The organism is Frankia sp. CcI49, from assembly GCF_001983215.1.
Lineage (GTDB): Bacteria > Actinomycetota > Actinomycetes > Frankiales > Frankiaceae > Parafrankia > Parafrankia irregularis.
This window is the reverse complement of record NZ_MOWP01000006.1, coordinates 57,672-115,342: the sequence shown is the minus strand read 5'-3', so window position 1 is coordinate 115,342 and position 57,671 is coordinate 57,672. Positions and strand designations below refer to the sequence as shown.

Genomic DNA, 57,671 nt, shown 5'->3' with positions numbered 1-57,671 from the left:
CGCTCGGCTGGGAGCAGGCTCGCGGAGAGCAGACGCGCGGAGAGCAGGCGCTGGGCGGGGAGCCGGCGACATGGCCCGGCCTGCCCCGGCCGGCCGCGGCCTACATCGCGGCACTCAACGCCGGTGATCCGGACGCTGTCGCGGCCTGTGTGACCGAGGACTTCCGCAACGAGCACGCCTCGCCGGCGGGCCGGGGCTGTGTCGGGCGGGCTGCCTACCGGGAGCGCCTGCCCGGCTTCCTCGCGGCCTTCCCGGGGCTGCGGTACGTCCCGGACGGTGACCCGGTCGCGGCCGGTGATCGGGTCGCTGTGCCGTACCTGATGACGGCGTCGATGCCCGAGGGGGCGCTGCGGATCCGCGGTCTGTGGATGCTCACCCTGCGGGCCGGACTCGTCGCGCACCGCGTTGACTACTGGGACAGCGGGGCGGTTCCCGCCGGGGCGCGGCCCGCCGGCGGCGCGGCGACGCCGGCGGGGGCCGCCGCGGCGGACTGATCCGGCACGCTCCGGCGCGTCGTCGCGCCATCTGCGCACGTCGGTTCCGAGCTGCCGCCGCGTTGTGTAATCCTGCCCGCTGGACCTGCGAACCCGCAGGTGGGAAGCCCGCAACCGCCCACACGGGCTCGAGAGGACGTGACGCCAGGGTGTCACCCAGCAACCGCGTCGCGACGACTGTGGCGCCGCAGGCGCCCACCGAGCCCCAGGGCGGTCCGTGGCCTGCGCCCGGCATCACCCGGCCTGCGCCGGACATCACCGCGCTGGCCCGGGAGCTGACCGAGCTCGCGCTGTCGGGCAGCGACTGGCGCCCGGTCATCCGCCGGCTCGCGGCCGCGGCCGGTCGTCCGGTGCGGCTGCTGGGCGTGCACGGCGACGTCGTCGCGGCGAACCCGCCGGGCCCGGCGGGAACGACCGGCTGGGCAGGCCCGGCGGGAACGGCTGGGTCAGCCGGGTCAGCTGCGTCAGCCGCCGGAGTGAGCGGCGGACTGACCGCGCTGCTGACCCGGCCCGGATACACCGAGGTGACCTGTGCGGACGGCTGGCGCGGCCGGGGCGCGACCGTCCAGGCCGGCTCGCGCTACGTCGGGCTGCTCCTGATCGGTGTCGGCCCGCCGGCCCCGGAAACGGAAGCCGGCAGCGCTGGCCAGGATGCCGCCGATGATGATCGGGATGGCCTCGACGCACTGGTCAACGCCGCGCGGACCGCACTGGCGATCGTCGCGGTGCGGCGGGACGCGGAGGCCGCCGCGCGGGCGGAAAGCGCCAGCCGACTGGCGAACGAGCTCCGTTTCGGATCACCACGAGGCCACGACGAGATGCTGCGCTCCGCCGCGCGCTTCGGTCTCGACCTGGCCGTTCCGCACGCCGCCGCCCTGTTCTTCTACGACGGCCGGCATGGGCGGGCCTGGGGCACCGGCCTCACCTGGATCGAGTCGCCCACCGCGCGGGACGGTGAGCTGGGCTGGACGGTGCTCACCGGCGACATCGAGCGCGAGCTCGGCCGCATCCGGGACCGCCTGCAGGGCATGGTCGGGCCGGACCGCCCCGTCCTCGCGGCCGCCGGCCCGGTCGTTACCGACAACGGCTTCGACCTCGCCGAGACGACATCCTCGTTCAGCGAGGCGGAGGCGGTGCTGGCCCTGCTGCGCCATCGCGGCGACGGGATGACGCTGGTGCACTCGGAGCTGGGCCTGGCCGGCCTGCTGCTCGCGGTGCCGCGCAGCCGTCTGGAGGCGTTCACCCGCGCCGAGCTCGGCCCGCTGCTCGAACGGCCCGACCTGTTCGTCACCCTGGCCGCCTGGCTGGAGACCAACGGGAGCCGGGCCGCGGTGGCCGAACGCATCCACGTCCACCGCAACTCGGTCGGCTACCGGATGAACCGGGTCAGGGAACTGCTCGGTCTGCAGGACGACGAACCGACCCGCATGTGGCGCCTGCACGCCGCGGTGGTGGCCCGCGAGGTCCTCCAGGCACTGTCGGCGGCGCCCACGGCTTCCGCCGACGAGTCGGTCACCGAGCGTCGGCCGGTTCCGACGTAGCCTCCCGGCCTCCCGGACCGCCGGGGCACCAGGTCCGGTACCGCCCGGATGAGCCCGCCGATGTGGCCAGCTTGGGCCGTCCGCGGGCAACGCCGCCGCCGATGGCCTTGCGAGAATGGTGCGCGCCGGGAGGGCCGACAGGCCGGGCAGGAGGAGACGCGTCGTGACCCTTACGCCGGGGCAGCGGGGCGCAGGCGACGCCAACGCGCCGTCGCCTGCGGACAGCGTCACCGCCACGCCGCACCGCTCGCTGGTCACGTTGCCCCACGAGCGGGAGACCTTCGCCCGCATGCGCGGGACCGAGGAGCGGGTCGCGGACGCGATCACCAGGTCCGCGGGAAGGATGCGCTTCGCCTATCTGCACGCGGTGTGGTTCGCCGGATGGATCCTGGTCAACCTGGGCGTGTTCGGCAGTGCGGCGGTCTTCGACCCGTACCCGTTCGGTCTGCTCACGATGGTCGTCAGCCTGGAGGCGATCTTCCTGTCGACCTTCGTCATGGTGAGCCAGAATCGCCAGGCTGCCCGGGACAACATCCGTGCCGACATCGACTTCGAGACGAATCTGCGTTCCGAGGTCTGGTCAGCCCACATAGGCCGTTCGCTGGGGCTTGACGCGGAGCAGGTCGAACTGGAGGTCCAGCGGCTTGTCGCGCAGAGCCGGGCCCGGCTCGACGGCAGTCCGGCGGATCCGCCCGGGGGCCTTCCAGGTACGCCGGAACCCGCCAGCCTGCCGGAGTCAGCGTGATCGAACACCGAAGGTGATTCGTCCTCGCCCACCTTTCGTGTCTGCCGATGGTTCCGGATCTCGGGCTGTTCCGGCCGCCGATGGCTGGTCAGCGGCGTGCGGCTAACCGGTGGCCCACCCCATAACGGGCGAAGCGCGGGTCCCGATGGTCTGTTACGTAACCTGGCCGCCGTGAGTTCGTCTGAACTCACGTTGTGGTCGCGCATTCTGAAAGCCGCTCGTTCGGCGGTTCAGGAGCGTGCGCATCGGCACCTGGAAATATCGTGAATGCGGAGGGTGGGTTCGGTGCGAAATAACGTGAGCTGGCTCGTCTGCAAGGTCGGCTGTATCGAATGCGGAATCATCGAGGAGCCGGTGCTGAGGATTATCGGCGTGTACGCGGCGGAGGAGGAGGCAGTCACCTCCGCGCGTGCGGAGGCCCACACGATCGCGCGGCGTTGGGGAATGACGAACCCGGAGGAGCCATACCCGGTACGCGCCGCCGACGTGCTGGGCTCCCGGTTGGGCGCCGGCTGGATGTGGACCCCCGCCGACCACGAGCAGGTCTACGCGGTACAGGTCCCGTCCTGATCCGTTCCCGGGCCACGTCCTGATCCGTTCTGACCGCACGACGACCGTGGATGGCAGGCACCTCGCCCCTCCTCGGTATCCCCTGGCCACGCCGGGCGACTGGTCATGTCGCCCGGCGTGCTCCGTTTCGGGAGTGCTACGTCCGCTGTCCTGGCAGTTCCGGTGACAGTCGCCGAGCGGGTGGGTCCGACCAGCGTTTGTGCGCCCGGCACATCGGGCCTGACGCCGCCGGGACCTAGCGTCGGTGCCGGCGCGGGAAACGGCTCCGCCGAATCCCCCGCCCGGCCGGCTCGCCAGGGAGAAGACCGGTACCGGCTGTGGTCGGCGTTGGCATGGATAACTGCCAGAAACTACGGGAGGCGTGAGTGCGGGCGGTCGTACAGCACGGGTTCGGTGGCGTGGAGGTGCTCGCGGTCGAGACCGTTCCCGACCCTGTTCCGGGGGCCGGCGAGGTCGTCGTCCAGGTCGCGGCCTGCGGCCTGAACCACCTGGACGTCATGCAGCGCCGCGGTCCGGCGAAGATACCCGGGTTCGCGTCCCCGCACATCGCGGGAATGGACATCGCCGGCACGGTCGTGGCGGTCGGCCCGGCGGCTGGTGAGCTGCGTGAGGGCGACCGGGTGGTGGTCAATCCGGCGGTGCCGTGCCGGAAGTGCGAGACCTGCCTGCGGGGCGACGACGGTTTCTGCCCGGACACGCGGGTGCTCGGCGGCAACGCTCCCGGCGGCTACGCCGAATATGTGCTGGTCCCCGCGTTGAACGCACATCTCGTCCCCGATCATGTCCCGCTGGCGGAGGCGGCGCTGCTGCCGACGATCTGGACCACGGCCTGGCACGCGCTGAGCCCGGTCGGTGGCCTTCGCGAGGGCGAGACGCTGCTGGTGCACGCCGCCGCCAGCGGGGTGAGCCTCGCCGCGGTGCAGCTCGCCAAGCAGCTCGGCGCGACCGTCATCGCGACCGCGAGCAGCACCGACAAGCTGGCGTTCGCCGGCGGCATCGGCGCCGACCATCTGATCCTCGCCGGGGCGGGCACACCGTCCGAGCAGGTGGTGGGCGCGGTACGGGAGGCGACCGGCGGCCGCGGTGTGGACATGGTGCTCGACCATGTCGGCCCGGCGACGTGGCCGGCGTCCCTGTTCAGCCTGGCGCCCCGCGGGCGGCTGGTGTTCGTCGGCGACACCTCCGGCGCCGAGGCGACGGTGCCGCTGGAATACAGCTTCCACTTCGGCCTGAAGCTGCTCGGCTCCGACCCGTACCCGGCTCGCGAGTTCGGCGAGGTGCTGGAGCGTTACTGGCGTGGCGGCCTGGTGACGCCGGTGGACGAGGAGTTCCCGCTCGCCGACGCCGCCGCGGCGCAGTCCCGGCTGGAGGAGCGCCGGGCCGTCGGCAAGCTCCTGCTCCGGCCGTGAGCGTCGACCTGAGCGACCCGAGCTCGTCGACGGAGGTCGCCGCGGAGCCGGTCGTGCCCGGCCCGGCCCCGGTCTGGGAGGTGATCCACGGCTTCACCCGGTACTGGGCGGTCGTCGCCGCGCTGGACCTGGGCCTGCTCGAACAGCTGGCCGCAGGCCCGCGGCCGGCATCCGTGCTGGCCGTGGCAGTCGGCGTGGACGAGCACCGGACGGCGCTGCTCGCCGACACCCTGGTGGCGCTCGGCCTGCTCACCCACGAGCCTGCCGTCGGCTATCGGCTCAGTGCGGTCGCGGCAACGTATCTGCTTGCCGGCGCACCGAGGACGATGGTGGCGCTGGTCCGCGGCGCGCCAGGGCCGCACGAGCGGTGGCCGGAGCTCGCCCGGACGCTGCGCCGCGGCGCGCCGGCGGTGCGGATCGAGGACGACCCGGGCGGCTTCTATCCCGCCTTGGCCTCGGCCACCGCTCCCGTGCAACGGCAGGTCGCCCGCGCGGTCGTCGACACGCTGAGCCCGATCGGGCCGGACCCGCTGGTGATCGATCTGGGCGCCGGCGCCGCACCGTGGACACTGGCGTTCCTGACGGCGTGGCCGCGGGCCCGCGCGCTCGCGGTGGAGCTGCCCGAGGTCGTCGCCGTAACCGAAGGGGCGATCGCCGCGGTGGGTGATGCCGCGGTCGACGCCGTGCGGGCCGGTGCCCGGGTGCGGGTGGTGGCGGGCGATTACCACCAGGTGGAGCTTCCGGACGCCGCCGCCGACGTCGTCGTCCTCGGCCATGTGCTGCGGGCCGAGTCCGTCGCGGGAGCGCGCCGGCTGGTGGCACGGGCCGCGGCGGCGCTGCGGCCGGGCGGCACGCTGGTCGTCGCCGACTACCCGCGGCCGGAGGTGCCCACCGCACCGTCCGCTCCGGCCCTGCTCATGGGCCTCACCATGCTCGCGTCAACCGGCGGCGACGGCGTTTTCCGGGTCGCCGACCTGCACGGCTGGATGCGGGCGGCAGGCCTCGAACCGGCGGCGACGCTCCAGCCGCTGCCCGGCCAGACCGTGATGACCGCACGCCGCCCCTGACATCCCTCACCCACAACCAGGAACCGGAAGTGACGATGCCTCCCGAGGACCTATCTCCAGCTGGCTCCCCATCGGCCTCTGTGCCCGCGGCGGTGCCGGCCGGCGCGCCTGTGCCGGTCGACACGATCATCGCCGGAGCGGTCGTGGTCACCATGGACGACGAGCGCCGGGTCCTGCGCGACGGCGCGGTCGCGATCGCCGGTGACACGATCGCCGCCGTCGGCCCGACCGCCGAGATCCTCGCCGGGTACCGGGCCGCCGAGACCGTCGACGGACGTCGGTTCGTGCTGACGCCGGGCCTGGTGAACACGCACATCCACATCACCGGCGAGCCGCTGACCCGCGGCTACGTCCCGGACGACACCCCCTTCGAGGAGAACGTCTTCGCCTGGCTCTGCCCGCTCTACGCCGCCTACAACGAGCCGGAGGAGCGGCTGTCCGGCCAGCTCGCCGCCCTGGAGATGCTGCGCAGCGGCACCACCAGCTTCCTGGAGGCGGGCACGATCCGCTTCCTCGACGCCGTCGTCGACGGGCTCGAAGAGACCGGCATCCGTGGCCGGGTCGGCCGCTGGACCTGGGACCTGCCACCGGAGCCGGACGTCTACCGGCAGAACACCGACGACGCCATCAAGGGGCTGGTCGACGAGCTCGACCGGTTCGCCACCGCCGCCGACGGGCGGATCGCCGCCTGGCCGATCCTCGTCGGCCACAACACCTGCAGCGACGAGCTGTGGCAGGCGGCGGCCGGGCTCGCCCGCGAACGCGGCACCGGGCTGTCGTTCCACATGTCGCCGGCCGAGGTCGACCCGGCGTACTTCCTCGCCACCTACGGGCGCCGGCCGATGGAGCACCTCGCCGACCTCGGCGTGCTCGGGGACAACGTGATCCTCACCCATGCGGTGCACGTCGACGACGCCGAGATCGACCTGCTCGCGCGGACGGGGACGTCCGTCGCGCACTGCCCGACGACGGCGCTGAAGGTCTCCTACGGCGTGACGCGGATCGGGAGGTTTCCCGAGATGGCCGCCCGCGGGGTCAACGTCGCCATCGGCACCGACGGCAACAACGCCAGCAACTACTCCGACCTGATGCGCGCGACCTACCTGGTCGCCGGGCTGTTCAAGGACGGCCGCCAGGACCCGACGATGTTCCCCGCCGAGGAGGCGTTCGCGATGGCGACCGTCGGCGGTGCCCGCGGCCTCGGCCTGGCCGACGAGATCGGGGTGCTGGCGCCCGGACGCAGGGCCGACCTCGTCGCGCACGACACCGACCGCCCCGAATGGCGCCCGCTGCTCAACGTCGCCAACCAGCTGGTGTGGTCCGCCGACGGCCGCGGTGTGCACAGCGTGTGGGTCGACGGCCGCCGCGTGGTCGAGAACTACCACCACACGGTGATCGACGAGGAGGCGCTCTACGCCGCCGCGCAGACGGCCGGAGAGGCGATCACGGCCCGCTCCGGACTGCCCGCGAAATCCCGCTGGACGCTGGTCTGACCGCCCGCCAGCAGCTCCGCCTCTGCATTCCGCCTATCAGGAAGACGCCATGACGGTACTCACCCCGCAGCTGCTGGAATCCTTCGTCGACTCCGTGCGGCCGACCGCGCAGGCGGTCACGCTGCCACCTGCCGTCTACACCGACGCGGAGTTCTTCGCCTTCGAGAAGGAGGCCGTCTTCGGCCAGGAATGGCTCTGCCTCGGCCGGGCGTCCGACGTGCCGAACCCGGGCGACTTCGTCAACGTCGACATCATCGGTGAACGGCTCACCATGGTCCACGGGCAGGACGGGCGGATCCGGGTGCTCTCCCCGGTCTGCCAGCACCGCGCAATGCTGGTGAGCGAGGGCAGCGGAAACTGCCGCGCCTTCAAATGCGCCTACCACCACTGGACGTACGGCCTCGACGGCAGGCTGGTCGGCGCCCGCGAGATGGGCCGCACGGAGGGCTTCGACCGTTCCCGGCACGGCCTGCCGTCACTGCCCGTCGAGCAGTGGCAGGGCTTCGTCTTCACCAGCCTGCGGGCCGACCCGTCGCCGCTGGCACCGAGGCTGGCGAAGCTCGACGCGCTGCTGGCGAACTTCGAGCTCGAGCGGTGCGTCACCCGGAACTCCTTCTCAAGTCCCTCCATGCCCTGGAACTGGAAGGTGATGTTCGAGAACTTCAACGACGGCTACCATGCGAGCCGGCTTCACGCCGGCGTGCACGACTTCTGCCCGAGCGACCGCTCGGAGTTCCTGCCCTACGACGAGGATGACGCGGCTATCGCCCGTACGAACGGCTTTCTCTACCCCGACGGCGGTTTCAACGCGTTGCAGCGCGCGCTGCTGCCGGTCTTCCCGGGAATCACCGAGGAGGAGCGCTCCCGCGCGGCGTTCGCGCTCGTCCCGCCGACGCTGTGCATCGGGGTCGCGCCGGACCAGGCGTTCTACTTCCTGATTCGTCCGGTCGATGCCGGGCACATCGCGGTGGATGTGAACTACCTGTTCCATCCGGACGCGCTGCGCGACCGCCTCTTCGAGGAGAAGTACGAGCTTTCCAACGCCGGGGTCAACGGCATCGTCGCCCAGGACGTCGAGGCGACGACCGGCGTCCAGCAGGGGCTGACCAGCCGGTTCGCCCCGCGCGGGCGCTACTCCTACCTGGAGGAGGCGCAGGCGCAGTTCAACCGCTGGCTGGTCCGCCGCTACACGGCGCACTGGCCGGGCGCCGATGACGCCGCGGTTTCCGCAGCCGGCGCGGGACCGGTGCCGGCCGATCCCGCCGCGCCAACCGTGGCGACGGTCCGCTCGGCGGGAAACCGGATTCCTCCCCGGCCTGAAGGCCGGAGTTTCCTCCGGAGTTCCCGATGACTACCCTGAGCACCGGCTCGGTGGCCGCAGGCACCGACGGCGCCGCGTACCTGCCCTCGACACCGGACACCGTCCGCTGGGGCTGGCTGCCCAACGCCGAGTCGGCACCCGTTCTGCGGGTCGCGCCGGGCAGCGCGGTCACCATCGACACGGTCAGCCATGAGGGGATCATGGAGGATCAGGGCCGGGACCCGCTGGCGTACTTCGGTGCGCACGGCGCGCGGCCGGGCGAGGTGCCGGCCGACCAGGTGGCGATCGCCGCGTCCGGCATCGCGCACGACTTCGACGCCGGGCCACATGTCGTGACCGGCCCCATCCAGGTCGACGGGGCGGTGGCCGGGGACCTGCTGCGGGTCCGGGTGGTCGGCCTCGACCTGCGCGCCCCGTTCGGTGTGATCAGCAACCGGCACGGGCTGGGCTGCCTGGCCGGCGAGTTCCCGGAGGGCACCGTCCGCCACCCGGACGCCGACGTCGCCCATCCCGACCGCTACGGCTCGGTGTGCACGTTCGTCCGGACCCGCCGCTCCGGCGGCCGCGACTACGGGGTGCTGCCGTTCGGCAACCCGGGCCTGCCCGGCGCGGAGGCGGTGTTCCCGCTGGCCCCGTTCCTCGGCGTGATGGGAGTCGCGCCGAACGTCACCGAACCGGTGCCGTCGGTGCCACCGGGCGGCCACGGCGGCAACGTCGACGTGGCGATGCTCGGCGCCGGCAGCACGTTCTACCTGCCCGTCCAGGTCGACGGTGGGCTGTTCTACGTCGGCGACCCGCACTACGCGCAGGGCGACGGCGAGGTCGCGCTCACCGCGCTGGAGGCACCGCTGCGCGCCACGGTGGTGCTGGACGTCCTGCGCGGCGCCGAGGCCGACCGGGTCGTCGGTGTGCTGCGTGAGCCCTTCGGTGAGACGGACGCCTACTGGCTGCCGCTCGGCATGGACCGCGACCTCGACGAGGCGATGCGCAAGGCGACCCGGGCCGCCGTCGCGTTCCTGTCGACGCGGATGGGGATGAGCCGCGCCGCCGCGATGGCGTATCTGTCCGCCGCCGGAGACTTCGCTGTCAGCCAGGTCGTCGACGACGTCAAGGGCGTCCACTGCAAGATCCGCAAGAGCGACTTCCCGGCGGCGTGATCCTTTTGCCCGAAGCCGCGGCCGGCGCGACCGCAGCCTCCGCCGCAGCCGCGGCCGCGTTCGCCGCCGGCGCGGGCGGGCGGCGGAGAAAACGGTTCGATCCCGTGCATACGATGCCTGGGCTGTCGTTCCCGCCGTGCCGCCCGCGGGTGAATCCGGCCTGACCAGGTCCGGCGAGGCCTGGTGGTACCCCCGGAGGGCATGTGGTGGAGCAGGTGGGAGCGCACGCGGCGTGGGCCGAGGCCGGCCCGGACCTGGAGGGGACGCTCTTCCCCGCCGGCCCGCCGTTGCCGATCTGGGAGGTCATCGCCGGCTACACCCGCTACTGGGCGGTCGTCGCCGCGCTCGACCTGGGTGTCTTCGAGGCGCTCGCGGACGGGCCCGGCGGGGTGGACGAGCTCGCGGCGCGCACCGAGGTCGCGCCGACCCGGCTCGTCGTCGTCCTGGACTACCTGGTCGCCGCCGGCCTGCTGGAGGCCGCCGGGGAGCGTCGTTTCGCGCTCACCCCGGCGGCGCGGTGCTTCCTGCTGCGCGGCTCCGAGCTGTCCATGGCCGACATGCTGCGCTTCTCGCCCGGTCCGACGTCCGCCTGGCCGGAACTGTCGGCCACCCTGCGGCGCGGCCGGCCGACCCGGTCCGTCGAGGACGACGCCGGCCTGTTCTACGGGAGGCTCGCCCAGGCGAGCGCGCCCACCCAGCGGGCGGTCGCCGCCGCCGTTGCCGCCGACCTGCCCGATCCCGGCCCGGACGCGCTGGTGCTCGACCTCGGCGCGGGCGCCGCTCCGTGGGCGATCGGGATGCTGCAGGTCTGGCCGCGGGCGCGCGCTCTCGCCGTCGACCTGCCGTCGATCATCCCGTTCGCGCAGGCCGCGGCAGCCACCCACGGGGTGGCCGACCGTCTCGAGGTGCAGGCCGGCAGCTATCTGGACGCCGTCCTGCCCGTCGGGGAGGCAGCGGTGGTGACCATCGGGCACGTCCTCGGGCTGCAGTCCGCCGACCTGGCCAAGGCGCTGTTGCTGCGAGCCAGGGGAGCGATGCGCCCCGGCGGCTTCGTCGTGATCTCCGACTACTACCGCCCGGCGCAGCCTCCGACCGGCCGCGACCTCGAAGCCGCGCTGCCGCAGTCGATGGCGCTGACCCTGCTGGCGAACACCTGGGAGGCCGAGGTGATCGAGCTGCCGGTGCTGATGTCGTGGCTGGCCGAGGTGGGCCTGGTGCCCTGGGCTGTCCGTTCGCTGCTGCCCGGCCAGCTGGCCGTCATCGCCACCGAGCCACCGGGGGCATGGTAGTCGTGCCCCCGGTGGCTTCCTTGCCGGCAGCTTCCGCGCATACAGCTTCCGTGCGTGCAGCTCCGGACCTGGCCGGGCTGGAAGCCGACCTCGTCGAGGCGGCTTTCGACGGCGCGGGGTGGGGCACCCTGCTCGGCCTGCTCGCCACCGCCACCGGCCGGGTGTTCCGGCTGCTCGACCTGACCGGAGCGCTGCTGGCCGCGTCCGAGCCGTCGACCCCGCGGGGGCCGGTCGCGGGCAGCTCCGCCGTCGCGCTGGCCGCCCTGCTGGTCCGTCCCGCGCTCGGCCCGGCCGCCGTCGTGTGCCGGGACGGCTGGCGCGGGCACGGCGGCCCGGTGCGCATCGGACAGCGCTACCTGGGCGCGCTCCTGCTCGACGCCGACCAGGCGTACGCCGATCGACTGGTCGAGGCCGCCGCCACGGCGCTCGCCATCGTGGCGCTGCGGCGCGACGCCCACGCCGCCGGCCTCGCCCGCGGGGTCGATGTGGTGATCGACGACCTGCGGCATGGCGCGATCCGGCCGGCAGCCGAGTTCGTCCGCGTCGCGGAGAGCGCCGGGCTGGACGTCCGCATCCCCCACGCGGGTGCGGCGCTGTGGCACCGCGGCAGCGACCAGGACGCCTGGGTGAGGGCCTGTGAGGTGATCGGCTTCCCGGTGCTTCGCGACGGTGACCGGGCATGGACGCTGCTGTCCGGTGACGTGCCGGCCGAGCTCGGCCGGCTGACGCGGCACCTCGCCTTCCAGCTCGGCTCACCGGGCGCGGTTCTCGCCGCCGCGGGGCCGGTGGTGCCGGGCGACCCGGTCGACCCGTCGGAGACCGCCACCTCCTTCGGCGCGGCGGACACGGTCCTGGCCCTGCTGCGCGCCGGCCACGCGCAGGCTGGCCACCCTGTACGGGACGCCACCGCGGCGAGGGGCGGTGCCTCGGCGCGGGACGACCGTTCGCGTCCCGGTGACCGGGAGCGGACGTCGTTGCTCTTCGACGACCTGGGGCTGGAACGGCTGCTCGTCGGCCTCCCGCCGCAACGCCTGAGGGCCTTCACCGAGCGGACACTGGCCGGCCTGACCCCCGCGGATGTCGATCTGCTGCGCGCGTGGCTGGAGACGGACGGCAGCCTCGACGCCACCGCCGCGTGCCTGGGCGCCTCACCAGCCCGGATGCGCCGCCGCCTGCCCGCGCTGGTGGCGGGCCTGGCCGGCCCGGTCGCGGAGATTCCGGTCGGGCGCCTCACCGACCTGCACGCGGCCACCCTCGCCCGCCGGTTCGCCGCACTGTTCAGCGCTGAGACCTGATCCCGGCGCTGGCAGCCGGCCCGCCGCGTACGGAGCGCCCGCGGCAACCCTGCGATCGGTTCGAGCCCGAAGGGTGGTCGACCGCCACGACGGTGCCGGCCCGGTTCCCCGAAACAGACGTGCCATCCGACGGTCAGCTGGGCGTCCAGTGGATCTGCGGCGGATCGCGTCCGGGGTGGACTCCCAGGCGGCGGTTGTAGATGACGAGTTTGGTGGTGTCGGCGCGTTTCGCCGCGTACATCGCGAGATCGGCCTGGTGGAGCAGGCTGTCGGGGGTCATCGGCCAGGTGTCGGGGTCGAGGGTGACGAGCCCGAGGCTGGCGCGTGGCTGGAAGGTCTGGCCCGCGAGCTGGCATGGTGTCTGCACCGTGATCGCGAGGCGCTGGGCCACGTGGACCGGATCGTCTGGGCCGGAGCCGTCGAGGATGACGGCGAACTCGTCGCCGCCGAGCCGGGCGACCAGGTCGTTCGCGCGGGTTCCGGCCCGCAGCCTGGCTGCGGTGATCTTGAGGAGTTCGTCGCCGATGGCGTGCCCGAAGGTGTCGTTGACCCGCTTGAACTGGTCCAGGTCGACGAACAGGACGGACACGGCGGCCTGGCCGCCGGTGGCCGTGTCGCCGCCGCGCGCCTCGGTGCCGGGGTCGACCTCGTGCCGCAGGCGTCGGGCGAACAGCGCCCGGTTGGCCAGTCCGGTCAGGGGGTCGTGAAACGCCTGATAGTTCAGCTGCTTCTCGCGTTCTCGCACCTCTGCGAGGAGACGAGTGTTCTCGGCGAGAGTGATCATCTGCCGGGTGAACGCCAGGACCAGCAGTGACACCGCGCCATACGCTTCGACCGGGTTGAGCGGGACGCCCGCGACCAGCTTGCCGAGAGGCACCAGGCCGGTCACCGCGAGCACGGCGTACGGCAGGGCGGTATGCGCCCACATCGCCCGCGGACCGGGCTCGACGGTGGTGTTCCGATCCACAGCCGCGCTGGCCGGTGCCAGCGCGGCGAGGGTTATCAGCTGGAGCGAGACGATGAGCGGCATCAGGCTCCACGCCGGCAGGTCGTAGTGACCGTGGGCGTAGCGGTAGACGTTGATGCTGTTCGTGAGGGCGTACCCGAGCAGGCCGCCACCGAGCAGCGCCAGGGTCGCCGGGGACCGTGGCCGGCGGAAGGTGGCGATCAGCAGCACGGCAGTCGCGAGGACGAGCGCGGTCAGCTGGTGGACCAGCGCGACGAGAAGCTGCGCGGGGTCGGGCGAGCTTGCCCGGACGATCGCCGCCAGCGACGTCCCCCACTCGAACAGGAGGACCGAACCGACGATCAGGAGGCTGTCCAGCACGACGATCACGTGCCATCGATTCAGGCCACCGTCTCGACCGCGCGCGCTCCGGCCCTCGACCGGATAGGTGGGCAGGTACAGCAGCCCGGCCAGTGCCAGTCCGTAGAAGGCGATCAGGCCGAGAAACGCCGAGGTCGCGGCGGACCTGATCGTGTCGCCATTCAGTAAGATCACCGTGGTCAGGAGGGCACCTCCGGCGAGACCGGCTGCGAACATGCCGATGAGCACCCGCCATCGCCGATCGTCCACTGCGGCATGCCGGGCACTCCAGAAGCAGGCCGCCGCGGCGGTGACCTCGGAGACGAACGCGACGACCGTCGTGGCGGTCCCTGCCGGCCCCGGGGCCAGCAGCGCCGCGGACAGGGCCGCCAGCCCGACGAGCAGCGCGCAGCCCACCAGCGCGTGGCGAAGAGGCGGGGGTATACCGGACCATCCGGCCGAGCGCACAGGATCCGGTGGAGCACCGCAGACTGCTCGGAGCTCCGCCACCACTACCTCCACGCCATCCCGACGAGTACCTCCACGCCATCCCGACGAGCCACTCGGCTGCGCGCTGGTCGACGCGACAGGCCGCCAGCGTCCCGCCCTTGACGGACGGCGGCGCCACCTGTTGACTGCCCGGCTCCTGTCGCCGACACACAATGATCAGATCGGATCGCGCCGCCGGTGGTGTCACCCGGGTCGAGGGGCGGTGTGCCCCCCGATGCGCTTCAGGGGCGGTTGTGGGTGGGGCTGTCAGTCGCCCCGGCATTCGCCGGGCAGGTGACGGGCGGCCTTGGGGATGGGCAGGCAGTCGATCGCGAACGGAACGCAGGCGGCGACCCGGTGGGGGACGGACTGGTCACCGTCCTCGCCGTCCTCGCTGTCGTCGAGGAGGCGTTCGAGCAGCGGGGCGAGGGCCGCGCGCTCGGAGTCCGTCAGGCGACGGAGGATGATGTTGCGCTCGGCGACGGCGGTGGCGATCTGGTTGCGTAGTGCCAGGCCGGCGTCGGTCAGCGCGAGCAGCTTGATGCGCCGGTCCTCGCCGGGGACCCGGGTGACGAGTCCGCGCTCCTCCAACTGGTCGGCCAGGCTGGTGACGTAGGAGCGGTCGCAGCCCAGCTGGTCGGCGAGGTCCCGCATGGGGGCGGGGGTGGTGAGGCCGACGATCGCGCGGGCGAGATGCGCGGGCAGGCCGAACGAGGCCACCGTGCAGGCGAAGTCGGCCTTCGCGCGCTCGCCGATGTCGACGAGCATCTGCGCCAGGCGGCCCGCCTCGGCGAAGAGGGCCTCTCGATCCGTCACGCCCCCAGATTACTCGGCTGACTCCATGGTTGACCCGGTCATGCATTGGGGTAGAGTTGCGGCGCAATACATGAGTGACTCAACGATCTGGTGGTGCGCGTATTCGTTGCGGCGCTGCCCGGCCGTTCGTCACATGCGTAGCCCGTGGGTGACTCGACCCGAATCCGATGAGGAGCTCTTGCGATGGCCACCGCGTTCGACCCCCACCGCCTCGGCCGCATCGTCCTGTCCAACCGGATCGCCATGGCGCCGATGACGCGAAGCCGGGCGTTCGGCCCCGGCGGGACCCCGACCGAGCTGATGGCCACCTACTACGCACAGCGCGCGAGCGCCGGGCTGATCATCACCGAGGGCGTCCAGCCCTCGATCGTCGGCCAGGGCTATCCGGACACCCCGGGACTGCACTCGGATGAGCAGGTCGAGGCGTGGCGCACCGTCACCGACCGGGTCCACGAAGCCGGCGGGGCGATCTTCGCGCAGCTCATGCACGCCGGCCGCGTCGGTGACGCCACGCTGCTGCCCGGTGAGCTGACTCCGGTGGCGCCGTCGGCGATCGCGGCGGTGGGGGAGATGTACACCCGCGAGGGGTTCAAGCCGTTCGGGATGCCACGCTCCCTGACCGAGGCCGAGATCGCGCAGACGATCGAGGACTTCGCCCGGGCCGCCCGCAACGCGATCGCCGCCGGGTTCGACGGCGTCGAACTGCACGGGGCCAACGGCTACCTGATCCACCAGTTCCTCTCCACCAACGTCAACCAGCGCACCGACGGCTGGGGCGGCTCGATCGAGGGACGGATCCGTTTCGCGGTCGAGGTCACCGCCGCGGTCGTGGGTGCGATCGGTGCCGACCGGGTCGGCCTGCGGATCTCGCCGGGGAACCCGCTGCACGACATCGCCGAGGACGACCTGGACCTGACCTACAAGAGCCTGGTGAGCGCCGTCGCCGGTCTGGGTGCGGTCTACCTGCACGTCATGGAGACCGCCGGGCAGCGCGATCTCACCACGAGCCTGCGCGCGCAGTGGCCGGCAACGTTCATCCTCAACCCGAACACCCTCCCGGAGCCGACGGGCCCGGCCGAGCTGGACCTCGTCCAGGATGGAACCGCGGACGTGATCTCCTACGGTGCCCTCTTCCTCGCGAACCCGGACCTGCCGGCGCGGCTGATCGCCGGCGGCCCGTTCAACGACCCGGACCGGAGCGGCTTCTTCGGTGGTGACCACCGCGGCTACACCGACTACCCGGCGATGACCTGACAGGGGTATGCCCGGTGGCATTGGGCCTGGCCGTGGCTCAGGGTCTGGCCGTGGCGCAGGGTCTGGCCGTGGCGCAGGGCCTGGCCATGGCGTTCAGGTCCACAGGACGGCGACGGCGACGTCGGCAGCGGTCAGGCCACCGGCCACTCCCACGAAGCGGCGATCAGCGGTGTCCATCCGAGTCGGCCGCAGCGTGGTCCTGCTAATCACCTGTATTCATGTACAGGCCCATTGTGTCACTTATATATTCGGCGGCGTAGCTGGTCGGTAAACACCGTTAATCGTATTTTTGAGATCAGGTGGTGGCCGCATGCAGGTCGACATCCGGCACAACCCGTCCTTCGCGGTCGCGCGCCTGGGCATGGCGCCCGGCGAGACGGTGCGGGCCGAGTCGGGCGCGATGATGGCCCACGCGGATGCCGTCACCATCGAGTCGAGCACGAACGGCGGGCTGCTGAAAGGCCTCAGGCGCAGCGTGCTGGGCGGCGAGTCGCTCTTCATCACCCGGTTCACCGCCGGCGCGGAAGGCGGGTGGGTCGACGTCGCGGCGAACCTGCCCGGTGACGTCTGCGTCATCGACCTGGGCGATTCGGACGCCGGTGCCGCCGGAGCGGTCAGTCTGGCGCGTGGCGCGTGGCTGTCGTCGTCCGACGGCGTCGAGCTCGAGACGGCCTGGGGCGGATTCAAGAACCTGGCCGGCGGCGAGGGCGGCTTCCTCGTCCGGGCGACGGGCTCCGGAAAGGTGGTCGCCTCGTGCTACGGCGCGATCGACATCGTCGACGTCGCCGCCGGCACGCGGTTCGTCCTCGACTCGGGCCATCTGGTTGCGTTCGACGACAGCGTGTCCTACACCACCCGCAAGATCAGCTCCAGTCTGATCCAGTCGCTCAAGTCCGGCGAGCGTCTCGTGTTCGAGTTCACCGGACCGGGACGGGTGTGGACGCAGTCGCGCAACCCGAAGGAACTGGTCGGTTGGCTGACAGCCAAGCTGCCGTTCAGCCGGAAATGACCGCAGCTGTTGATGACTCTATGAGTCCACGTGTCGAGGTTGCCTGCCTGCATTACGGCCGTGCGTGGCCGGGGCGCGAACGGGCCGCCCAGGCCGCGGTGATCGGTGAGCCGCGGAGAAGGCTCACCGACCGCGATCTCATGCGTTGTGGTCGACGGAGGTTCAGGTGCCTTCCGCGATGACTTTGGTCTCGAGGTATTCCTCGAAGCCGGCGAGGCCCATCTCACGGCCGACGCCGGACTGCTTGTAGCCGCCGAAGGGCATGTCGGGGGAGAAGAACTGGCCGCCGTTGACGTTGATGACCCCGGTGCGGACGCGTCGGGCGACGGCACGGGCGCGTTCGAGGGAGGCGGAGTCGACGGCGCCGGACAGGCCGTAGATCGAGTTGTTGGCGATCCGCACGGCGTCGTCGTCGGTGTCGAACGGAATGACGACGAGGACGGGGCCGAAGAACTCCTGCTGGGCGATGGTCGAGTCGGGGTCGACATCGGCGAAGAGGGTCGGCTCGGTGTAGAACCCGGCCGGCAGATGAGCGGGGACACCCCCGCCGACGACGAGGCGGGCGCCCTCGTCGACACCCTTCTGGATGAGATTCAGGACCCGACGGCGCTGGACGGCGCTGATCTGCGGTCCGGCGAGGTTGGCCGGGTTGGTCGGGTCGCCGTAGGGCCAGTTCGTGAACGTCTCCGTCAGCATGGCGACGGCCTGGTCGTAGAGCGGGCGGGCCACCAGGAGCCGGGAGTGGATCGCGCAGCCCTGGCCGGAGTGGCCGCAGGCGTGCGCGGTCGCCATCGGGACGATCTTCGAGAGGTCGGCGTCGTCGAGGACGATGTGCGCGGACTTGCCACCGAGCTCCAGGAAGATCTTCTTGATGGTCGGCGCGGCAGCCGACATGATCGCTCGGCCGACGGCGGTCGAGCCGGTGAACGAGACCATGTCGACCCGCGGGTCGCTCGTCAGCAGGGCGGCGACGGTGTTGTCGGCGGTCGTCAGGACGTTGAACACGCCCGGGGGCATGTCCGTCTCCTCCAGGGCGATCCGGCCGAGGACGGTGCCGGTGTAAGGGGTGTCAGGGGCAGGTTTGAGGACGACGGTGTTGCCGGCGGCCAGGGCTGGGGCGATCTTGGCGAGGTTGATCTGGTACGGGTAGTTCCAGGGGGAGATCGCGCTGACGACACCGACGGGTTCACGGGTGACGTAGCGCTGGGTGGGTGGGCCGAAGCCGCCCTCCTTCACGCCGTGGTCGACCGACCAGGCGTACGAGCGTGCCGTCTCGACCGCCCACGGGACGATCTCCAGTGGCGAGTCCAGCTGCGGCCCGTAGGTCAGGGCCACCGGGGTGCCGACCTCGGCGACCACCAGGTCACGCAGCTCCTCCCTGTGGCGCTCGAGCGCTTCGGAGAACTGGGTCAGGCACCGCAGCCGGAACTCGAGGTCGGTCGACCAGGGGGTCTCGTCGAACGCGGCACGGGCCGCGGCCATCGCCGCGTCCGCGTCGGCGGCCGACCCGTCGGCCGCGACCCCGAGCACCTGCTCCGTCGCCGGGTTGATGTTCTCGTAGGTCGCGCCGTCGGCCGCGCCGACGAGCTTCCCACCGATGACCATGGATGGGTCGTAGGCGGGCTTCGCCGCCGTCCCGGACAGATCAGTCACACGGGCTCCTATGAAAATGAGGTCGCCGTCGGAGAGGGGCTCTTCTCCAGCCGGGCGGAGGCCGGCCGGGGCAGACCGGAGTGCGCGGGCGGCGGAGGCCCGGAGGCCGGGTCCGCGGTGGCGTCAGGCCGATGCGGCCGGGGGCCTTGCGGCCGGTAGGACCTGCTCGACCACGGTCCGCAGATAGCGCCAGCCGACGTCGGGCGGCAGGCCGCCGACCAACGGGTGCAACTGCAGGATGCCGCCGGCCCGGACCCGGTTCACGGCCTCGTCGACGGTCAGGATCTGGTGGCTGCGCCGCTCCGCCCGCAGCTCGTCCGCCGTCCGCGCGGACGAGAGGCTGGCTGTGGCGGTGTCGCCGCCGTTCCAGGCGGCGTAGCTGCGCACGTCGTGCATCAGGTAGGGCCCCAGCTCGTCCCAGGCCTGGTCGACGTCCTCGGCCACGAAGACGGTGTTGGGCTCGTCGGGCGGGTTCAGGATGCACATGCCGGGTTCATGGCCGGCCGTGCGTGCCGCCGCCTCGTAGCTGACCTGCAGCTCCTTGTCGCCGCTCTGGGCGAAGAAGCCGATGCCGTGCCGACCGGCGCGGCGGGCGGCGGCGGGGCTGCCGCCGCCCCAGGCGACCATCGGGCCGCCAGGAGTGAGTGGGGCCGGGGTGACGCGGATGCGCCGGCCGTCGTGCTCGAAGGATTCGCCGGTCTTCGCGCGCAGCAGGAGCGCGAGCTTCTCGTCGGCGATCCGTCCACGGCGGTGGAAGTCGATCCCGTACATCTCGTATTCGGCCGGCCGGTAGCCGATGCCGGCGACGTAGGTCATCCGCCCGCCGCTGACGATGTCGAGCACCGCCATCTCCTCCGCGAGGCGGATCGGGTCGTATAAGGGCAGCACGAGCGCGGCGATGGTGATCATCACGGTCGAGGTGCGTGCCGCGATCGCCCCGGCGAGGATCATGGGTGACGGAAGGTAGCCGTCCTCCGACATGTGATGCTCACAGAGCAGCACGCTCACGCACCCGCGCGTCTCGGCCCACGCCGCGATGTCGGTCGCCGCCGCGTACAGCTCCCGCGCCGGCGCCCCCGTCTCGGGCGCGCGCATGTCGAATCTCAGCGTGTACATCAGACGGGGGACGCCTTCAGCATCGCTCCGGCGTCGATCCGCAGATTGAGCCCGGTGATGTAGCGGGACTCGTCACTGGCGAGGAACGAGACCAGCGCGGAGACGTCGCTCGGGTCGATGTAGGGAATCGGCATCGCCTGCATCGCGGGGAAGGCGAGCTCGGCGTCCTCCCGCGTCGGATGCTCCAGGTCCGGGCGGAAGGCCTTGTAGATGGTCTCGTTGTGCAGCAGGTGGGTGTCGACGTTGGTCGGGTGGATCGCGTTCAGCCGGACCATGGCCGGCGCCAGCTGCAGGGCCAGCACCTCGACATACCGGGCGATCATCTGCTTGGCGAGGGAGTAGCCGACACCGCCGGTGTTGCCCATCCGCTCCGTGGTGCCCTCGATCATCCCGGCGGTGGAGCCGGTGACGATGATCGAGGCGCCGGAGCCGAGGTGTGGCAGGCTGATCGCGACGGTGTTCATCACCCCGATCAGGTCGACGTCCATGCCGTCGACGAAACCCGCCGCCAGTGTCGCGTCGACGGCCGGGCAGACGCCCGCGTTCGCGCAGACGACGTCGAGCCGGCCGAACCGGGCCAGTCCCTCGTCGAGCGCTGCCCGCAGCGCCGGGCGGTCACGGACGTCCGCCTGGACGCCGACGATCGCGCCGCCGAGGTTCTCGACGCTCTTGACCGTCTCCGCCAGATCGTCCGGGGTCGCCAGCGGGTAGGGCACGCTGTCGATCTGCGCGCAGATGTCGACGGCGATGACGCTGGCGCCCTCGCCGGCCAGCCTGATGGCGTGGCTGCGTCCCTGGCCCCGGGCCGCGCCGGTGATGAAGACGACCTTTCCGTCCAGCTTTCCCACGGCTGTCCTTCCCTGTGTCGTGTCCGCGGGATCTCCGACCCCGCGGACAGGTTCATGTCGGTGCATGGCTCGCGTGCTACGCGCGGGCGTGCCCGTGCTCTTCGGCCGCACGTTCCGCCTGGCGGTCGGCTTGGACCTTGCCCAGCGCGTTGTCCGCCGCGCCTTCGGGCAGGGAGCCGTCGGCCTGGGCGGCGGTCGCGGCGACCGCGGCGGCTGTCATGATCTTGAGTGGTGGCTTGAGGACGAGGTCCTCGACGACGACCGCGGGGTGCGCGAGGATCCAGGCCGCCGCTTCGGCGACGACCTGCCCGACCTCGTCGACCGCCAGGTAGTTGACCTCCAGGAGGCCGTGCTCGACCCACCGCGGGGTGACCTTGTTGACGAGTTCCCAGTCGTAGTCGCGGTAGAAGTCCGTCGGCAGGGTGGGCCCGACCACGATGCGCAGAAAACGGACGTCGCTGTGCTCGAGGCGCCAGGTGAGGATCGAGTGCTCGAGGGCGGCCTTGCTCGCACCGTAGGCGCCCATGCCGTGCATGGGCTTGGCCGCGCTGGTCGAGGAGACATAGCCGATGAACCCGCCCTCGGCCAGGGCCGGTACGAGGTGCCGGGTCACCAGGGTGGGTGCGGTCACGTTGGTGGCGAAGGTCCTGTTCCAGACGTCGGGGTCAGCGTCGGCGAGCAGGCCGACCGAGGACCACGCGAACGGCAGCAGCGCGGCGTCGATACCGCCCATCCCGGCCACGGCCTCGGCGACGGCCCGCTTCGCGGACGCGTCGTCGCTGACGTCCGCGACGATCGGGACACCGCCGCCGGCCTCCTTGACCAGGTCGTCCAGCAGGCTTTCCCGCCGGCCGACGACGGCGATCCGCGCGCCCGCCGCCGCGGCGGACAAAGCCACCGCCCGGCCGATTCCGGACGAGGCGCCGACCACCAGGATCCGGCGGCCGGAAAGGTCAGCGTTGACGCTCATTCACGCTCCCGCGGGGACCGGTGCGCTGGCCCGGCCGACGACGAAGGGAAGGCGGCTGACACCGCGCACGTTGGTGGAGACCTGCCACTCGGCGCGGTCGAGGTCGAGATGGAACTCCGGATAGCGGGCGAAGATCTCCTCGAACGCGATCTTTATCTCCAGGCGGGCCAGATGCGCGCCGAGGCATCGGTGGATACCGAAACCGAAGAACAGCGTCGACGGATGGTGCTGGCGCGTGAGATCGAAGACGTCGGGGCGGTCGTAGACGGTCTCGTCGCGCAGCGCCGAGCCGGTGACCAGCATGACCTTCGCACCGGCGGGAATCGTGACGCCGTGCAGGGTGACGTCCCTGGTGGTGGTGCGGCCCTGTAGCTGCGACGGTGGGTCGAGACGCAGCGTCTCCTCGACGGCCTTCGTCGCCAGCGACGGGTCGTCGCGCAGCATCCGGGCCTGGTCAGGGAAGCGGGTCATCGCCATGAGCCCGTTGGGAATCGCCCTGGCGACGGTTTCGTGGCCGGCCGTGCCCAGCTCGAGGAACCGGAAGGCGATCTCCTCATCCGACAGGCGTCGGGTGCGGCCGTCCTCGTCGTCCGTCACCTCCGTCTGTATGATCATGGAGATGACGTCGTCCTGTGGCTTCCGGCGCCGTTCCACGACCAGTTCCAGGTAGAGAGCCAGCAGGCCACCGATGGCTTCGGCGAACTGGTTCGGGTCGGTGTCCGGTCCGCGTTCGGTGAGCAGGTCCGACAGCCGGTTCACGGTCATGCGGTGCTCGACGGGGATGCCCAACAGCTCGCTGATGATCTCCAGCGGCAGCGGGAGCGCGAACTCGCCGACGATGTCGAACTCGGTGGCGTCCCGCTGGGCGTCGAGGAGCTCCCTGGCCTGGCGGCGGATGAACGGCTCCAGCTCCGACATCCGCCGTGGTGTGAACACCTTGCTGACGATTCTGCGGTGCCAGTGATGGTCCGGCGGATCCTTCACGACCAGCATGGGGAAATCCTTCTCGATCCCCTCGATCGTGACCCCACCCGTGCTGGAGTAGGTCTCCCAGTCGTTGTGCGCGGCCAGCACGTCGGCATGCCGGGACAAGGCCCAGAACTGCAGGTCATCATTCCGGTAGACGGGCACCTCGGCGCGTAGCGCGGCGTAGGTCGGGTAGGGATCCGCCCAGGTCACGGCATCGTAGGGATTGAACTCGACCATCAGGTCCTCCGTTTACAGCCGATGGCGGCGTCAGCGGCGAGCACTGGCCGGACGGGGCACCGGAAACCGACACGCGGTCGTTTCCCGAGATTCATCGCGAGGCATGGCGCCGCAATGGTCACTATTTCTTGAGGACCTGTCCGCAGGAAAGCTTGCTGATCACGTCGTACTTCGTCCCGTTGAGTTGCACGAGTGATCCGCAGGGGGCGTTGACGACGTGGTTGAGCGGGTACCGGGTCTGCGGCACCGCGCCGTCGACGTAGTAGCTGTAGTCGCTGTTCAGCGTTTTCAGGAGGCTGTCGACCGTCAGGTTTCGGCCGGTCTTCGTCGCGGCGTCGACGAACAGGTCGGCGGCCCAGTAGCCGGCCATGGCGGGCAGGCTGATCGCCTCCTGGGGCGCGTACTTCTGAAAGTCGGCGATGAGCTGGCGCACGCCGTCCGACGAGGCGTCCTCGGTCGGTGACCACTGCAGCAGCGTGTACGACTTCTGGAGCCCGGCGAAGTTCGCCGCGGCCAGTCGTGGGTCGTAGCCGAGGGGGCTGAGCTGCCCGCCGCTGAAACCGGCCGAGGTCAGCGCCTGGATGAGCTTCGTGGTCGAGGTGAAGTCGGTGGTGTAGACGACTGCCTGTGGCGGAGCACCGTCGGCGGAGGCCATGATCTTGCTGACGATCGGGGTGGCGTCGGCGAGGCCGGCGTAGGGAACCGGGGCCTCGGCGTAGACGACCTTCGCTCCGACGGATTCGATCTGCAGCTTGACGTCGGCCAGGCCGGTCCGGGAGGAGTCGTCGTCGTTGCCGATCAGTGCGACGGAGGCGCCTTTGGCGTCACCGCCCAGCATCGACTGGACCATGATCCCGTAGAGCGACGACGTGGTCCTGGGCAGGTCGGTGAGGCATCCGGTGATGCCGAAGCCGATCGTGTTGCCGCAGTAGCCGGCGTTGAATCCCCAGCCGAAGAAGGGCACGCCCTCGCTGCAGAAGGTGTCCAGGTAGCTGGYGTGGGCGGTCATCTCGGGGACGACGGCGAACACCTTGTCCTGGTCCGCGAGGACCTTGGCCTGGCTCACGTTGCGGGCGGAGTCGTTGCCGTCGTCGAGGGTGCCGATGTAGTCGATCGTGCGGCCGTGGATGCCGCCGGTGTCGTTGGCGCGTTGGAAACGGACCTTGGCGCCGACCTCGGTGCCGGCCATGGTGCTGCCGCTGGGACTGGTCAGGTAGGCCAGTCCGCCGATCTTGATCGAGGTGTCGGTGACACCGCGGGTCGGATCGGACGCGGTCAGTCCGCACTTCAGCTCGCTCGCGTCGACCGTGACGCCGCCGTCGCCCCAGCCGTTCGGCGGCCCGGCCTTGACGGCGGCGTCGGTGACGGTCGGCCCGCTGGCCGGTGTGCTGGAATCACCGTCGCCGCCGCAGGCCGCGGCTCCGGTCACCAGTGCTGTCGCGGCCGCGAGCATGACGACTAATCGTGAGACGCCCATCGGATACTCCCTCGCAGGTGCCACGGCCCCCCAGGTGACACGTGGCGGAATGTGCGAACGCTCCGCCGAGGTGCCACGTGGCGCGGTGGCTCCCGGGCGGGCTCACCTGCCCAAGCAGGCGCGCCAGGAAATATTGAATATTTGATGTAGCAATCGACGCTCGCGGGAGCGTTCGGACCGGCTTCGTCGACCTCTGGCCAGCAGCGGGCCGCAGCGCGCGTGGCGCTCGATCAGGAGGGCCGGCCGCCGAGGACTGCGCTGTCCAGTGGGGTGACCATAAGGTAGATACAGTGTCTAGTCAATGGCTTCTGTGTCTGCCTAGTTCCCTCGGTCGAACCCCTGGCCTGGCCCTGCGAGCTCGGTGGCTCGATGCAGGAGGCAGCCCTCAGTCACTCCCAGCCCTCGGACCCGTCCGGCGATCAGGAAGAGTGGGCGTCTCGTCGAATCGAACGGCGTCGCCGCTGGTCCTGGTCCGTCCGAAGCCCCGCCGGCTGGGTGGGGCGGGGTCATCGTGACGTCCGAACGGGCCCATTGGTGACGCGTCGAACGGCAGCTGCGCGCGGATCGACCGGGATTGCTCCGGGCCGGTCCAGGCCAGCCTGGACCGACCCGGCCGTCGAGACGGCCCGGCCCGGTCGGGGATTCGGACTTCGGACGTCGTGCGGAGTCCGCCCAGTCGACGGGCACGGCGTCGTGGTGTTGATCTGGCTAGGCCGTCACCGACCCGGCACCTTGATGATCGCCATCCAGGCGGCCGCAACCAGCGTGATCATCCGCTCGGTGTCCGTCAGTCGTCCGTGCATGTAGCGGTCGTAGAAGTTCATCAGTGGATTCAGCAGGATGATGGCGGCGAGCTCGGCGTCCTCCGGTTTGACGTCCTCGCGGCCTGCGAACAGCGCTTGGGCGAGAGACTGGATGTGATACTCGAAGCCCTGCTCGACGAGCGCCCTTATCTCAGGCTCAATGACCGCGCCTTCGGCCAGCGGGACGGCGTAGTGCCGGACCTGTGCCCAACGTTCGACATCCAGCCGGAGCCAGGCCCGGATGCCGTCCAGCGTCGGATCACATCCGAGACCGTCGAGGTCGGCGTAGATGCCGTCGAACACGGCCATCACCCGGTCGTACAGCTCACGGAGAATATCCGCTTTGCTCCGGAAATGAAGATAGAAGGTGGCTCGTGTCGTGCCGGCTCTGGCAAGGATGTCGTCGACCGTGGTACGTGCGTACCCACGCTCGGTGAACTCGATGACAGCCGAGTCGATGAACCTCGCATGGGTGAACGCCCGCTGGGCGGCCCGAAGACCACCCTTCGGCCGGCCGCCGGCGGTGACAGCGGCCGAACCGTCATCGGCGGACCGCCCGCGGACCGGGCCGGTGCCCTCCGTATCGGTGACCGAAGCCCCGCCTCCGTCACCGGCCGGCCCGCCCGGCGGCCTCTGCCTAGGCACAGTCCACACCTTCCGTTCGTGTCTGTCGGCTGACTGGACACCACACTTACCAACGTATGGCGAACAGTGCACGCCGTTGTGGCGCGACCGGAGACCCTCCCGTGCTCGTCACGCTGCCGGTGCCACCGGTCGCGCCAGGTGAGCAGCAGGCCGCGGCTGGTGCCGCCGTGGTGCCGCAACGCCGACGGCGGCCGTGGCGCGGCATGACCGCGCTCAGGCCGCGGCTGCCTTGAGAATCTCGTAGAGAACGGTCCAGTTCTCGGTGCCGCGGCCTGCGGCGATGGCCAGGTCGTAATGTGCCTTGACGGCTTTGGGTAGCCGGGTGTCGACGCCGGCCTTTTCGCTCGTCCGGACGATGTGGTCCGCCGTGGCTCCCATCATCTGCGCGGTGCTGAGGTCGCCGGGGTGTTCGCCGTCTTCGAGGAGCCGGGCGAGGTCCCGCCCATCCCCGATCATCGCCGGGATGTCGGTCAGAAGGTTCAGCGCGCCAGGCAGGAAGTCGGCGGCTGGAACGCCGGCGGCGGTGATGAGCGCGGTGGCATGGAGCAGGCTTGACAGGGCGGTGAGGAACACATCGAGGTTTGCCTGGTAGAAGAGCTGGGCCAGACCTGGGTCCTCCCCGAGGTATCTGGGTTCGCCGATCAGCCTGAGCGTCGGTTCGTGCGCGGCGAACACCGTGCCGGAACCGCTGTAGAACACGTATGCCCCCGGACCGCCCACGGCGGGAGCGGGCACCATGACGCCACCCGTGACAAAGCCGGCCCCGTGGCCGGCCGCCCATTCCGCCGCTTCCCGGGAGGCGGCGGGCGTGTCCGAACTGAGATTGACCAGCACTTTGCCGGCAAGAGCGCCGGAGCGCCGCGAACTCCCGGTGACCGGGCCGAGGATCTCGTACATCGCCTGGTAGTCGGTGAGGCTGAGGATGGTCAGCTCACTGGCTGTGACCGCCGCCGCCGGCGTGGGTGCCAGCGTGGCACCCCTGGCTATCAGGTCGGCGCCGCGCCCCGCGGTGCGGTTCCACACCGTCACCGGATGGCCGGACCGTAGCAGGGCCGTGGCCATCGCCTGACCCATCGGGCCGAGGCCGACGACCGTGACGGGGGACAGGCCGTTCGCGCCGCTCATCGGGACTCCCTGAGTTCTTCGAATATTCGAGCGGTGCCCTGCCTGCCATACCCGGAGACGGTCTGCCGGCGCACGATGTCGAGTACAGGCCGCAGCACTTCGACGTTGACGCCCTGGTCGAGGCTGGCCGTCACCAGCGAGGCGAGCGCGGTTTCGGTGAACTCGAGGCTCTGTTGGCCTGCCCCGGCGTAGTCCCTGGTGTCTACTGTCTCAGCGAGGCCGGCCAGCTGGCCCGTCATGGCGGCGAGGAAAGGCGCCTGCTGTCGAGCGAACTCGGCTGCCGGCACGCCGTCGGCGCCGACCATCGCCGCTCCGTGCAGGAAGCCCGCGAACATCGTGTACATCCCGACGAGCATCGCCATGTCGCGCAGCGAGGCCATGCCGGGGTCGGTTCCGAAATAGTTGCTCTGGCCCCACAGGTCGAACAGCTCCCGGTTCCCCTCGAATGCGGCCTCGGGGCCGCTGTAGTAAATCGCCGCACCCGGCCGGCCGATCATCTTGGGAACAGCCATGATGGCGCCGTCAAGGTAGGTGATGCCGTACTCCGCCGCCCATGCCGCGAGCCCGCGAGCCTGGGTCGGCGTCGTCGTCGTCAGATTGATCAGGGTGCGTCCAGCCAGGCTGGCGGCGAGCGGATCGACCACGGCGTGCACCGACCGATGGTCAAACAGGCACACGACGACCGTTCCGTCGCCGGTGATCGCCTCCTCCGCGGTCTTGGCTATGGTTGCGCCACGCTCACCGAGAGCCCGTGCACGGCCTGGCGTGCGGTTCCATGCCACGGATGGTCGGCCGGCGTCGAGAGCGGTGGCGGCGAGTGCGCTGCCCATCGCTCCCAGGCCCAGGAAGGTCGTGCGGGTCGTCATGAACTGGCCTCTGCTCTGTGGTGGTGGTCTGGAAGGGCGTGCCTCCCGACCTTCCATCCGCGCCTTCCTCTCCGGCAAGTACCTACGATTTTGTTCAATACTCACCAGAAGGTAAGTGAGCAGCTGAAGAGGGGATGAGGGCCTGATGGCGACGAGCGCGCGGCGCGGTCCCTACGTCTGCGGCATAGACGCTGGTATGGACGTGGTGTCAGGGAAGTGGAAGTCGTTGATCCTCTGGGAGCTGAACAATCACGGAACCCGGCGGTTCGGGGAGCTGCGGCGCGGTCTTCCCGGCGTCAGCGAGAAGATGCTCATCCAGCATCTGCGCGAGATGGAGGAGGACGGCCTGGTTCACCGCGAGGTGTATCGAGAGGTCCCGCCCCGGGTCGAGTACTCCCTCACCGAGCACGGGACATCCCTCAACGAGGCACTCCGCGCGCTGGGCGAGTGGGGCAGGCGACGATGCGAGCGCCTTGCCGCCGCCGATGTGCCCACTGCCGGGCCCGTGGTGACGGGGTAACCCCGGTACCCGGGCCCGACCTCTGATCCGAAGTACTCGTGTGTTGCATAGTTGGGGCATGTCCCCGCCCGCTGGCAGTCTCCATGCACCGGCAGTTCTCGGCTCACTCGACGGACTTCTCCGGGCTCTGGAGCTGGACCCGGTCGGCGAGGACAGGTTCCGTGCCGGGTCGGCGCCCGGCCAGTTTCCCGGTCGGATCTTCGGTGGGCAGCTGCTCGCGCAGGCGCTGGCCGCGGCGAGCGCAACCGCGCCGGGGATGACCGTGCAGTCCCTGCACGCGGCGTTCGTGGAGGCCGGCGTCCCGGAGCATCCGATCGACATCGAGGTCGAGCGGGTACGCGACGGACGCTCGTCGGCAACGCGGCGGGTCACCCTGCTGCAGGGCGGTCGCCCCCTCCTCGAAGCCTTCGCGAGCTTCCGGGCGGGCACCGCGACGGCTGACGTGACCAGGCCGCCCGCGGTCGCTGTCGGGTCTGAGTCCGGTGTGCCTGGTGGCCCGATCGTCGAGCCGGGACGTCCCGAGGACCTGCCGTCCATCCAGGAGTGGGCGCAGAAGGTTCCCTCGGGTCCGGGTGCGGCCAGCCGCTCCTGGATCGAGCGGCCGCCGGCGGTCGAGATCCGTATGGGGGAGCCGCCGACTTTCCTCGGCGGGGCACCGGCGCACGGTTCCCGGTCGCACTGGATGCGGCTGCCGCGCGCTGTCGGCGACAGCCCGGCGCTGCACGCCGCGCTGCTGGCCTATGCCAGCGACTACTTCCTCATGGACATCGTGTTCCGGTCCTACCCCGACCTCGCCGCAGTAGGCAGGCTGGGCGGGTTCAGCCTGGACCATGCCCTGTGGCTGCACCGGCCCAGTCGTTTCGACCGGTGGCATGTGCACACCCAGGACGCGCTCGCGGTCAGCGGCGGCCGGGGCCTGGCGCGAGGCACGATCCGCGACGAGAACGGGCAGCTCGTGGCGACCGTCGTGCAGGATGTGCTCGTGCGCCCGGTGGTGACTCAGGAAGGCAGCGCGTCATGAGCCGGCCGGAACATTCACTGTTCGAACAGGACTGGCCGGTCAGTGATCCCGGTGGTGGGCCGGCCGGCGAGTTCCGGTTCTTCCAGCTCGGCTTCCTGGTCGACGATCTGCTGGAGGCCGCGGCGAGGTGGGCCCAGGTCTTCGGGGTCGGGCCGTTCCACGTCATGCCGGTCGTCGACCAGCACGCCACCTACCGCGGCGAGCCCGCCACCGTGACGATCCAGGTCGCGGTGGCGCAGGCCGGGCCGGTGCAGATCGAGCTCGTGAAGCAGCTCTGCGACCGCCCCGGAATCTACCGGGAATGGCGGCGCGGCCGGGTGTCGGCGCTGCATCAGCTCTGCACGGTGACGCCGGACTACGAGGGCAGGAAGGCGCACTACGAGCGGCTGGGTTACGAACTCGCCTGCGAAAGCGCCAGCGGCTCCTTCCGGGTGGCCTATTTCGACACCASCGCGGACTTCGGCTTCTACACCGAGGTGGTGGAACAGACTCCGAAGTTTCTCGTGCAGCTGGACCGGATCTCGCGGACCTGCGCGGAATGGGACGGCACCGATCCGGTCCGCCTGATCACCCACGGTGGCTACCAGGTGCCGCAGGCGTGACCTCCTAGACGTGGACACCCATCGGCTCGGCTACTTCCTGCGCGTCGCGGACGAAGGCTCCATCAGCCGCGCCGCCAGCGTTCTCGGGATCGCCCAGCCGGCGCTCAGCCGGCACATTCGGCTGCTGGAGGAGGATCTGGGCGTAACGCTCTTCCTGCGGACCGCTCGCGGTGTGCAGCTGACCGAGGAGGGTGAGCGGCTGCGTGCCACCACGGCCACGCCGCTGCGCCAGCTCGAGCTCGCGATGCTCTATGTCGGATCCCCGCTCGCGCGCATCGAGCGGGGCCTGCATATCGGGCTGCCGACGACCGCCGCCGGAGTGCTGGCCGTGCCGCTTCTGGAAAGCCTGGGGGCCGCGTTTCCCAAGGTGCATTTCCAGATAACCGTCGCCGGCACCGAGGAGCTCGTCGAGGGCATCCTCAAAGGCGTGGTTGACATTGCGATGATCGGTCCCCTCTCGGATGGGCGGCTTTTCTACGAGGATCTGCTGGAGGAGGACCTTCTCGTGGTCGGGGCCGGCTCCGCCGACCTGCGGCCGGACCGTGCTGTCAGCTTCGCCGAGCTGACAGCACACCCGCTGGTGCTGCCGGCGAGCGCGACCGGCGTGCGCACCAGCGTCGAGAACACGGCGCTGCGGCTCAAGCTGAGGATCACCGCACGGTTCGTCACCGATTCGCTGCAGGTGATGAAGGACCTCATCGGCGCGGGCTACGGCTGGGGTGTTCTCCCGCTTTCGGCCTGCGGGCCCGAGATCGACGCCGGTGTCCTGCGGGCGGCTCCGCTGCACGACCCGTCACTCGCCACCCGGTTCGGTATCGCCGTGACCACCCACCTCGAGCTGCCGACCGGCTTCGCCACCAGAGTCATCGAGATCATCAAGAGTGAGGCCGCCAGGCTGATCGGAACCGGAGCGTGGGCCGCGCGGCTGCTTCCACACCCACCGGCCGACGGATCCTGACGGGCGAAACCCACCGGCCAACGGATCCTGACGGGCGAATCAGCAGCCGCCGCGGCCGGTGAACGGCGGGTGTGCGGGATCAGCGTCCGGCGCGGTTCGCCCGAAGCCGTGTGGACGGTTCTTGTGTCAGGAGCACATACGGAGGCCGCCGGCCTGTTCCTAGCATCCGGACCATGACATCGACCGGGCCGACGTCGAAGGATCAGGCCATGCCAACCGGCATGGCCGGCCCCGCGGACCTGCTGGTCATCGGCGGCCAGGTGGTCACGATGGACACCGGGCGACGCGTCCTCGACGGCGGCGGGGTCGCGGTGCGTGACGGGCGGATCGTGGGCGTCGGCCCGGCCGGCGAGATCAGGGCCGCGTTCCCCGGCAGCACCGAGCTGGATGCGACCGGCTGTGTGGTCACACCAGGTCTGATCAACGCCCACCAGCACACCACCGGGGATCCGCTGGTACGCAGCGTCATCCCCGACGACATCGACTCGCAGGCGTCGATCTTCGAGTGGGCGATGCCCCTGCACGCCGCGCACCTGCCCGCGGACGACGAGATCTCGGCGCTGCTCACCGCGGTCGAGGCGTTGCGGGCCGGGGTGACCACGATCGTCGAGCCGGGCACTGTGGCCCACCCGGAGCGGGTCGGTGCGGCGCTGCGCCGGGCCGGGATCCGGGCGACGCTGGGCACCTGGGGCTGGGACGCGCCGGGGCTGCCCTACTCCGGTCCGGTCGAGGAGGTGCTCGCCAGGCAGGCCGAGGTCGTCCGGGCGTTCCCGCCCGGCGGGCTGGTCAGCGGGTGGGTCACGCTCGTGGGCCACGACCTCGCCAGCGACGAGCTGCTCGTCGGCGCCGCCGGGCTCGCGCAGGACCTGGACACCGGCTTCACCCTGCACCTGGCGCCGAGCGTCGACGACGTCCACGCCTACCGGCGGCGCAGCGGGCGTGGGCCGGTGGAGCATCTGGCCGCGCTCGGCGTGCTCGGCCCCCGGCTGCTGCTCGGCCACGGAGTGTGGCTGTCCGAAGCGGAGATCGAGATCCTCGCCGCGACCGGCACTGCTGTCGCCTGCTGCCCGTGGGCGTACCTGCGGCTCGGGCAGGGACTGACCAGGGCAGGACGGCATGTCCCGTTCTGGCGGGCCGGTGGCCGGCTGGCGCTGGGGTGCGACTCGCACAACGCCGGTGACCGGGTCGACGTCCTGGACGCGGCGCGGCTGCTGGCCGGGCTGTCGCGGGACGCCCCCGCGGACGGTGTCGCCCCGCTGCGGGCGGGGGAGGCGTTCGCGCTGGCCACCGTCGACGGTGCGGCCGCGATCGGCCTCGGCGAGGTGACCGGAGCGCTCGTCGAGGGCCTGCAGGCGGACATCGTCGTCTTCCGCACCGACGACCCGGCGTGGGTGCCGGTCGGCGACCTGGCCCGCCAGCTGGTGTGGAACGCGCCGACCCACACGGTGCGTGATGTGCTCGTCGCCGGCCGCCAGGTGGTGCGGGGCGGTCGGGTCACGACAGTGGACTCCGACGCGCTGTGGGCGGCGGCCCGCGACCGTGCGGCGGCCCTGCTCGACCGGGCCAACCTGCGGGTACCCCGCTCCTGGGCATAGCGAAGCTCCTGGGCACGGCGAAGCTCCCGGGTACAGCGAGGCTCCTGGGCATAGCGAAGAGGACAGGGAAAGGAACAGCACACCTATGACCATCACCACCACGCTGGAGCCGGTCACCGGGCCGTTCGTCTGGCGCGGCGACGAACTGTCCCGCACCGACGACTGGATCTTCCGGCTCGGCCCGGACCAGGTGGCCGAGCTGGAGGAGGTCGGGCGGCGGTTCATCGCCGACGACCCGGACCTGCGGACCGTCAACGCCGCGCAGTACCCGCTCACGGCCGCCTCCGACGCCATCCGCCGGTTCGGCGCCGACATGGACTCCGGCCGGGGCTTCGTCCTCATCCGCGGGCTGCGGATGGAGGAGTACGACGACACCCTGGCCGCGGCGATCTTCTACCTGATCGGCCTGCACCTGGGTGAACCGATCCGCCAGAACGAGCTCGGTGACCTCATCGACCACATCGTGGGCGTGTCGGACAAGGCCTACGAGGAGGGCGGCCTGCCGTCGCGGACCCGGGACAAGCTGCCCTACCACTCCGACAGCTCCGACGCCGTGGCGCTGATGTGCCTGCGCCCGCCGGCGTCCGGTGGCCTGAGCAGCCTGGTCAGCGGCGCGACGGTCTTCAACGAGCTGCTCGCGCGCCGCCCCGACCTGGCTCCGCTGCTGTTGGAGCCCTGGCACTACGACTGGCGGCGGCAGGACCCGGACGCACCGGCGGACACCTACACCTCGCCGATCGTCAGCTGGACCCAGGGCTGCTTCAGCATGTACGCGGGCGCCGACATGATCGAGTCGGCACATCGCTACCCGGGCGTGCCGCCGCTCACCGGGCCGCAGCGGGAGGCGCTCGCGCTGATCGAGGAGATCACCTACTCCGACGGTGTCGCGCTCGACATGGACTTCCAGCCCGGCGACATCCAGTGGCTTCTCAACTACGCGGCGCTGCATTCGCGCACCGAGTTCGTCAACGGCGCCGACTTCGCCCACACCCGCCACCTGCTGCGCCTGTGGCTGCGCCGGGATGTCGGCCGCCCGCTGGTGGAGAACTTCGGCAAGCACGTGGTGGTGGACCGGTCCAGCACCCGGGCCGAGGACCCCGCCAGGGACACCCAGGGACACTTCCACATCCGCGAGGCGGCGGCGGTGCGCACCGACTGGGGGGACTGACGCCCGCCCGCGCCCGGCGCGACCACTGTCCGAGATGTYGGGCGTGTGGCGCCCGGAACAGCTGACTGTAACGAACGAATCCCCGCCCGGGAGCCGCGCGGCGGGTTGGTGCCCAAGGCACAGCGAAGCCCCCGGACCGCTCGACTAACGTGCATCACAGAGGGTTTTGCCTGGTCAGGACGTATCCGGGTCGCTTCGGGCGGCATCGGTGCCGGCCGGCCGGGCACCGGCGCGAGGTCGGGACCACCATCGCGCCGTGATCCGCGCCGAAGCGTCACGCGGACGTCCCGGAGTGTCGTGCCGACGCCCCGGAGTGTCGTGCCGACGTGCCGAAGCGTGGCGCGGACAGGCCGAGGCGTCACGGCCGGCTCCCTCTCCGCTCGGCAGTACCCACCTCCGTGCGGCTCCCCACCACGGAGGCGGCTCTACAGCGTCGTAGGCCGCGAGCCACCTGAACTTCGCCTGTACTCCCTTTCGCGGAAGGTACGACGTTGACTGCTAGGTTCTCGCTCCACCGCGCTCTCCCACGCCTGACCGCCGTCTCGGCGGCAGCGCTGTCGCTGGCTCTCGTGGCCGCCTGCGGTGACAACTCCACGAGCGCGACCTCGGCCGAGGGCGGCGCGTCGGCCGCCCCGGCCGCGGGCACCGTCCCGGCCGGCGAGCCGGACGTGAACGGTGACGGCAAGGTCGTCATCGGCATCCTCAGCCCCGGTGACACCAGCGACAACGGCTACTACGAGAGCTTCGTGGCCTCGGCGAAGACGTTCGCGGCCGACCAGGGCTGGCAGATCATCACCCAGGACAAGATCAATCCAGCCGACGCGGTGTCGGCCGCCCGCAACGTCTGCCGGCAGGGTGTCGACCTGGTCGCCGTCGGTGCCAGCGAGCTCAAGGACGCGCTGCCCGTCGCCCAGGAGGCCGTCTGCGCGAAGACGGCCTGGTACGTCGCCGCCGGTCAGGGGGTCGAGCTCACCCCCTACATCTCGACCTCGCAGGACGACGTCAACGAGAGCCTGCTCGCCGCCGGATACGCCGCCGGCCTGCTGATGAAGGAGAACGGGGACACCAAGGCCGGCTATGTCACCGGGCCGGAGGCGGACTTCTCCGTCCTCGCCTACAAGGCGTTCAAGGCCGGCATCCGCGAGGTGATCCCGGACGCGGAGGTCCTCGCCACCTACACCGGCTCGTTCGACGACGCGGCCAAGGGGCAGGAAGCCGCGCAGGCGCAGATCAACCAGGGCGTCAAGATGTTCTACCCGTACCTGGGCGGCGCGACCGACGCCGCGGCGAAGATCGCGAGCGATGCGGGTGTGCCGACGCTGACCCCCGGCACGGACCGCTGCTCCGACCCGACCGCGAAGTTCGCCATCTCGGCGATCTTCAGCCCCGGTGACTACTTCGCGGCCGCGCTGAAGGACTTCTCCGCCGGCACGCTGACGATGGGCGTCACCAGGCACTGGAAGATGGGCGTCGACGCGGTGCCGACCGTGAAGGTCTGCGCCGGCACGGACGAGCAGACCGCCGCGGTCAACAAGTTCATCTCGGACATCGGTTCCGGTGCCATCGTCCCGGCCGACGAGGTCGCGAAGCTCGGCGGCTGAGCCCCCTCGGCGGCCGCAGACCCTTCGCCGAACCGAGGACATCCGAGGAGCTGACCGCGCATGACCGATACCTCCCGGCCCACCGCGACCGCGACCGTTCGCATCCCGGCGCCCGCTCCCGGCCCGGACCACGCCCACCACGTCCCGCGTCAGGCCCACCACGCCCCGGACCACGTCTCGGCGCCTGCCCCGGCCATCGAGCTGCGGGGCATCACCAAGCGGTACGGCCCGGTCGTCGCCTGCGACGGCATCGACCTGGCCGTGCGCCGCGGCGAGATCCACGGGCTGCTCGGCGAGAACGGGGCCGGTAAGTCGACCCTGATGAAGGTGCTCAGCGGGCTGATCCGGCCGGACGCCGGCATGATCCTGCGGGACGGCGAACCGATCGACGTCACGGACCCGCGGGCCGCGGCCGGCATCGGTGTCGGCATGGTTCACCAGCACTTCAGCCTGGTCGGCGCCCTGACCGTCTGGGAGAACGTCATCCTCGGGGACGCGACGGCCGGTCTCGCCGGGCTGCCCGCCCGCCAGGGCGCCGGTCGCGGACGGCACGGCGGTGATCTGCTGCCGGGCGACGGGCGGTGGGCCGGGCGGCTGCGGGCCGGGCTCCCGCGGGCCGGGCGCCGGTGGGCCGGAGGCGGTCGACTGCGGCGGGAGGAGGCCTGCGCCCAGACGGTGCGGATCGGCGAGCGGTACGGCATCGCCGTGGATCCGCTCGCCCGGGTCGACACGCTGTCCGCCGGGCAGCGCCAGCGCGTCGAGATCATCAAATGCCTGCGCCGGGACCCTGATGTGATCATTCTCGACGAGCCCACCTCGGTTCTGTCGTTGGCCGAGTCGCGGGACCTGTTCGCGGTGCTGCGCCGTGCGGTCACCGGCGACGGCCCGCCGGATGCGGCTGCCTGTCCGGGAGCGGGAGCGGGAGCGGGAGCTGGCGCGGATGCGGGGGCGGGGGCGGCGAAGGCGGTCGTCCTGATCAGCCACAAGCTGACCGAGATCCTCACCGCCACCGACCGGGTCACGGTGCTGCGCCGGGGCCGGGTGGTCGCGCGACGGGAGACGTCCGGTACCGACACGGCCACGCTGGCCCGAGAGATGGTCGGCCGGGAGGTGGTGCTCGGCGAGGAGGCCGCCGCCATCGGCCTGACGCCGGCGACCGCGACGGCCACGGCCACGGCCACCGCCACGGCGCGCGACGTCCCGCCGGCCCCCGCCGGGACGCGGACCAGCCGGCCGTCCGCCGACGAGGCGGCCGCGCTTGAGCTGGACGGCCTGCTGGTGCGTTCACCTGCCGGGAGCGCCCTGCTGGACGCCTTCACGCTCAGCCTGCGTCCGGGCGAGATCGTCGGCCTCTACGGGGTGGAGGGCAACGGGCAGTACACCCTCGGCGATCTGATGTCCGGCCTGATCATCCCGGCGGCCGGCGAGGTGCGGGTCGGCGGTCGGCCCGTCGACCTGCGTCGCCCCGGTGCCCTGCACGCGGCGGGGGTCGGGGTGATCTCCGAGGACCGCCACCGCGCCGGCTGCGTGCTGGACATGAGCGTCGCCGACAACCTGGTGCTCACCGATCTCGCGCCGGTCAGCGGCCGGATGCTGGTCAGCCGGCGCCGGCAGCTGCGGCACGCCGCCGAGCTCGCCGAACGGTTCGCCATCTCCTGCCCCTCGCTGGACGCGCCGCTGCGGACGCTGTCCGGCGGCAACCAGCAGCGGGTCGTGCTCGCCCGCGAGCTGGCCGGACGACCGTCGGTGCTGGTCGCGGCCCAGCCCACCCGTGGACTGGACGTCGGTGCCATCGAGTCGATGTACGTCGAGCTGCGGGCAGCGGCGGCCCGCGGGGTCGCGGTCCTGCTCGTGTCGACCGAACTGGAGGAGGTGATGGCCTTGTCGGACCGGATCGCGGTGATCTCCGCCGGCCGGATGGCCGGCGAGCTCGCCCCCGAGGACGCCGACGCCGAAAGCCTGGGCCTGCTCGTCGGCGGTGCCGCGCTCACCGGGCCGGCGCGATGAGCGTCCACGCTCCGGCCCGGCCGCCGTCCGCGCCCGGCACCGGCACCGGCGTCGGCACCGGCGACCACGGGCTGCGCGGCTCGGTGGACCGGGCCGCGCGGGCCCTGCTCAGACCGTCCAGCACGGGCGTCTCGCCGCTGCTCGTCGCCGTGTGCACGGTGGCTTCGGTGGCCGTGGCGCTCGGCGTGACCGCGCTGCTGGTCACCACGGCGGGCGGCTCACCGTCCGAGGTGTTCTCCTCGATGCTGGACGGAAGCGTCGGGAGCCCCGGTGCGATCAGCCAGACACTGGTCGAGATGACCCCGTTGCTGCTGGTGGCGGTGGGTGCGTGCATCAGCAGCCGCGCGGGCGTGTTCAACATCGGCCAGGAGGGCCAGCTCCTCGTCGGCGCGATGGTCGGTGCGTTCGTCGGGCTGCGCACCCAGGGGCCGCCGGCGCTGGTGCTGACGCTGACCCTGCTCGGCTCGGCGCTGGGCGGCGCGGCCTGGGCCGCGGTGCCCGCGGTGATGCACTACCGCCGCGGGGTGGATGTCGTCGTCAGCACGATGCTCATGATCTTCGTGGCGCAGCAGCTGGTGAGCTATGTCGTGAGCAGCCCGTCGCTGCTGCAGGAGACCCGCCGGCCGGGCGCGATCGTGGCGGCGCAGTCCGACGCGCTCGCCCCGTCCTTCCGGCTGCCGTCGATCGGGCAGTATCCCGATCTCAGTATCGGCGCGGGCGCGATCATCGCGGTGGTGCTCGCGGTGGTCACCGGCGTCGCGCTGGCCCGCAGCCGCTGGGGTTTCAAGGTGCGGATGCTGGGGCTCAACCCGCTCGCCGCGCGGCACGCCGGGGTACGTGCGGCCACCTTCGGCGGGCTCGCGCTGGCGATCTCCGGAGGGTTCTCCGGCCTGGCCGGCGGCGCGGTGCTCGCGGGCGAGGTCTACCGGCTCCAGCCGGCGATGTCGGACAACTACGGCTGGGACGGTCTGCTGGTCGCACTGGTCGCCCGCAACAGCCCGGTCGCCTCGGTCGCCACCGCGCTGGTGTTCGGTGCGCTGCGGTCCGGCGGCGGGGTGCTCGCCTCGACCGGCGTGCCGGCCTATCTGATCGACGTCACCCAGGCGCTGCTCGTGCTCGCCTTCGTGCTGCCCCCGGCCGTGCTGGCGCTGCTGCGCGCCGCCGCCGACCGCCGCCGCGGACGGGCCGCGGCGGGCACCGCGGGTCGTCCGGCCGTGGCCGCGAACTCCGAACCGACGATGGCGAGGGCCCGATGATCCTGGACGACGGCGCCACGATCCTGTCCAGCGCGATCCGGCTCGCGGCACCGCTGGGGTTCGCCGCCTGCGGTGAGTACCTCGCGGAGCGGGCCGGCACCATGAACATCTCCATCGAGGCGATGATGATCACGGGTGCGTTCACCGCGGTCGCCGCCTCGTCGGCGACCGGCTCTGCGACGCTCGGGCTGGTGGTGGGCGCGCTTGCCGGCCTGCTGCTCGGGCTGATCCACGGCAACATGTCGCACCGGCTGGTCGTGAACACGTTCATCGTGGGGCTCACCCTCAACGTGCTGGCCCTCGGCGCGACCAGCTTCTTCAACGAGAGCCTCGAGCTCACCGGGCACCAGGTCGCCCAGGTCAGCATCCCGGTGCTGCGTGACATCCCGCTGGTCGGCGAGCCGCTGTTCGTCCAGCGCTGGCCGGTGTACCTGCTGCTCGGGCTCGTCCCGCTGACCTGGTGGCTCGTCGAGCGGACCAGGTGGGGCCTGGAACTTCGCGCGGTCGGTGAGAACCCGCAGGGCGCGGACGTCACCGGCATCGCGGTGAACCTGCGCCGGCGGCAGGCGCTGCTGTGGTGCGGGCTGTTCGCGGGCCTGGGCGGGGCGCACCTCGCGGTCGGCGCGGTCGGCTCGTTCAACGACAACATGACGGCGGGGCGGGGCTACCTGGTGATCGCGGCGGTGATCTTCGGTGCGTGGCGGCTGCGCGGCACGATCGTCGGGGTGGCGCTGTTCGGCCTCGCGGACGCGCTGCGGCTGGCGTTGCCGGCGGTCGGCGTCCAGCTCAACAGCCAGCTGCTGATCGTCGCCCCGTACCTGCTGGCGCTGCTGGCGATGGTGCTCGTCCTGCGGCGCACCCGCCAGCCCGTGGCGCTCGGCACACCTTTCGTCCGGGGAATTGTATAAAGCGTGGCGCGGGTTGGGTGTCGCCAGCGGACGAATTATCGAGACCCGTCCGGGTTGTGGATTAGTTGGGTGAATGTTTTTCGGGGCCCTTGATTGGCTCGACTGGAGGCCGGCCACATAGGGCAGTCGCCAAAATTGGAGGATCACACCGAGGATTAAAAGGGCGGAATCGGACATTCTGGGTGGCGCGTCACCGAATGACGCCCTGCCGTGGCAGTTGCTCGTGAAGGTGCGGCTGCGGTTGTCGGGTGGGAGTATCGCCGAAGAATGTCCGGACTGTGTGGATAACGGCGTGAATTCGGTCCACTGAATTTGCGTGCCACACGATTCCGTGCTGGAGAAAATGGGGCACAGTATGGGGTCGAAACCTGACAGCTCTTTATCCTCCGCGGGGCGGGCCCAGCCGTCGTCCGCAGTCTCCGAAAGACGGCCCGGTCCAGCCACGGCGCCCGGCGACGAAGGCACGCTGGACGCAGCCGGGGCGCTGATCTGCGCGCGGACCCTGGACGAGCATCTGTCGGAGCAGGCGGCGGCTCGCCCCGACGACATCGCGATGAGCTTCGTGGACTACGGCACCGACCGGTCGGGAGTGGAGACGTCCACCACCTTCGGGCAGCTCGACGCCGCGGTGAGCGCCGCCGCCTGGCAGATAGCCCAGGCGGTGCCGGCCGGCGGCCGGATGGTGATCCTCTCCCCGCAGGGGCTCGGCTACGTCATCGCCTTCCTCGGCGCGCTGCGGGCCGGGGTCGTCGCCGTGCCGCTGTTCCCGCCGGACCTGATCGGCCACAGCGACCGGCTGACCGCCGTCTTCGACGACTGCGTACCCAACTGCGTGGCCACGACGACGTCCGTCCTGCCGTCCGTTCGCGCCTATCTCGAGACCCGCGCGCAGGCGGTGGCGATCTGCGTCATCGACGGCCCAGGTGCCCCCTCCGCCGGAACCGGCGAGCCCGCCGCGGCTGCCGCGCCCGCCGAGCCGGCCGCTTCGCCGGTGCTGCCGGTGCCGCCCGGCTGGGCGCCGGCAGGCCCGCGGCCCGGCCTGGACGACGTCGCCTACATCCAGTACACCTCCGGTTCGACACGGACCCCGTCCGGCGTGCTCGTCACCCACGGCAACATCGTCGCGAACACCGCGCAGGCGATGGCCGGCTACCGCTGCCATCCGGCCCGGAACACGGTGGTGAGCTGGCTGCCGCTGTTCCACGACATGGGCCTCGTGCTGGTCGTCGGCGGGACCGTGGCCGGCGGTGTCCGGTCGGTCCTGCTGGACCCGGTGGCCTTCCTGCAGCGCCCAGGCCGGTGGCTGCGTCATCTCGCCGAGAACCGCGGCGCGGTGGCCATGGCGCCGAACTTCGCGTTCGACTTCGCGGTCGACCGGGTCCGCCCGAAGGAGCGGGAAGGGCTGCGGCTGGACGACGTCTGGGTCCTGGGCAACGGGTCGGAGCCGGTCCGGCCCGCCACGCTCGAACGCTTCCTGGCGACCTTCGGCCCGCTGGGGCTGCGGCCGGAGGCGCTGTGCCCCTCGTACGGCCTCGCCGAGGCGACCGTCTACGTGTGCGGGGGTGTCAGCGGGCGTCCGCAGCGACCGGTGTGGTTCGACGCGGAGGTGCTCGCCGCCGGGCGCGCGCTGCCGGTCGACGAGTCCGAGCGGCCGGCGCAGCCGGGCATCCCCCAGCAGCAGGGGCCGCGGCAGCAGCAGGCGCCGCGGCCCGGCCCAGGCCGGGAGCCGGGGCAGGACCCGGAAAGAAGCCCGGAACAAGGCCCGGGACAGGGCGCCCCGCAGCGGCGGCTCATCCCGCTGCTGTCCTGCGGCGTGCCGGCCGGGCAACGGGTCGCCGTGGTCGATCCGCAGGCGGGACGGCTCTGCCCACCCGATGTCGTTGGCGAGATCTGGGTCCGCGGGCCGAACGTCGCCCGGGGCTACTTCAACCAGCCGGCCCGCACCGAGGCGACCTTCGGGCAGCGGCTCGCGGCGCCGGCCGGCGAGCGCACGGCGGCGCTGCCGACAGGCTGGTCGCCCGATGGCTGGCAGGACGACGGCTGGTTACGCACCGGCGATCTCGGGATGGTCCACGAGGGTGCCCTGTACGTCACCGGTCGGTTGAAGGACCTGATCGTCATCGACGGGCGCAACCACTACCCGCAGGACATCGAGGCGACGGTGGAAGCCGCCCACGAGGCGGTGCGGCCCAACCGCTCGGCCGCGTTCACCGTCAGCACCGACCACGGCGAGGCCGTCGTGGTGGCCGCGGAGATCACCGCGGAGGCCGCCGGCCAGCCGGCCGAGGTGACCAGAATGGCCGGGGTGATCCGCGGCGCGGTCGCGGTGAGCCACGGGGTGGCGGTACGCGAGGTCGTGCTGACCCGCCCGGGCACGATCCCGCTCACGAGCAGCGGCAAGATAGCCCGGCACGCCTGCCGGGAGCGCTACCTGGCCGGCGCGTTCGCCGTCACCGGTGCGTCCCGGTGACCGACGCGCCCGGGGTCGGCACGAGCCCCGCCACCTCCCTGAGTGAAGCCGACCTGCTTCGCTGGCTTTCCGACCAGGTCGCCGCGAGCCTCGGGCTCGATCCGGCCGAGATCGACATCGACCAGCCGCTGGTGGACCTCGGGCTGTCGTCACGGGACGCGGTCGCGATGACCAGCGACCTGGAGGATCTGCTCGACACCGCGCTCGAGCCGACGCTGCTCTGGCAGCATCCGACGCTCGCCGCGCTGGCACGACGGCTGGCCGCCCCCGCCTCGGGAGCCGGCACCGCGGCTGACTCCGACCCGGTGAACGCGGACTCCGACCTGGTGGACCCGGACCGGGCGCACCCGGACACGGCCGGCGCCGACCTCGGCTCCCGCGATTCCGCGGGTGCCGCGGATCCCGATGATCCGGTCGAGGGTGACGCGCTGGCCATCATCGGGGTCGGGTTCCGGTTCCCGGGCGGTCCGCGGCATCCCGACGGGGTGACGCGGCCGGGCGAGCTGTGGGAGCTGCTGGCCCAGGGCACCGACGCCGTCTCGACGGTGCCGCCGGGGCGCTGGGACGAGGCCGACAGCGGCGTGCTCGGCACTCCAGGCCTTGCCGCAGGCGCCGCCGTGCAGACCGGCGCTGACGCCGTCGCCGGCGCTGACGCCGACGCGGACGTCAGCCAGGCGGTGCGCCGCGGCGGGTTCATCGGCGACGTGGCGGGCTTCGACGCCGAGTTCTTCGGTATCAGTCCCGCGGAGGCGGCGCTGATGGACCCGCGGCAACGCCTGCTGCTGGAGATCTCCTGGGAGGCACTGCAGCATGCCGGGCTGCCGCCGTCCTCGCTGCGGGGCAGCACCACCGGGGTCTTCGTCGGTGTCTCCAGCTCGGAGTACGCCCATCTGACCTTCGCCGACCCCCAGCGGGTCGAGGGCTGGACCTCGACCGGCGCGGCGACGTCGATCATCGCGGGCCGGCTGTCCTACCTGCTGGACCTGTGGGGACCGAGCCTGACGATCGACACCGCCTGCTCGTCCTCCCTGGTGGCCCTGCACGCGGCTCGCACCAGCCTGCTCTCCGGCGAGTCGTCGCTCGCGCTCGTCGCAGGGGTGAGCCTGCTGCTGTCCCCGGCGGTGAGCGTCGCGTTCGGCGCGGGCGGCGCGCTGTCCGCCGACGGGCGGTGCAAGGCCTTCGCGGCGGCGGCCGACGGGATCGTGCGCGGCGAGGGCTGCGGAGTCGTCGTGCTCAAGCGGCTGGGTGACGCCGAGCGTGACGGTGACCGGGTGCTGGCGGTGGTGCGTGGCAGCGCGGTCAACGCCGACGGCCGTTCGAACGGTCTGACCGCGCCGAACCCGGCCGCACAGGAGGCGCTGCTGCGGGCGGCCTACGGGCCGACCGGCATCGTGCCGACCTCGGTCGACTATGTCGAGGCGCACGGGACCGGCACGCCGCTGGGCGACCCGATCGAGGCGACGGCGCTGCGGGCCGTCCTCGGCGCGGGTGCGGGCCGTGACCCGCGCGAGCCGCTGCTGCTCGGTTCGGTCAAGACGAATCTCGGGCATCTCGAGGCCACCGCGGGCATCGCCGGGGTCATCAAGGTCGCGCTGGCGCTCGACCGTGGGGTGATCCCGCCCTCCGTCCACTTCGCGGCGCCGAACCCGCGCATTCCGTTCGAGGCGTCCGCGCTGCGGGTGGTGACCGAGCCGGTGCCCTGGCCGCGTTACGGCGGCCGGGCCCGCGCCGGTGTGTCCGCGTTCGGCTTCAGCGGCACGAACGCGCACGTGATCCTCGAAGAGCACGGCGACCGTGACGGCGGCACCCGCGGCGGATCCGACAGCGGCGCCGATCTCCGTTCCGATCTCCGTTCTGATCTCCGTCTCGAGCGGGGTGCCGAGCGGCGCGCGGGCGGCGGAGCCCGCCGCGGCCCGTGGACGTTGGCGCTGTCAGCGGCGTCCGCCGACCGGCTCGCCGGCACCGCGGCGGCCCTGGCCGACTGGCTCACCACGGCGGATGGACAGGCCAGCGACCTGGACGACGTCGCGTTCACGCTGGCACGGCGCTTCGACGTGGCGGCTCCCGCCCGCGCGGCCGTCGCCGGCCGGGACGGCGACGAACTGGCCGCCCGGCTGCGGGCGGTCGCCGCCGAATCCGACGCCCCCGGCACGACCAGGCTCACGCGGCCGGCCCGCGGCCACCACCCCACCGGGCCGGCTCTGCCCACTCAACCGGCTCTGCCCACTCAACCGGCTCTGCCCACTCAACCGGCTCTGCCCACCAGACCAGATCTGCCCGCGCGGCCGGACCTGTCCACGGGGTCGGTCTGGGTCTTCAGCGGCTACGGCTCGCAGTGGGCGGGCATGGGCCGGCGACTGCTGACCGACGAACCGGCCTTCGCCGCGGCCGTCGAGGACCTCGACAAGCCGTTCGTGGCGCGGACCGGCCTGTCCCTGCGCGGCCTGCTCGAACGCGGCGACGCGGTCGACGGCGTCGAGTCCGGGCAGATCATCCTGTTCGGGGTGCAGCTGGCGCTCGCCCAGCTGTGGCGTTCGGCGGGTCTGCGGCCGGCCGCGGTCATCGGCTTCTCCATGGGCGAGGTCGCGGCCTCGGTCGTCGCCGGCGCACTGGACGTCGAAAGCGGCCTGGAGGTCATCGCGACCCGGGCCCGGCTGCTGGGCTCGGTGGCGGCGGCCGGCGCCGGCGCCATGGCGGTCGTCGAGCTCACCGAGGCCGAGTTCGGGCAGCTGGCGGCCGACCTGCCCGGCGTCCACATCGCGATGCACTCCTCGCCGCGCCAGTGCACGGTCGCCGGCGACGCCGACCAGGTGACCCGGCTGGTCGCGGCGGTCGAGGCGCGGGGGCGGACGGCGCTGCCGATGAAGGTGAGCGGTGCCGGGCACTCGCCGGCCGTGGATCCCATCCTCGACGAGCTGCGGTCACGGCTCGCGTGGGTCCGCGGCACGCCGACCGCCGTCCCCTGGTACGGGTCGGTGCTGGACGATCCGCGCGAGGTGCCGCCGGGCGATGCCGACTACTGGGCGGCCAACGCCCGGCGCCCGGTCCGGGCGGTCCACGCGGTGCAGGCGGCCCTCGAGGACGGGGCGGTTCGCTTCCTGGAGGTCTCCCCGCACCCGATCGCCGGGCGCGCCCTGCGCGAGACGGCCCGCGACGGTGTCCATGTCGCCTCGAGCCTGCGGCGTGACCGTGACGACACGGTCGAGTTCCGGGTGAACCTGGCCGCGCTCGCGCTCGGCGGCGACGGCGACGCGCTGACTGCCCTGCTCAGCCCGGCAACAGATGCCGCGCCGACTGGCTCGGTGTCGGCTGGGACGGTGTCGGCTGGGACGGTGGCGCCGAGGCTGGTGGATGTCCCGGCCGCGCCGTGGCGGCACCGTCGGCACTGGGCCGCACCGGTCCCGGTGCCCTCCCGGACCGCGCCGGGACACCCGTTGCTGGGGGCGCACATCGAGATCCCCGAGTCGGGCCGGCACGTGTGGCGGGCCGACATCGGGACGGAGGCGCTGCCGTGGCTCGCGGACCACACGGTCCACGGGGTGGCCGTGCTGCCGGGTGCGGCCTTCGCGGAGATGGCCCTGTCGGCCGCGGCGGTGCTCGGGCGCGGCCGGCCGGTCGTCACCGACCTCGAACTGCTCGAACTGCTGCCCCTGGGCCCGCACACCGACGTCACCACGTCCGTGATGGAGGACGGCCCCGGCGCCGCCTCGGGAACGATCGAGATCTTCTCCCGGCGGACGGCGGGCGGCGGTCGCTGGGTGCGGCACGCCACCGCCCGGATCCGGGTGGAACCAGCGGAACGTGCCCCGGACCAGGTCGCGGAGCACACCGCCAGCACGGGCCTAGCCGGCAGCGCTGGCGGCGCCGGCCGCTGCGAGGACGTCGACGAGGCGGGCACCGGCAGGTCCGTCGACCTCTACGGGGCGCTGCAGGCGGCCGGCCACCGGTACGGCCCCGCGTTCGTCGGCGTCACAGACGCACGCGTGACGTCCGGCCCGGCGACCTCCCCAGGAGAAGGCACGGCCCCGCCGGCCCCGGTGGGCCCGTCGGCCGGAGCACCGGTGTCGGCGTCGGCGTCGGCGCGGGTGAGCCTGCCGGCGCCCGCGCAGCCTCATGCGCACTACCGGATCCACCCGGCGCTGGGCGACCTCTGCCTGCAGACCCTGGGCGTCGCCGCCGTCGGCCTGTGGCCCGAGGCCACCGCCGGTGGCGTGCCGCTGCACCTGCCGGTGCGTATCGGCGAGCTGACCCTGCTCGACCCGCGCTCAGGCGGGCCGCAGGGCCGGCCGATCACGAGCGGGCACGCCACGGCGCTGCTCACCCCGGCCGCCGCGGGCGGCGGCGACGAGGACGGCCTGATCGGCCAGGTACGGCTGTCGGCGGACGATGGAACGCCGTTGCTCGTCGCCCGGGACGTGGTCCTGCGCCCGGTGGAGGCGAGCGCCGTTCCGGTCCCGGTGTCCGCGCTGCTCTACGAGGCACGCTGGACGCAGGCTCCGCTTCCGCCGCTGCCGGTGCAGGGCAAGCCCGCGCAGCCGGGTCAGTCCGTCCCGTCCGCTCAGCCGGACCGGCCGGACCGGCCGTCGGCGACCGCTTCCCAGCCGCGTCTGCTGGTTCTCTCCGCGCCCAGGCCAGGCACCGACGACTCCGTGGACCGGGACGCGGTGGCCGCGCTCCTCGACCGGCGCAGCGGCTCACCAGGCGGGGTTGTCGCGCTCAGCACGACCGATGAGGGACGCATCGCCACCCTGGTCGGCTCCGGGCAGGTGCGGGGGGTCGTGCTGGTCGTCGCGCCGGCCTCCGGCGATGACGAGGCCTCACTCGGGGGGCGCCCGGAACCCGCGCCGGTGGGCCTTCCCGCCGGAACGGACCCGATGGCCGGCGCCGACCTGACCGCGGCCGTGGCCGCGTTGGCGAGGACGCTGGTCCGCCACGGCACCCAGCATCCGCCCCGGCTGTGGATCGTCACCCGTGGGGCGGCCGCGGTCGCCGACGGGGACCTGCCCGTGCCCTCCCAGGCGGCACTGCGTGGCCTGGTCCGTGTCCTGGCGCTGGAGCATCCGTTCCTGCGGACGACGCTGCTCGACCTCGATCTCGCCGCCGGCACCGGGGAGCTCGCCGGCACCGGGGAGGACGACGAGGCCGCGGCGCTCGCGCCGGTCGCGGCGGAGATCACCTCCGACGCGGCCGACGACGAGGTGGCCTGGCGTGACGGGCACCGGTTCGCCGCCCGGCTGACCCGCGTCGCCGAGGAGCCAGACGGCTCCGCTTCCCCGGCTGCGCCGGTGGAGGCGGCCGCGGTGCCGCTGGTGCGGTCGGGTTCCTACATCGTCACGGGTGGGCTCGGCGGGCTGGGCCTGCTGCTGGCCCGTCGGCTGGTGGACGGCGGGGCCTCCAGGGTCGTTCTGAACGGGCGGACTCTGCCCCGGGAACAGGATCAGGCCGACGCGGCACCGCCCGGATGGCGGATGATCCCGGGCCTCGGGCTGGCCCGGGTCGCGAACGCCACCAGGCCCGTTCCGCAGCCCGCCACCGCATCCGACGAACTCGCCGAACCCGCCGACGCCGCCGCGTCCGGCACCTCCGGCACGTCCGGGGAGATCACCGGCGGTGGGTGCGACATCGTCATCGTCACCGGTGACATCGCGCTGCCGGAGACCGCGGCGCGGCTGCTGACCGAGGCCACGGCCGGTGATCTGATGCTGCGGGGCGTCGCGCACGCGGCGGGAGCCCTGGCGGACCAGTCGGTCCTGGACCTGGATCCGGCCGCGCTGGCCGCCGTCTGGCGTCCGAAGGTCGTCGGCGGCTGGAACCTGCACGTGGCCACCGCGCGGCTGGCCGCGCAGACCGGTACGGAACTGGACTGGTGGCTGGTCTACTCCTCGGCGGCGGCGCTGCTCGGCTCGCCCGGGCAGGCCTCGTACGCGACGGCGAACGCCTGGCTCGACGCGCTGGTCGCACTGCGCCGCCGGAGCGGCCTGCCGGCGACGAGCATCGGCTGGGGTGCCTGGGCCCAGGTCGGGGGCGCCGCCGGGGTCACGAACGCGCTGCTCGAACCGCTGGTGCCGACGACGGCGATGGAGGCCCTGGAGACGGTGGTCGCCACCGGCCGGGCCCACACCGGGGTGGTGCGGCTCTCGCCGGCCCGTGCACTGGCGTTGCTGCCCGGCCTCGCTGATCTCGCCTTCTTCGCCGACGTGCTCGGCGCCGATCCGGGTGCGCAGGACGACTCCTGGCCCGGCGTCACAGCGCTGGCGGACCTGCCGCCGGCGCGGGCCCGAGCCGTGATCGCGGAGCGGCTGCGCGGCCGCGTCGCGGGGATCATGGGTCTGGAACCGCGGCAGGTGGATGCCGACGTCCCGCTGACGGAGCTCGGGTTCGACTCGCTGATGGCGATGCGGGCACGCAACGCCGTCGAGCACGACTTCGGCCTGCCGCTTCCGGTCCGTCTGCTGCTGCGCGGCGCCAGCCTCGGTGAGCTCCAGGCGCACCTGGTGGAGGCCCTCGGCCTCGCGTCGGACTCCGCGCCCGATGGGACGTCGCCGACAGGATCCACGCAGGCGCGGCCCGGTTCGGCGGGGACCGTGCCGGCGGTGGGGGCCGTGCCGGCGCGGACCGCCGCGGTCACCGGGGAGGTCGAGGGCCGGGGAATGCCGATGGCTGCCCGGGAGCCGGCGGAGCGGTGGCTGGTGGCGCTGCTCGCGGCGACGGTCACGACGGAGCCGATCGGGGTGACCGACGATCTGGCCACGGTTCTCGGCCCGGTCGAGACCGAACGCTTCCTCGGGCTGGTCGCCGAACGTCTCGGCGACGGGGCCACCCATGCCGACGCGCGGGAGCGCGCGGAGCTTGCGGGGGCGCGCACGATCGAAGCGCTCGCCGAGGTGATCCGGGACCGTCTGATGGGCAACGCGGGGGCGGGCGTGCGCGTGCTGCGCGGTGCCGGTTCGCAGCCGCCGCTGTTCCTGTTCCATCCGGCGGGCGGTCCGACCGCCGTGTACGAGCCGCTCGTGCGGCTGCTGGATCCGCGGGTGCCGGTGTTCGGCCTGGAGCGGCTCGACGACATCGGGCAGGTGGAGCGCAAGGCCGCCGCCTACCATTCCATGATCCGAAAGATCGCTCCCGCGGGGCCGTACCGGCTGGGTGGGTGGTCCTTCGGTGGCCTGCTCGCGCAGGAGGTCGCGCACCAGATCGTCGCGGCGGGCGGCGAGGTCGAGGTCGTCCTGATGATCGACACGATTCTGCCGTTGCCGGCGCCGGCCGGGCTGTCCGCCACGGATCAGCTCCTGACCCGCTTCGGGCGGTTCGTCGACTACCTGCGCGAGGTCTACGGCGTGGACCTCGACCTGCCCTACGACGAGCTGGCCGGTGCCGACGACGCCGAGCAGGTCGAACGGATCTTCGAGATCCTCGCCGCCTCCGACATCGCCATGACCCCCGGTGTGCTGCACCACCAGCGGACCTCGTACCTCGATGCGCGGATCGCCGAGAACTACCAGCCGCGCCGCTACGACGGACGCACGGTGCTCTACCGAGCGGCCTCGCCCCACCAGGTGACGGTCGCGCTCGACCCCCGCTACCTGCGTGACGACGCCGACCTGGGCTGGGCGGCGACGGTGCCGAACCTGGAGATCGTCACGGTTCCCGGTGACCACACCTCACTGATCGACCGCCCGAACGTCGACGTGATCGCCCGGCACCTGTCGCGGCTGCTCGCCCCAACCGCAACCGCAACTCCGGCTCCGGCTCCGGCTCCGGCGCCGGACGGGGCGGACGGGGCTGATCCACGAGGGCCTGGCGGGGCGTCCGGTTCGGCGTCCGTGCCGGTGCAGCGGGGCACCCGGTGACCCGGGCGACGGCCGTGAGCGGCAAGGAGCTCGACCGCCGGCTGGCGCTCGCCGCCGCCGGCGGGTCGCCCCGCACCCTCGCCCGGCGGCGGGCCGAGGGCCGGATGAGCGCACGGGAGCGCATCGAGGCCCTGTGCGATCCGGGCACCTTCACCGAGCTCGACACCCTCGTCCGCAGCCGGGCTGACGGCAGCGGTGGCGGTGGCGGCGCGGAGGCCGCCCGCCCGTACGGCGACGGGCTGATCTGCGGCCACGGCCAGATCGGTGGCCGGCCGGTGTGCGTGTTCTCCCAGGACGTCAGTGTCTTCGGCGGCAGYCTGGGCGAGGCGTTCGGCGGGAAGATCATCAAGGTGATGGAGCTGGCGATGCGGGTCGGCTGCCCGATCATCGGCATCAACGACTCCGGCGGGGCGCGCATCCAGGAGGGTGTCACGGCGCTGGCGCGGTACGCGGAGTACGGCCGGCTCAACATCCAGGCCTCCGGGGTCATCCCGCAGATCTCGATGATCATGGGTTCGTGCGCGGGCGGGGCGGCGTACTCACCCGCCCTCACCGACGTGACGGTGATGGTGGACGAGACGTCCCACATGTTCGTCACGGGGCCGGACGTCGTGCGTTCGGTGACCGGGGAGGACGTCACCCTCGAGGAGCTCGGCGGGGCGCGCCACAACGCCGCCGCCGGGACGGCGCACTACGTGGCGACCGACGAGGCCGACGCCCTCGACTGGGTGCAGTGCCTGCTGGGCTTCCTGCCGGACAACGCGCTGAGCACGCCGCCCTCCTACCCCCGCCCCGGCCGTTCCGGCGGCTCGAGCCGGGACGACCTGACCGCCGCGGACCGTGCCCTCGACCGGCTTGTCCCCGACTCCGCCGGTGGGCTCCTGGACGTCCGCAAGGTGCTCGACGCCGTGCTGGACGACGGTGACCTGCTGGAGTTCCAGGAGCTGTTCGCCGGGAACATCGTGTGCGGGCTCGGCCGGGTCGACGGAGAGTCGGTCGGGGTGGTCGCGAACCAGTCGGCGGTGAGCGCGGGTGTCCTCGACATCGACGCCTCCGAGAAGGCCGCCCGTTTCGTCCGTTTCTGCGACGCGTTCAACATTCCGATCCTGACGTTCGTCGACGTACCCGGTTACCTGCCCGGGCTCGACCAGGAGCGGCGCGGCATCATCCGCCGCGGCGCCAAGCTCCTGTTCGCCTACGGTGAGGCGACCGTACCGATGGTCACCGTCGTGCTGCGCAAGGCCTACGGCGGCGGCTACGCGGTGATGGGCTCCAAGCACATCGGCGCGGACATCAACCTGGCCTGGCCTACCGCCGAGATCGCGGTGATGGGCGCCACCGGTGCGGTGGAGGTCCTGCACCGCAGGGAGCTGCGGGCCGCCGGGACCGGACCGGAGGCGGAGCAGCTGCGTGCGCGGCTGACCGCCGACTACGAACGCACCGCGCTGTCACCTTACGCGGCTGCCGAGCGCGGGTTCATCGACGCCGTCATCCAGCCCCATGAGACCCGGGCACGGATCCGCGCGGGGCTGCTGTCCCTGCGGGGCAAACGCCCCGTCCAGCACCTCGGCAGACACAACAACATGCCCCTGTAACGGGATCTTGGAGAGCAACGAGATGGACACGACACCGGGGGCGGGTCCCGAGACGACCGGGACCGGCCCGACAGAGCACAGCGACGGCAGCCGCCCGACGGACCCGCCCCACGACCGCCGCCGGCGGCGATTAACGTCGCTGAGGACGTCCTCGGACGGCCCCGGATCGCAGCGACGCCACCGGGGCGGAGCCGGTGCGCCCAGGCGTGGCGTGCTGAGGCGTCCGTCGGGCGGGGCCCGCCGTGGCCTGCTGGCCCGGCTGCTCGCCGGTGCGCTGGCGCTGGCCGCGGTCGGCCTGGCGCCCGGGCTGACCGAAGCCGGGTCGACGGGGCCGGCCGGGCCGGGGTCGGAAGCGGTCGCGCTCTCCACGTCCACCACCCGCGTCAGCGCGGCGACCCTGGCCGCACGCGTGCCGGGAACGGCCGTGGCGCCGCTGAACCAGGTCAACCGCAGCGCGAACGGCGGCAACAACCCGGTCGTCGGCCCGGTACCCGCGACCGCCACCCTGGGCGTGCCGAACGCGGGAACCGTCCCGGTCATCGGTTCGGTGGCGGCCATGGCGGACGACGGCGCGTACGTCGCCTACGAGTCCCGGGTGGACGACCGCACCGTCGACCTCATGATCGTCTCGCCGGCGCTGAACGGGGCCGCCCCGGTGCGGGTGATCCTGCCCGCGGGCTGGGCGAGCAGCACGGCGCAGACCTGGCCGTCGCTCTACCTCATCCACGGGTGCTGCGAGAAGGCGGACTACCAGTCCTGGTCGGTGTACACGAACGTCCGCTCCTTCGCCGCCGACAAGCAGGCGCTGGTGGTCATGCCCAGCGACGGCTCCGCTGGCTTCGGGACGAACTGGCTCAACATCGGCGTGCTGCGCAAGGGCTGGGGCTACGACACCTTCCTGGCCACCGAGCTCCCGCAGATCCTCCAGCGTGGCTACCACGCCTCCGGCCGGGCCGCCATCGCCGGCGCCTCGATCGGCGGCTACGCCGCGTTCGCGCTCTCGGCGCTGCATCCGGGGGCGTACGGCGCCGCCGCGTCCTACAGCGGTGTGGTTGACACCATCGGTTTCCTCTCCTCGGGGCTGATCCAGGGCCTGCTGGTGCGGGAGGGGCAGATCTCCTGGGCCATGTGGGGGGACCCGGTGCTGTTCCTGGGGGTCTGGGCGAAGCGAAACCCCGCCGATGTGATCGCGAAGCTGCGCGGGATCAACCTCTACGTCTCGTCAGGCAACGGAACCCCGGGCCCGTTGGATGCCGCCGGCGCCAGCTCGGACCCCTTCGAGATGGCCACCAACAGCAACGGCCAGTCGTTCATCCGGTCGGCGAACGCGGGACAGCTGCCGGTGGTGACGGACTTCTACGGCAACGGCACGCACAGCTGGCGGTACTGGGACCGTCAGCTCGCCCGGTCCTGGCCGACGCTGGCCGCAGGCCTCGGCCTGCCCGCGGCCTAGCGCCGCACCAGCGGGCGACGGTTGGTTCGGTACCGGTGACAAGCATCGAAATGACGTCCATCCGGACGGACGAGGGCACAGCCGACCGCGCGGCTGCGCCTGCGGGCCGCCCGGTGGGTGGCCCGGAGACTCGGCGGCCGGGCCGGCCGGGCCGGAGGGCGGGGCGGCGGCGACGGCAGCGGGCCGTGGACGGCGTCCTGCCCGGACGCAGGGCGATCGCGCCGATCGGGCTCGCGGCGTTCATCACCGCGCTGGACAACACGGTCGTGAACGTCGCGCTGCCCTCCATGCAGCGCGACTTCGCGCTGTCCGCGGCCGGGCTGGAATGGGTGGCGACGAGCTACATCCTCGCCTTCTCCAGCCTGCTGCTGCTGGGCGGACGTCTCACCGACCTGTTCGGCCGCTGGCGGGTCCTCCTGCTGGGGCTGGCGGTCTTCGCGGTGTTCTCCGGTGTCGCCGGCGCCGCGGACACCTCCCTCGCGCTGATCCTCGCGCGGCTGGCGCAGGGTGCGGGGGGAGCACTGGCGCTGCCGGCGGCGCTGGCGATCCTCGCGGCCGACCTGGACGAGCGGGATCGCCATCTCGGCGCCGGTGTCCTCACCGCCGCCATCGCGGTCGCGCTCGCCCTCGGCCCCGCCGTCGGTGGGACGATCACCCAGTACGCCCACTGGAGCTGGATCTTCTACCTGAACCTGCCGGTGTGCGCCCTCGCCATGCTCCTGGCCGCGCGGGCGAGCCGCGGTCAGCCGTGGGGACCTGAGCACGCCGGCCGACGGCCTCGGCTCGATCTGCCCGGTGTCGTGCTGTCCGGGCTCGCGCTGCTGGCCCTCACGTATGCGCTGGTCGAAGGCAACACGCTGGGATTCGGGTCGGCCCGCATCCTGCTGTCCTTCGCTGTCGCGGCGGTGGCCGGCAGCCTGTTCCTGGTGATCGAGGGACGCGCCAGGGAGCCCATGGTGGCCCTGAACCTGTTCCGGCTGCGGGCGTTCAGCGGCGGAATCGTGGCCCAGGTCCTGTGGGGGCTCGGGGTGAACGGGGTCTTCTTCTTCACCGCCCTGTTTCTGCAGCTCGTGCTGGGTTACAGCCCCACCCGGGCGGGCTTGGCCTTTGTCCCGCTCGCGCTGGCCCTGATCGTGATGGTTCCCCCCGCCGGTCTGCTGGCGCGCCGGTGCGGTGCGCACTGGACGGTGGCCGGCGGGCTGCTGATGGTGGCGGGCGGGCTGCTGATCATCGCCTGGATTCCGGTGGACGCCACCTTCGTCGAGCTCCTGCCGGGCCTGGTCGTCATCGGGGCGGGCTCGGCCCTGACGACGCCGATGACGTCCCGGATCCTGGAGGTTCTCCCGGCCTCGACCGAGGGCATGGCCTCAGCTGTGCTCAGTTCCGCCCGTGAGGTGTCGGGCGTGCTGGGGGTAGCGTTGACCGGTGCGATTCTGCTTTCTCGGCAACGCGCACTGATGGCTGATGGCGCGGCCTTCCCGGAGGCATTCGTCGCCGGCTACGCCCGCGGGTTGGAGGTGTCGGCCGCACTGGTCGCCGCCGGAGCGGTTGTCAGCCTGCTTACTTTACGACGAGCTCCTCGGCATCGACGGCGCGGGGGAGCGCACCGCCTCGCCGGAGCCGCGGTTATAATTCCTCGCGCGCAATTCGCCGGCCCGGTTACGACCGGGCGGGCACGGCGCCACGTACGATGATTTCGTGGGAGACTTCTCACATCACAATCGCTATGCTCGCCTCAATGAGGCTTCTCCATCTCACGGTGCATGGTCGGGGCAGCCGTGCACGAGTCGGCGATGGAAAAGGCTCACTTCTGGGGGTGACAGCGTTCAGTGCAATTACGGATATCCGCCGGTTCCCGGCGCGGTGCTGCACAACCTGGCCGTGAGGCCTCGGCGCGGCCGGCCCGATGTCGCCCGGGCAGGCGCGCACGGCGGCCGCGGCGGCTCGCGGGAACCTCCGGCGCGGCGCTGGGACTGGTGCTTCTGCTCGTGCTGGCGGCCTGTGGCAGGGCCAGGAGCGACGCGTCGCCGCCGGTACCGGCGTGCACGACGCCGGGTTTCTCCGGCAGCACGGTGCGCGTCGGTCTGGTCTACCCGGACACCGGCCCGCTCGCCCTCCCGTTCAGTCTGGCGCGTAGCGGTTTCGAGGCCAGGATCGCGCTGGCGAACGAGGCGGGTGGCGTGCACGGGCGCCGCATCGAGGCGGTGCCGGCCGACGACGCCGCGCAGAAGGAGGCAAACCTGGCCGTGGCGCAGCGGCTGATCGAGCGGGAGAACATCTTCGTGCTCGCGGAGTTCACGACGGCGGCGTCGGGGTCGGCGGACCTGCTGGCGGCCAACGAAATCCCGGTGCTCGGCGTCGCGGCCGAGCAGGCCTGGAGCAACTACGAGAACATGTTCGCGGCGACCTACATCTACGCCTCCGAGGACTCGGTCACCACGTTCGGTGTCTTCGCCCGGGCGCAGGGCGTGACGCGGGCTGCCGTGGTGGAGGACCCGGTCTCGGACTCCGCGCAGGTTCTCGGGGACCAGATGGTCGCGAGCATGCGGTCGCAGGGTGTCGACGTGGTCTCCCGCATCCCGTATCGCCTGGGTACGACCTCGGCGGCGCGGACGGTGAAGGCCATCCGGGAAAGCGGTGCCGACGGCCTGATCGTCTCCATGGAGCTCGCCGGCCTGCGGGAGCTCCTGGTCGCCGCCCAGGAGGCGGGGGTCGGTTTCAAGATGGTGCTTTCCCCGCTCGCCTACGACCGGAGTGTGCTCGCCGACGGCCAGCGGTTCGCCGGGGTTTCCGCCTACTTCGTCCAGATCCCGTGGGAGTCGAAGGATCCCGCGCTGAAGACCTATCGAGACGCGATGGGCCGTTTCGCGCCCCAGGTGTCCGACCCGGACCAGAACCTCGTGCTGAACTCGTACATCACCGCCGACATGCTGCTTCGTGGCCTGCAGCTCGCCGGCCCCTGCCCGACCCGGGCATCGTTCCAGAAAACCCTGCGCGGGCTCACCGACTACGATGCCGCCGGGCTCATTCCCGGGGGAGTGGACTTCAGCACCAACCGGACCAGTCTTTCCCTGTGCTACCGCTTTGCCACGGTGAACGAGAAAGGCACCGCCTTCGAGAGCCGACGTGCCGCCGACGGCACCGAGCGGTGGTGCGGCACGCGCCTCACCGACTGACGGCCAGGCGCGGCTCCGTCCTGCTCGACCGACCGCCTGGCCCGGCCCGACCGCACGGCCTGACCGACCGCACGGCCCGGCTCCGGTCGACTCGTCGTCCCCGGCGGCCGGGCCGGGCCGCCGAGCGCTCACCCGGCAGGCGGTGCCAGCTCGTAGACGTTGCCGGCATGGCTGGTGACGTACAGCCGGTCGGCGCGGAACCCGCGGCCGTCCCCGGCCCGGACGGACGAGGCCTGCGCGAGCCCACGCGCGAGGACACACGTCATCCCCGTGGCCGGATCGATACGGACCACCTCGCCGGCGAGATACCGGGTGGTGATCAGCCCATCCGCGGCGACGGTCAGATCATCGGGGAAGGCCAGCAGCGGATGTGCGGCGACCCTGACGGCGTGGGCGGGGTTCGCGACATCGACACGCCAGGTCTCCCCGGCGAGGGAACGGTTCACGTACAGCCATTCGCCGCTGGGGTCCAGCGCGATGCCGTTGGTTCCGTCCAGGGCTGACCAACGCGGGGTGACCACCCCCTGCGGGCTCACGTGGGTGACGGCCGAGGAGATGCCGAGCCCGAGGTCGATGGTCCGGGTCGCCACGAGGGCTCCGTCGGGCAGGCGCGCCAGCCCGTTCGGTGCGACCAGCCCGGTCGCGACAGTGGTGCGGTCGCCGCCGTCCACGCGGAGCCGGACGATCGTCCCGTCGGCGGTCCCGAGCAGGCCGGACAGCGCACTGGCGCCGGTGGCGACGTAGACCCACTGCCCGTCGCGGGCCAGCCCGCCGGCGTAGGGCAGGTCGGTGGCGAGCGGGGTCACGGCGCCGTCGGGGCTGAGCCGTAGCAGTTTGCCGGTGCTGTCGTTGGTGCTCACCAGCAGACCGCCCTGACCATCCGGGACAAGGTTCTCGGCGGTCCCGAGTCCGCTGGCCACCACCCGGGACGTCCACGTGGCACAGGCCGGACCGGTCTGACCGGTCTGACCGGCCGGCTCGGTGGAGGACGAGGTCGAGGACGCAGGTGAGGACGCAGGTGAGGACGCGGCGTGCGCGGGCACGGCCAGGAAGGCAGCCATGACAGCGCCCGCGGCCGTCACGGCCAGCGCTCGGGCGGTGGCTGGGCGCCGGGGCGGTCTGGTCGAGGTCTGCACGGCTGCCGTCCGCACGGCGTCCTCCTGGAGGAGTCGGGCTACGGGAGAAGCATCGACGGGGTCGTGCCGGTGCGGGCGAGGGCGAAGGCGATCCGCAGCGCGCTGGCGTCCCGGTACCGGCGAGGATCTCGCCCGGTCAGGCTGACGATCTTCGTGATGCGGTAGCGCAGGGTGTTGACGTGCACCGGCAGGCTGCGGGCGGCGGCCTCGGGGGAGCCGTCGCAGCGCAGCATCGCGTCCACCGTCTCCACCAGCCCGTGGCCGGCGCTGACGAGCGGGTCCACGCAGGTCGCCACCAGCTGCCGGGCGGCCTGGGTGTCCCCGCACAGCACCCGCTCGACGAGCAGATCCTCGGTGCTGACCACCGCCGGGTTCCCCGGCCAGGCGGCGAGCG

Annotated in this window: 42 protein-coding genes (2 of these 42 cut by a window edge); 29 read left to right on the top strand and 13 right to left on the bottom strand. The window is 72.1% G+C overall.

Annotation, left to right across the window (positions count from 1 at the left end):
• The 11 genes from CcI49_RS04675 to CcI49_RS04625 form a co-directional block, all read left to right on the top strand.
• Positions 1–494 carry the 3' portion of a nuclear transport factor 2 family protein gene (locus tag CcI49_RS04675; protein ID WP_063793130.1) on the top strand. Its footprint begins 34 nt before the window's first position, so 494 of the gene's 528 nt are visible here — the last part of the coding sequence; its start codon lies beyond the left edge, outside the window; the stop codon is at positions 492–494.
• A gap of 149 nt (positions 495–643) precedes the next feature.
• Complete coding sequence (locus CcI49_RS04670) at positions 644–2,035, top strand: helix-turn-helix domain-containing protein (protein WP_076824557.1); 1,392 nt, start codon at positions 644–646, stop codon at positions 2,033–2,035.
• A gap of 163 nt (positions 2,036–2,198) precedes the next feature.
• Positions 2,199–2,780 carry a DUF1003 domain-containing protein gene (locus CcI49_RS04665; RefSeq protein ID WP_076824555.1) on the top strand — a complete coding sequence of 194 codons (582 nt, stop codon included), beginning with the start codon at positions 2,199–2,201 and terminating at the stop codon, positions 2,778–2,780.
• Positions 2,781–3,065: 285 nt separating this feature from the next.
• On the top strand, positions 3,066–3,350 hold the full coding sequence (locus CcI49_RS04660; protein WP_054567898.1) for a hypothetical protein: 285 nt from the start codon (positions 3,066–3,068) through the stop codon (positions 3,348–3,350).
• A gap of 365 nt (positions 3,351–3,715) precedes the next feature.
• A complete protein-coding gene (locus CcI49_RS04655) occupies positions 3,716–4,759 on the top strand; it encodes an alcohol dehydrogenase catalytic domain-containing protein (RefSeq protein ID WP_076824553.1) in 1,044 nt (347 codons plus the stop codon).
• A complete protein-coding gene (locus tag CcI49_RS04650) occupies positions 4,756–5,826 on the top strand; it encodes a class I SAM-dependent methyltransferase (protein WP_076824551.1) in 1,071 nt (356 codons plus the stop codon). The genes CcI49_RS04655 and CcI49_RS04650 overlap by 4 nt, the downstream gene beginning before the upstream one ends.
• A gap of 110 nt (positions 5,827–5,936) precedes the next feature.
• Entirely contained in the window at positions 5,937–7,319 is a 1,383-nt protein-coding gene (locus CcI49_RS04645; RefSeq protein WP_241839894.1) for an amidohydrolase, read from the top strand.
• A gap of 49 nt (positions 7,320–7,368) precedes the next feature.
• Positions 7,369–8,670: an aromatic ring-hydroxylating dioxygenase subunit alpha gene (locus tag CcI49_RS04640; protein WP_241839893.1), complete on the top strand. Its 1,302-nt coding sequence runs from the start codon at positions 7,369–7,371 to the stop codon at positions 8,668–8,670.
• Complete coding sequence (locus CcI49_RS04635) at positions 8,667–9,797, top strand: acetamidase/formamidase family protein (protein WP_076824547.1); 1,131 nt, start codon at positions 8,667–8,669, stop codon at positions 9,795–9,797. Before CcI49_RS04640 ends, CcI49_RS04635 begins: the two co-directional genes overlap by 4 nt.
• Before the next feature lie 203 nt (positions 9,798–10,000).
• Positions 10,001–11,086 (top strand): class I SAM-dependent methyltransferase, encoded by a 1,086-nt coding sequence (locus CcI49_RS04630; protein WP_054567517.1) that lies wholly within the window; start codon positions 10,001–10,003, stop codon positions 11,084–11,086.
• A gap of 50 nt (positions 11,087–11,136) precedes the next feature.
• The gene (locus CcI49_RS04625) at positions 11,137–12,381 is read left to right on the top strand and encodes a hypothetical protein (protein WP_076824545.1); all 1,245 of its coding nucleotides are present in this window, start codon (positions 11,137–11,139) and stop codon (positions 12,379–12,381) included.
• Between the two features lie 133 nt (positions 12,382–12,514).
• On the opposite strand, the gene CcI49_RS04620 is transcribed toward CcI49_RS04625, so the two are convergent.
• Together CcI49_RS04620 and CcI49_RS04615 are read right to left on the bottom strand one after the other, a co-directional pair.
• Positions 12,515–14,155 (bottom strand): GGDEF domain-containing protein, encoded by a 1,641-nt coding sequence (locus CcI49_RS04620; RefSeq protein WP_063793128.1) that lies wholly within the window; start codon positions 14,153–14,155, stop codon positions 12,515–12,517.
• A gap of 288 nt (positions 14,156–14,443) precedes the next feature.
• Entirely contained in the window at positions 14,444–14,992 is a 549-nt protein-coding gene (locus CcI49_RS04615) for a MarR family transcriptional regulator (RefSeq protein WP_076824543.1), read from the bottom strand.
• 183 nt (positions 14,993–15,175) lie between these two features.
• Here CcI49_RS04615 and CcI49_RS04610 point away from each other — a divergent pair, with 183 nt between their 5' ends.
• Positions 15,176–16,246, top strand: a complete 1,071-nt coding sequence (locus CcI49_RS04610) for an alkene reductase (protein WP_054567514.1) — start codon at positions 15,176–15,178, stop codon at positions 16,244–16,246.
• 310 nt (positions 16,247–16,556) lie between these two features.
• Positions 16,557–17,255, top strand: a complete 699-nt coding sequence (locus CcI49_RS04605) for a TIGR00266 family protein (protein WP_076824541.1) — start codon at positions 16,557–16,559, stop codon at positions 17,253–17,255.
• Positions 17,256–17,417: 162 nt separating this feature from the next.
• Here CcI49_RS04605 and CcI49_RS04600 read toward each other — a convergent pair whose 3' ends face one another.
• From CcI49_RS04600 to CcI49_RS04560, 9 genes are all read right to left on the bottom strand, one after another.
• Positions 17,418–18,860: an aldehyde dehydrogenase family protein gene (locus CcI49_RS04600; RefSeq protein ID WP_076824922.1), complete on the bottom strand. Its 1,443-nt coding sequence runs from the start codon at positions 18,858–18,860 to the stop codon at positions 17,418–17,420.
• Between the two features lie 171 nt (positions 18,861–19,031).
• On the bottom strand, positions 19,032–20,024 hold the full coding sequence (locus tag CcI49_RS04595; RefSeq protein ID WP_076824539.1) for an LLM class flavin-dependent oxidoreductase: 993 nt from the start codon (positions 20,022–20,024) through the stop codon (positions 19,032–19,034).
• A complete protein-coding gene (locus tag CcI49_RS04590) occupies positions 20,024–20,872 on the bottom strand; it encodes a mycofactocin-coupled SDR family oxidoreductase (RefSeq protein WP_076824537.1) in 849 nt (282 codons plus the stop codon). Before CcI49_RS04590 ends, CcI49_RS04595 begins: the two co-directional genes overlap by 1 nt.
• A gap of 76 nt (positions 20,873–20,948) precedes the next feature.
• Entirely contained in the window at positions 20,949–21,842 is an 894-nt protein-coding gene (locus tag CcI49_RS04585) for an SDR family oxidoreductase (protein ID WP_054567510.1), read from the bottom strand.
• Positions 21,843–23,048 (bottom strand): cytochrome P450, encoded by a 1,206-nt coding sequence (locus tag CcI49_RS04580; protein WP_054567509.1) that lies wholly within the window; start codon positions 23,046–23,048, stop codon positions 21,843–21,845.
• Between the two features lie 121 nt (positions 23,049–23,169).
• The gene (locus tag CcI49_RS04575) at positions 23,170–24,525 is read right to left on the bottom strand and encodes an ABC transporter substrate-binding protein (RefSeq protein WP_076824535.1); all 1,356 of its coding nucleotides are present in this window, start codon (positions 24,523–24,525) and stop codon (positions 23,170–23,172) included.
• 716 nt (positions 24,526–25,241) lie between these two features.
• The gene (locus tag CcI49_RS04570) at positions 25,242–25,973 is read right to left on the bottom strand and encodes a TetR/AcrR family transcriptional regulator (RefSeq protein WP_076824533.1); all 732 of its coding nucleotides are present in this window, start codon (positions 25,971–25,973) and stop codon (positions 25,242–25,244) included.
• 213 nt (positions 25,974–26,186) lie between these two features.
• Entirely contained in the window at positions 26,187–27,098 is a 912-nt protein-coding gene (locus CcI49_RS04565) for an NAD(P)-binding domain-containing protein (RefSeq protein WP_076824531.1), read from the bottom strand.
• Entirely contained in the window at positions 27,095–27,964 is an 870-nt protein-coding gene (locus tag CcI49_RS04560) for an NAD(P)-binding domain-containing protein (RefSeq protein ID WP_076824529.1), read from the bottom strand. The genes CcI49_RS04565 and CcI49_RS04560 overlap by 4 nt, the downstream gene beginning before the upstream one ends.
• Before the next feature lie 145 nt (positions 27,965–28,109).
• Here CcI49_RS04560 and CcI49_RS04555 point away from each other — a divergent pair, with 145 nt between their 5' ends.
• The 16 genes from CcI49_RS04555 to CcI49_RS04480 all read left to right on the top strand — a co-directional run bounded on the left by CcI49_RS04555 (position 28,110) and on the right by CcI49_RS04480 (position 56,141).
• Positions 28,110–28,484: a helix-turn-helix domain-containing protein gene (locus CcI49_RS04555; RefSeq protein ID WP_076824526.1), complete on the top strand. Its 375-nt coding sequence runs from the start codon at positions 28,110–28,112 to the stop codon at positions 28,482–28,484.
• Positions 28,485–28,542: 58 nt separating this feature from the next.
• The gene (locus CcI49_RS04550; RefSeq protein WP_076824525.1) at positions 28,543–29,505 is read left to right on the top strand and encodes an acyl-CoA thioesterase domain-containing protein; all 963 of its coding nucleotides are present in this window, start codon (positions 28,543–28,545) and stop codon (positions 29,503–29,505) included.
• On the top strand, positions 29,502–30,107 hold the full coding sequence (locus tag CcI49_RS04545) for a VOC family protein (protein ID WP_076824523.1): 606 nt from the start codon (positions 29,502–29,504) through the stop codon (positions 30,105–30,107). The genes CcI49_RS04550 and CcI49_RS04545 overlap by 4 nt, the downstream gene beginning before the upstream one ends.
• Positions 30,108–30,117: 10 nt before the next feature.
• Positions 30,118–31,065 carry a LysR family transcriptional regulator gene (locus CcI49_RS04540; protein ID WP_054567500.1) on the top strand — a complete coding sequence of 316 codons (948 nt, stop codon included), beginning with the start codon at positions 30,118–30,120 and terminating at the stop codon, positions 31,063–31,065.
• A gap of 209 nt (positions 31,066–31,274) precedes the next feature.
• On the top strand, positions 31,275–32,660 hold the full coding sequence (locus CcI49_RS04535) for an amidohydrolase family protein (RefSeq protein WP_063793127.1): 1,386 nt from the start codon (positions 31,275–31,277) through the stop codon (positions 32,658–32,660).
• 85 nt (positions 32,661–32,745) lie between these two features.
• The gene (locus tag CcI49_RS04530; protein WP_076824521.1) at positions 32,746–33,828 is read left to right on the top strand and encodes a TauD/TfdA family dioxygenase; all 1,083 of its coding nucleotides are present in this window, start codon (positions 32,746–32,748) and stop codon (positions 33,826–33,828) included.
• A gap of 491 nt (positions 33,829–34,319) precedes the next feature.
• The gene (locus tag CcI49_RS04525) at positions 34,320–35,429 is read left to right on the top strand and encodes a BMP family ABC transporter substrate-binding protein (RefSeq protein WP_076824519.1); all 1,110 of its coding nucleotides are present in this window, start codon (positions 34,320–34,322) and stop codon (positions 35,427–35,429) included.
• Between the two features lie 60 nt (positions 35,430–35,489).
• Positions 35,490–37,436 (top strand): ABC transporter ATP-binding protein, encoded by a 1,947-nt coding sequence (locus CcI49_RS04520; protein WP_083749306.1) that lies wholly within the window; start codon positions 35,490–35,492, stop codon positions 37,434–37,436.
• Positions 37,433–38,692 (top strand): ABC transporter permease, encoded by a 1,260-nt coding sequence (locus CcI49_RS04515; protein ID WP_076824516.1) that lies wholly within the window; start codon positions 37,433–37,435, stop codon positions 38,690–38,692. The genes CcI49_RS04520 and CcI49_RS04515 overlap by 4 nt, the downstream gene beginning before the upstream one ends.
• Positions 38,689–39,600 (top strand): ABC transporter permease, encoded by a 912-nt coding sequence (locus CcI49_RS04510; RefSeq protein ID WP_054567495.1) that lies wholly within the window; start codon positions 38,689–38,691, stop codon positions 39,598–39,600. The genes CcI49_RS04515 and CcI49_RS04510 overlap by 4 nt, the downstream gene beginning before the upstream one ends.
• A gap of 355 nt (positions 39,601–39,955) precedes the next feature.
• A complete protein-coding gene (locus CcI49_RS04505) occupies positions 39,956–42,070 on the top strand; it encodes a fatty acyl-AMP ligase (RefSeq protein ID WP_076824514.1) in 2,115 nt (704 codons plus the stop codon).
• On the top strand, positions 42,067–49,917 hold the full coding sequence (locus CcI49_RS04500) for a type I polyketide synthase (RefSeq protein ID WP_076824512.1): 7,851 nt from the start codon (positions 42,067–42,069) through the stop codon (positions 49,915–49,917). Before CcI49_RS04505 ends, CcI49_RS04500 begins: the two co-directional genes overlap by 4 nt.
• A gap of 14 nt (positions 49,918–49,931) precedes the next feature.
• Positions 49,932–51,512 (top strand): acyl-CoA carboxylase subunit beta, encoded by a 1,581-nt coding sequence (locus tag CcI49_RS04495; RefSeq protein ID WP_347280104.1) that lies wholly within the window; start codon positions 49,932–49,934, stop codon positions 51,510–51,512.
• Positions 51,513–51,723: 211 nt separating this feature from the next.
• Positions 51,724–52,965 (top strand): alpha/beta hydrolase family protein, encoded by a 1,242-nt coding sequence (locus tag CcI49_RS04490; protein WP_241839892.1) that lies wholly within the window; start codon positions 51,724–51,726, stop codon positions 52,963–52,965.
• 35 nt (positions 52,966–53,000) lie between these two features.
• Complete coding sequence (locus CcI49_RS04485) at positions 53,001–54,659, top strand: MFS transporter (protein ID WP_241839891.1); 1,659 nt, start codon at positions 53,001–53,003, stop codon at positions 54,657–54,659.
• A 282-nt stretch (positions 54,660–54,941) separates the two neighbouring features.
• A complete protein-coding gene (locus tag CcI49_RS04480) occupies positions 54,942–56,141 on the top strand; it encodes an ABC transporter substrate-binding protein (protein WP_076824506.1) in 1,200 nt (399 codons plus the stop codon).
• Positions 56,142–56,269: 128 nt separating this feature from the next.
• Here CcI49_RS04480 and CcI49_RS04475 read toward each other — a convergent pair whose 3' ends face one another.
• Both CcI49_RS04475 and CcI49_RS04470 read right to left on the bottom strand, forming a co-directional pair.
• Positions 56,270–57,292: an SMP-30/gluconolactonase/LRE family protein gene (locus tag CcI49_RS04475; RefSeq protein WP_131831003.1), complete on the bottom strand. Its 1,023-nt coding sequence runs from the start codon at positions 57,290–57,292 to the stop codon at positions 56,270–56,272.
• Positions 57,293–57,315: 23 nt separating this feature from the next.
• Positions 57,316–57,671, bottom strand: the 3' portion of a protein-coding gene (locus tag CcI49_RS04470; RefSeq protein WP_076824504.1) for a PucR family transcriptional regulator. It continues 970 nt past the right edge of the window; only the last 356 of its 1,326 coding nucleotides appear in the window; its start codon lies beyond the right edge, outside the window — the gene reads right to left on this strand; the stop codon is at positions 57,316–57,318.

Coding starts and splice junctions, on each gene's coding strand:
- CcI49_RS04640 (WP_241839893.1), top strand. CDS start 7,369: ATGACGGTACTCACCCCGCAGCTGCTGGAATCCTTCGTCGACTCCGTG.
- CcI49_RS04635 (WP_076824547.1), top strand. CDS start 8,667: ATGACTACCCTGAGCACCGGCTCGGTGGCCGCAGGCACCGACGGCGCC.
- CcI49_RS04610 (WP_054567514.1), top strand. CDS start 15,176: ATGGCCACCGCGTTCGACCCCCACCGCCTCGGCCGCATCGTCCTGTCC.
- CcI49_RS04605 (WP_076824541.1), top strand. CDS start 16,557: ATGCAGGTCGACATCCGGCACAACCCGTCCTTCGCGGTCGCGCGCCTG.
- CcI49_RS04600 (WP_076824922.1), bottom strand. CDS start 18,860: ATGGTCATCGGTGGGAAGCTCGTCGGCGCGGCCGACGGCGCGACCTAC.
- CcI49_RS04595 (WP_076824539.1), bottom strand. CDS start 20,024: ATGTACACGCTGAGATTCGACATGCGCGCGCCCGAGACGGGGGCGCCG.
- CcI49_RS04585 (WP_054567510.1), bottom strand. CDS start 21,842: ATGAGCGTCAACGCTGACCTTTCCGGCCGCCGGATCCTGGTGGTCGGC.
- CcI49_RS04580 (WP_054567509.1), bottom strand. CDS start 23,048: ATGGTCGAGTTCAATCCCTACGATGCCGTGACCTGGGCGGATCCCTAC.
- CcI49_RS04565 (WP_076824531.1), bottom strand. CDS start 27,098: ATGAGCGGCGCGAACGGCCTGTCCCCCGTCACGGTCGTCGGCCTCGGC.
- CcI49_RS04560 (WP_076824529.1), bottom strand. CDS start 27,964: ATGACGACCCGCACGACCTTCCTGGGCCTGGGAGCGATGGGCAGCGCA.
- CcI49_RS04555 (WP_076824526.1), top strand. CDS start 28,110: ATGGCGACGAGCGCGCGGCGCGGTCCCTACGTCTGCGGCATAGACGCT.
- CcI49_RS04550 (WP_076824525.1), top strand. CDS start 28,543: ATGTCCCCGCCCGCTGGCAGTCTCCATGCACCGGCAGTTCTCGGCTCA.
- CcI49_RS04535 (WP_063793127.1), top strand. CDS start 31,275: ATGCCAACCGGCATGGCCGGCCCCGCGGACCTGCTGGTCATCGGCGGC.
- CcI49_RS04530 (WP_076824521.1), top strand. CDS start 32,746: ATGACCATCACCACCACGCTGGAGCCGGTCACCGGGCCGTTCGTCTGG.
- CcI49_RS04520 (WP_083749306.1), top strand. CDS start 35,490: ATGACCGATACCTCCCGGCCCACCGCGACCGCGACCGTTCGCATCCCG.
- CcI49_RS04515 (WP_076824516.1), top strand. CDS start 37,433: ATGAGCGTCCACGCTCCGGCCCGGCCGCCGTCCGCGCCCGGCACCGGC.
- CcI49_RS04510 (WP_054567495.1), top strand. CDS start 38,689: ATGATCCTGGACGACGGCGCCACGATCCTGTCCAGCGCGATCCGGCTC.
- CcI49_RS04505 (WP_076824514.1), top strand. CDS start 39,956: ATGGGGTCGAAACCTGACAGCTCTTTATCCTCCGCGGGGCGGGCCCAG.